Origin of the sequence: Pseudomonas sp. 39004, from assembly GCF_028682155.1 — a bacterium.
GTDB classification, from domain to species: domain Bacteria; phylum Pseudomonadota; class Gammaproteobacteria; order Pseudomonadales; family Pseudomonadaceae; genus Aquipseudomonas; species Aquipseudomonas capeferrum.
Map to the genome: position 1 here is coordinate 1 of NZ_JANIAG010000001.1, position 57,671 is coordinate 57,671.

Sequence of the window (57,671 nt, forward strand, 5' to 3'; positions counted from 1 at the left end):
ATCCTGGCCCCGCATTTTCAGCCCAGCCTTGATGGTGGTGGGCAGGCCACGGCGGGTGATGTACGCCAGCAGTTCGTATTGGCGGTAGAACAGCGCACGCGCCGCTGCCAGCTCGCCGTTCTGCACGGCGTCCCACAAGGCCAGGTTCAACGCGGGGATCAGGTTTGGCGCCGCGGTGCACCAGCCCGTAGCGCCGGCAACCAGGGCTTCCAGGGTGAGCGGGTTGCAACCGTTGTAGAACGCCACCTTGCCCTCGGTCGCGGTGTACAGGCGGTGCATGCGCTGAATATCACCGGTGCTCTCCTTGACCATGGTGACATTGGCGACTTCGCCCAGAATACGCAGGATCAGCTCTACCGACAGGTCGGTGCCGCTGGTGCCCGGGTTGTTGTAGAGCATGATCGGGATGTCGATCGCCGCGCCGACCGTTCTGTAGTGGTCGACCACCTCGGCCTCGGTCAACTTCCAATAGGAGACGGGCAACACCATCACCGCCGTGGCCCCGCACGCCTGGGCCAGGCGGGCACGCTGCACGGTACGCGCGGTGGTCAGGTCCGAGACGCTGACCACGCTGGGTACGCGGCCGGCGATTTTCTCCAGGCTGAAGCGAACCACCGATTCCCACTCGCCATCGGACAGGTAGGCGCCTTCGCCGGTACTGCCCAGCGGGGCGATAGCGTGCACGCCGGCCTGGATCAGGCTGTCGATGGATGTGCCCAATGCGTTCAGATCGACCGAGCCGTCTGCCGCGAAGGGAGTGATAGTGTAGCCGATGACGCCGCGAATTACAGGTGTAGACATGACCAGGCACCTTTGCCGTTGTTCAGGAAGGGGTGACAACATCGATCAGCCCAGGCAGTCGCCATGGGCACGCAAGGCACGACGCGCGTAATAGCTGAACGCGGCGCCATGGCGTTTTGGCGTGGAAATCCAGTCATGGGCTTCTTTGCCAAGTGCTTCGGGGATCGCGCGGATCTCACCGGCGCCCATGGCCAGCAGCTGCATCCTGGCGGCGCGTTCGAACAGTAGAGCAAGCACACAGGCTTCCTCGATCGAGCGGCCGGCGATCAACAGGCCATGGTGGGAAAGCAGGATCGCCCGCTTGTCGCCGATGGCCCCGGCGATGATCTCGCCTTCTTCATTGCCCACCGGCACGCCCGGCCATTCCTTGAGGAAGGCGCAATCGTCGAACAGCGGGCAAAGGTCCATGTGCGAGATGGCCAGCGGCACTTCGAGCATCGACAGGGCGGCGCTGTGCAACGGGTGGGTATGGATGATGCAGTTCACGTCGGGGCGTGCGCGGTACAGCCAGCTGTGAAAGCGATTCGCTGGGTTGGCCATGCCGTGGCCGTGCAGCACGTTCAGGTCTTCGTCGACGACCAGCAGGTTGGAGGCCGAAATCTCGTCGAAGCCCAGGCCAAGCTGTTGGGTGTAGTAGGTGCCAGGCTCCGGCGCCCGTGCGGTGATCTGCCCGGCCAGGCCGGAGTCGTGGCCGCCGTCGAACAGGATTCGGCAGGTCAGGGCGAGTTTCTGCCGCGGGGTGTAAGTGTTGTCGGCCAGCGCAGTCAGCATCTGCTGCTGGGCATGTTTGACGAGCTGGTCCTTGGGGGTCTGCATGGTCGTGGTCACGGAAAGTACCTGCATGAGAAGGCGGTAATGACTACCTGGCTGGCACAGCGTGCAAGTCAGGACACACGTCGATACTAATGACACTTTGTGTCATAAGCAAGCAATGTGTCATGCCTTCTCGATGATCAGATGCAGGTCGCCATGAAAGGCCCGCGTTTACCGCCCCCCGGCAGCGCCGCCGTTTTCCAGGATCCTGGCCCCCGAACCCTCCTTGCCGAGCACGTCCTCGGGGTTGCGCAGCGGGCAGTCTTGCAACGACAGGCAACCGCAGCCGATGCAGTTGTCCAGGCTGTCGCGCAGGGCCTCCAGCGTGCGAATGCGGGCGTTCAGGTCTTCTCGCCAGGCCGATGACATCTCGCCCCACTGGGCGGCCGTGAGTTTGCTGTTCGGCGGGTAGCGGCCCAGGGCGCGTTTGATTTCTTCGAGGGGGATGCCGGTGCGCTGGGCCACCTTGATGATGGCGATGGTGCGCAGCACCAACGCGGGGTAACGCCGCTGGTTGCCGGCGGTACGGGTGCCGGTGATCAGCCCTTTGGATTCGTAGAAGTGCAGGGCGGAGACCGCCACGCCACTGCGTTTGGCGACCTCGCCGACGGTGAGCAGCCGCGAGCTGTCGGTGGATGATTTGACTGTCACGCCGGTTGACCTCAAGTTAACTTGAGCTCTTATAGTCCCGCCCGATCGTTCCTGCAACCACCCAGCAGGTGCGCATCCGGCCAATAGCCGCCTAGTTTCAGCGAATTGCTCAAGTAGCCCAGTGCTCGTTGAAAGACCGGGTGGCACTCGGCATAGGGCAAATGGTCGGGCGCAGCCCAGAAGAACTCGAACGTATGGCCATGGTCATCCAGTGTCTGGTGAAGCCATCGCTCAGGTAGAACACCCTCTGCCCGGCACAGGTGAAACGACCAGGTCTGCCCAAGATGGCCGGAATCCCAGCACCCCAAATCGTCCCCGATCGTGGCGTTGTGGATACCAGACTCTTCATGCAATTCACGCAGGGCGGCTTCCCGCGGCGTTTCGCCGTTTTCAATGGAACCCTTCACCAGCTGTACGCCCGCCAGGGGATGACGGAACAACAGAATACAGGGCGGCGACGAGGGAGAGAGGACGACTGCGCACGCCTTGTCCGGGAGCATGTTGATTTCCGTATCGGTAAACAGGGGGGCAGCATCATACGCGCTCATGCGCTCGCAGGTGTCGACAGCGCTTGCAGGCAGCACACAGCCGCTCACTTGCCGCTGATCACCCGGGTCCACAGCCGGGTGCTCAAGCGCATGCCCGCCGGTGACAAGGTCTGGATCGGGAACAGCGTATCCAGCACGGCCTGGGGCGGGTACACCGCCGGGTTGTCGCGCAGCGCCGGGTCCACATACGGTAATGACGCCGCATTGCCGTTCGGGTACTTCACCGCATTGCTGATATGCGCCATGACCTGGGGGTCGAGCAGGTAGTTGAGGTAGGCGTAGGCTGCATCCAGGTGCGGCGCAGCTTTTGGAATCACCACCATGTCCACCGCCACCGTCGAGCCTTCACGGGGAATGCTGTAGCCCAGGTGCACGCCGTTGTTGGCCTGCTGCGCGCTGTTCATCGCCTGCAGCACATCGCCGCTGAAGCCGATCGCTACGCAGATGTTGCCGTTGGCCAGGTCGCTGACGTACTTGGACTGGTGGAAGTAGCTGATCGACGGGCGAATCGCCATCAGCGCCGCCTCGGCATGCTTCAGGTCTTCAGGGCGCTCGCTGTGCGGGTCGAGCCCCAGGACCTTGAGGGTGATTGGCAACACCTGCGTCGGGTTGTCAAGGAACGCCACGCCACAGGCACTGAGCTTGCGGATGTTTTCTGGGTTGAACAGCAATTGCCAGGACTGGGTGACATCGGTGTCGCCGAAGATCGCCTTGATCTTGTCGACGTTGTAGCCGATGCCGGTGGTCACCCACATGTAGGGAATGGCATGGCGGTTGCCGGGGTCGCTGGCCTGCAGCAGTTGCATCAGCTTGGGGTCGAGATTGTTCCAGTTGGGCAGCTTGCTGCGGTCGAGCGCCTGGATGGCGCCGGCCTTGATCAGCCTGGGCAGGAAGTGGTTGGACGGGCTGACCAGGTCGTAGCCGCTGCCACCGGTCATCAGCTTGGCTTCGGTCGTCTCGTTGCTGTCGATAAGGTCGTAGGTGGGCTGGATGCCGGTGCGGCGGGCGAACTCGGCCAAGGTGTCATCGGCAATGTAGCCGCTCCAGTTGGCGATGTTGACCGATTCGGCGGCCTGGGCCGTCAGGCTGAACAGCGCCGCGGACAGCACGGCCATGCAGGTACGTTTCATCATCTTGCCCTCTGTTGTTGTAAGTGTTCGCAAGTGCTCATGGCAGTCAACGTTCGCGCCGCGCGCGGCGTACTTCCCAGGCCATGCGCAGGGAGGCGCCGATATCGAAGAACGGGCGTGGCGGCAGGTAACCGGGTTGGGCCTGGCCGAGCACGTCGGTGAGCAGCGCCGAGGTCGATGTGCTGGCCATGTCGACCAGCAGCCTGCCCCACAGGGTGCCGCGGGCGACGCCCGAACCGTTGCAGCCGGCCACGGCATGCAGCCCTTCATCGATCCGCGCGAAGCACGGCTCGCCGGAGCGGGTGCCGCTCAGGTGGCCGGTCCAGGTGTATTCGAGGTCCGTGGCGGCCAGCCCGGGGAAGCGTTTTTCCAGCCCTTGCAGATGTTGCTGGCGACGGGCCTGCAACTGCGTGCCATTGAGGTCGCGCTGGCGGTACTCCACCGTGTTGCGAATCAACAGCCGTCGGCCCGGCAGCAGGCGCAGGGTCGCGCCGCCCGGCAGGGTCGACAGCACGCCCCAGGTGCGCTCGCCGAACTGGCTTTGCCAGCGAGCCTCGGTCAAGGGGCGGGTGATGCTGGCGCTCAGTTCCAGCGCGAAGGTGCCGCTATGGTGCACGCCGACCCGGGGCAAGAACGCCCCGACGCAGGCCAGCACTTGGGGCGCATTTATAACGCCGGCTTCGGTCTGGGCCTGCCAGCCACGCCCGGCGCGGCGAAGGCTCAGCACCGCGCTGTGCTCGTATACCTCCACCGCCTTGGGCAGGCTGTCGGCAAGGCCGCGCACATACTTCGCCGGCTGCAGCAGTGCGTTGCCACCGGCGCAATGGATGGCGCGGGTGTAGAAACCGCTGCCAAGGCGCTGCTGCAACGCTTCGCCTTCCAGGTAGCGAGCGTTGGCGCCAACGGCCTCCAGTGTGTGGATCACGGCGTCAGCCTGCTGCAGGTGCGCGGGTCGATGCACGGCAAAGTGATAGCCCGCGTCATCGTATTCGCAGGCGATACCCAGCTCGCCGATACGCTGGCGAACCTCCTGTGCGGCCGCCACACCAATGCGCGAAGCCACGGCAAAGCCGGCAAACCCTGGGTTGCCGAGCAATTCATTGGGCGAGGGTAGTTCATGGCTGACGGCAAAACCCGAGTTGCGTGCCGAGGCACCCTGGGCCACTCGCTGCCGGTCAAGCACGACAATGCGTTGCCCTGGGAAACGTGCGGCCAGCGTGTGGGCTGCGGCAAGGCCGGTGATGCCGCCGCCAATGATCAGCCAGTCGCAGGCGTGCTGGCCTGAAAGGCGCGGGTGCGGGGCAGACTCGCCCGCCAACGCGATCCATCCACAGCGGTTGTCGATTGCCATCAGCTCCTCCACAATCAATGCGCACCGGTTATCGGTGTTGGTCTTGGGTGCGCCTTCAGGGCTTAATCTACGGGGGCTGCGGCCTTGTTTCTAACGCTAAAATTTCATTCAGCTATTCTTGAAACGCATGGATAAAATCTTTCGTGTGCCCTCGCTTCAAGCCCTTCAGGCGCTTATCCACGTAGCGGACAGCAGCAGCTTTACCGAGGCCGCCAGGCAGCTGCACTTGACCCAGAGTGCGATCAGCCGCCAGGTTCAGCAGCTGGAGGAGCATTACGGTGTGGCGCTGTTCGACCGCACCAGCCGCAAGGTGGCGCTGACCGAGCAGGGCCGTGATGTGTATGCGGTGGCTTGCGAAGCGCTGAACGATCTGCGGGCCCTGGCGCAACGGCTTTCCCCGGCGCCGGTGGATCGGCCGTTTCGTATTCGTATCTTCGTGTCACTGGCGGTGCGCTGGCTGCTGCCCAGGCTGAGCAGCTTCTACGCACTCAACCCGGCGTTATGCCTGTCCATCGAAACCGTGAGCGGGGAGGTGGTGGACACCAGCGGTGATTGCGATGCCTACGTGCTGTATTTGCGTGACGGCCTGGATGGTCGACCCTTGACGGTCTTGTTCGATGAGTACCTGGTGCCGGTCTGTGCGCCAAAGCTGGGCGACGGGCAGTTGCCGCCACGCTCGCTGAAGGCGCTGGGTGAGCATGCGCTGATCCATGGCTCGACCGCGCGTCACGAGTGGAACCTGTGGCTGCAGGCGCACCAGGAGGGCCCCGAACGCAGTTACAAACACCTGATGTTCAACCTTGACGACCTTGCCCTGGATGCTGCCGCCCGCGGGCTGGGCGTGGCCATGAGCGACCAGGTGCTGGCGCACGACGCACTGGCCCGGGGCGACCTGATCGTGCCGTTCGGCGCACCGCTGAAGACCGGTGGCGTGTACGCGCTGTGGTTACGCGACAGCGGCGTCGCGCACCCGGCCTGCAAGGCGGTATTGCAGTGGTTTGAGGCGCAGCTGGAGCGCACGCGCCAGGCGAATAGCGAATAGCGAATGGCATGATCTGGGCGTGACCAGGTCAGCGCCCTGATGTAGTCCATTGCCGAAACAAACTTCTGCCTTCGCGGCCCTTCAGGCTTGCATCAGACCTCGCAGACGAACGTCCCGGTCCCCTGCAGAATGTTCTGCAGCGTTTCCTTCACCTCGTCCATATCGCTCAGTTCGCTGGTCAGGATGATCTCCAGCGTTTCATCCCCCTTCAAGGCATCGCGATCCTCGGTCGCCACTTCGATCAGCAGGCGCTGGGCAGTCAAGGTCACCTTCAAGCCATCCAGCGTCGAGGGCTCGTCATCGAGCGTCAGGTCGACCGTGTCTTCATCCGGGTAGCGGGTGAGCAGGACCATCTGACCCTTGTCGCCGTGGCAGCAGAGGGTCGCCATGTTGTCTTCCTCGTCATCGCAAGGGTTGGCGAAGAGCAGGGCGGTCTTGATTTGCATGAACAGGCTCGGGTCAAAGGAAACGGAAGGGAATTCTGACAGTCTTGTGTACATCCATAAACGTAAAGTTACCGCCCCTTGACCGAAATTGTCGCAGCGCTGCAAGCGTTGGTGACTACTCAGTCGTTAAGCTTCGGCGAGCCCTGAGCGTGCCACGCACGTTCAACGCCTGGTTTAACCGTCCGCCTTGCCACGGGTTGGCTATCGTTGATTCGTACACGGCGCACGCGAGCGACGCTTCAATTATTACAAAGCCCAAGCGGAGTACCACAGATGGCGTTTTTCACCGCAGCCAGCAAGGCCGACTTCCAGCATCAACTGCAAGCGGCTCTGGCGCAGCACATCAGCGAACAGGCACTGCCACAAGTGGCCCTGTTCGCCGAACAGTTCTTCGGCATCATCTCAATGGACGAACTCACCCAGCGCAGGCTTTCCGACCTGGCTGGCTGTACCCTTTCTGCCTGGCGCATCATCGAGCGCTTCGACGCCGAACAACCCCAAGTGCGGGTGTACAACCCTGATTACGAACGCAATGGCTGGCAGTCGACCCACACCGTGGTCGAGGTGTTGCACCACGACCTGCCGTTTCTGGTGGACTCGGTGCGCACCGAGCTCAACCGCCGCGGCTACAGCATCCACACCCTGCAGACCACCGTACTGAGCGTGCGCCGCGGTGCCAAAGGCGAGCTGCTCGAGCTGCTGCCCAAGGGCACCCACGGCGAGGGTGTGCGCCATGAGTCGCTGATGTACCTGGAGATCGACCGTTGCGCCAACGCCGCCGAACTGACGGTGCTGACCCGCGAGATCGAACAGGTGCTGGCTGAAGTGCGTGTGGCGGTCGCCGACTTCGAACCGATGAAGGCCAAGCTGCGCGAAGTGGTGGCGCAGGTCGAGCAGACCGCGTTCGGCCCCGCGCAGCACGAGAAGGGCGAGGTGAAGGCGTTTCTCGAGTGGTTGCTGGACAACCATTTCACCTTCCTGGGCTACGAGGAGTTCACCGTCCAGGGCGGCAGCGATGGCGGCCAGATGCTCTACGACGAGCAGTCTTTCCTCGGCCTGCCGCGGCGCTTGCGCGTGGGGCTGACGCCTGAAGAGCTGCGCATCGAAGACTACGCCGTGGCCTACCTCAACGAGCCCCTGCTGTTGTCCTTCGCCAAGGCCGCGCTGCCCAGCCGTGTGCACCGCCCGGCCTACCCGGACTACGTGTCCATCCGCCAGCTGGACGCCGAGGGCAAGGTGGTCAAGGAATGCCGCTTCATGGGCCTGTACACCTCTTCGGTGTACGGCGAGAGCGTGCATGCCATCCCTTACATTCGGGTCAAGGTTGCCGAAGTCGAGCGCCGTTCGGGCTTCGACCCCAAGGCTCACCTGGGCAAGGAGCTGGCCCAGGTGCTCGAGGTGCTGCCGCGCGACGACCTGTTCCAGACGCCGATCGACGAGCTGTTCAGCACAGTCATGGCCATCGTGCAGATCCAGGAGCGCAACAAGATCCGCGTGTTCCTGCGCAAGGACCCGTACGGCCGCTTCTGCTACTGCCTGGCCTACGTACCGCGTGAGATCTACTCCACCGAAGTGCGGCAGAAGATCCAGCAGGTGCTGATGGAGCGCCTGAAAGCCAGCGACTGCGAGTTCTGGACCTTCTTCTCCGAGTCGGTACTGGCGCGGGTGCAGCTGATTCTGCGGGTCGATCCGAAAAACCGCATCGACATCGACCCGCAACAGCTGGAAAACGAAGTAATCCAGGCGTGCCGCTCGTGGCACGACGACTACTCGACCCTGGTGGTGGAGAACTTCGGCGAAGCCCAGGGCACCAACATCCTGGCCGACTTCCCCAAAGGCTTCCCGGCGGGCTACCGCGAGCGCTTCGCCGCGCATTCGGCCGTGGTCGACCTGCAGCACGTGCTGGGGCTGTCCGAAAGCAAGCCGCTGGCGATGAGCTTCTATCAGCCATTGACCCAGGTCGGCGAGCGTACCCTGCATTGCAAGCTGTACCACGCCGACACCCCGCTGGCGCTGTCCGATGTGCTGCCGATCCTGGAGAACCTCGGCTTGCGCGTGCTGGGCGAGTTCCCGTACCGCCTGCGTCACGCCAATGGCCGTGAATACTGGATCCACGACTTCGCCTTCACCTACAGCGAAGGCCTGAGCCTGGACATCCAGCAGCTCAACGACACCTTGCAGGACGCGTTCATCCACATTGTCGGAGGCGACGCCGAGAACGACGCCTTCAACCGCCTGGTGCTGACCGCCGGCCTGCCCTGGCGCGATGTGGCACTGCTGCGTGCTTATGCCCGCTACCTCAAGCAGATCCGCCTGGGCTTCGACCTGGGTTACATCGCCAGCACCCTGAACAACCACACCGACATCGCCCGCGAGCTGACCCGGTTGTTCAAGACCCGCTTCTACCTGGCGCGAAAGCTCACCCAGGACGACCTGGACGACAAACAGCAACGCCTGGAACAGGCCATCCTGAGCGCCCTGGACGATGTTCAGGTACTCAACGAAGACCGCATCCTGCGTCGCTACCTGGACCTGATCAAGGCCACCCTGCGGACCAACTTCTACCAGCCGGACGGCAACGGCCAGAACAAGTCGTACTTCAGCTTCAAGTTCAACCCCAAGCTGATCCCCGAGCTGCCAAAGCCGGTACCCAAGTTCGAGATCTTCGTCTACTCGCCACGGGTCGAGGGTGTGCACCTGCGCTTTGGCAACGTCGCCCGCGGCGGCCTGCGCTGGTCGGACCGCGAGGAAGACTTCCGCACCGAGGTGCTCGGCCTGGTCAAGGCCCAGCAGGTGAAGAACTCGGTGATCGTGCCGGTCGGCGCCAAGGGCGGCTTCCTGCCGCGCCGCCTGCCACTGGGTGGCAGCCGTGACGAAATCGCCGCTGAAGGCATTGCCTGCTACCGCATCTTCATTTCCGGCCTGCTCGACATCACCGACAACCTCAAGGACGGTGGCGTGGTGCCGCCGGCCAATGTGGTGCGCCACGACGATGACGACCCGTACCTGGTGGTGGCCGCCGACAAAGGCACCGCGACGTTCTCCGACATCGCCAACGGCATTGCCATCGACTACGGCTTCTGGCTGGGCGATGCCTTCGCCTCGGGCGGCTCGGCCGGCTATGACCACAAGAAAATGGGCATCACCGCCCGTGGCGCCTGGGTTGGCGTACAACGCCACTTCCGTGAGCGCGGCATCAATGTGCAAGAAGACCCGATCACCGTGATCGGCGTCGGCGACATGGCCGGCGACGTGTTCGGCAATGGCTTGCTGATGTCCGACAAGCTCAAGCTGGTGGCGGCGTTCAACCACCTGCACATCTTCATCGACCCGAACCCGGAGCCGGCCAACAGCTTCGCCGAGCGCAAGCGCCTGTTCGACTTGCCGCGTTCGGCCTGGAGCGACTACGACACCAGCATCATGTCCGAAGGCGGCGGGATCTTCCCGCGCAGTGCCAAGAGCATCGCCATCAGCCCACAGATGAAAGAACGCTTTGCCATCGAAGCCGACCGTCTGACCCCGACGGAGCTGCTCAATGCACTGCTCAAGGCGCCGGTCGACCTGCTGTGGAACGGCGGCATCGGCACTTACGTCAAGGCCAGCACAGAAAGCCACGCCGATGTCGGCGACAAGGCCAACGACGCCCTGCGCGTCAACGGCAACGAGCTGCGCTGCAAGGTGGTGGGCGAGGGTGGCAACCTGGGCATGACCCAGCTCGGCCGGGTCGAGTTCGGCCTCAATGGCGGAGCGACCAACACCGACTTCATCGACAACGCTGGCGGCGTCGACTGCTCGGACCACGAGGTCAACATCAAGATCCTGCTCAACGAAGTGGTGCAGGGTGGCGACATGACCGAGAAGCAGCGTAACCAGCTGCTCGGCAGCATGACCGAAGAGGTCGGCGCGCTGGTGCTGGGCAACAACTACAAGCAGACCCAGGCGCTGTCCCTGGCAGCCCGTCGCGCCCGCGAGCGGATCGCCGAATACAAGCGCCTGATGGCGGACCTGGAAGGGCGTGGCAAGCTGGACCGTGCCATCGAATTCCTGCCGTCCGAAGAACAGTTGGCCGAGCGCCTGGCCGCAGGCCAAGGCCTGACCCGTGCCGAGCTGTCGGTGCTGATCTCGTACAGCAAGATCGACCTCAAGGAGCAACTGCTCAAGTCGCGGGTGCCGGACGACGACTACCTGACCCGCGACATGGAAACTGCGTTCCCGCCGTCGCTGGTCAGCAAGTTCGCCGATTCCATGCGTCGCCACCGCCTGAAGCGCGAGATCGTCAGCACCCAGATCGCCAACGACCTGGTCAACAACATGGGCATCACCTTCGTCCAGCGCCTGAAGGAGTCGACGGGCATGAGCCCGGCCAACGTGGCGGGTGCGTATGTGATCGTGCGCGACATCTTCCACCTGCCGCACTGGTTCCGTCAGATCGAAGCCCTGGACTACCAGGTGCCGGCCGAGGTCCAGCTGACCTTGATGGACGAACTGATGCGCCTGGGCCGGCGCGCCACCCGCTGGTTCCTGCGCAGCCGTCGCAACGAGCAGGACGCCGGGCGCGACACCGCGCACTTCGGGCCGAAGATCGCGCAACTGGGGCTCAAGCTGGACGAGTTGCTGGAAGGGCCGACCCGCGAGCGCTGGATGGTACGTTACCAGGGCTTTGTCGAAGCCGGTGTGCCTGAACTGCTCGCGCGCATGGTGGCCGGTACCAGCCACCTGTACACGTTGTTGCCGATCATCGAGGCGGCTGATGTCACCGGCCATGACCCGGCGCAGGTGGCCAAGGCGTTCTTCGCGGTGGGCAGTTCGCTGGACCTGACCTGGTACTTGCAGGAAATCAGCAACCTGCCGGTGGAAAACAACTGGCAGGCCCTGGCCCGCGAGGCATTCCGCGACGACATCGACCTGCAGCAGCGGGCGATCACCATCTCTGTGTTGCAGATGGCCGATGCGCCGCAAGACATGGATGCCCGCGTGGCGCTGTGGGCCGAGCAGCACCGGGTGATGGTCGAGCGCTGGCGCGCGATGCTGGACGACCTGCGCAATGCCACCGGCACGGACTATGCGATGTATGCGGTGGCCAACCGCGAGCTGGTCGACCTGGCACTGAGCGGGCAGGCGGCGGTGGTGCCTTCATAAGTCGCAAGCTGTAAGCTACAAGCTGCAAGCAGACCTTCGCAGGTTTCGCTTGCAGCTTTTGTCTCCGTCACCATTGGTTGTCTTGGCGCAGTCCCGCTTTTTTCTTGTAGCTTGAAGCTTACAACTTGAAGCTTTCTTACTTGAACCGACGCTCCACGCCTTTTTCCACCAGAATCTTCGCCGAGATCTCCTCCACCGAAAAATGCGTGGAATTGATATTGGGAATGTTCTCCCGGCGGAACAGGCTCTCTACCTCGCGGACTTCGAACTCGCACTGGGCAAAGCTTGAGTAGCGGCTGTTGGGCTTGCGCTCGTGGCGAATGGCGGTCAGGCGGTCGGGGTCGATGGTCAGGCCGAACAGCTTGTTGTGGTGCTTTTTCAGCACCGCCGGCAATTGCAGGCGTTCCATGTCGTCTTCGGTCAGCGGGTAGTTGGCCGCACGGATACCGAACTGCATGGCCATGTACAGGCAGGTTGGCGTCTTGCCGCAACGCGAGACCCCGACCAGAATCAGGTCGGCCTTGTCGTAGTAGTGCGTGCGCGCGCCATCATCGTTGTCCAGGGCGAAGTTGACCGCTTCGATGCGCTCCATGTAATTGGAATTGCCGCCGATCGAGTGCGATTTGCCGACGGAATACGACGAATGGGCGGTCAATTCCTGCTCGAGCGGGGATAAAAACGACGAAAAGATGTCGATCATGAAGCCGTTCGAGGTGGCCAGGATCTCACGGATGTCCTGATTGACGATGGTGTCGAAGATGATCGGCCGCACGCCATCACGCTCGGCAGCAGCGTTGATTTGCTGCACCATGGTTCGCGCCTTGTCCGGCGAATCGATGTAGGGACGGGTGAATTTGCTGAACGGAATGCTTTCGAATTGAGCGAGCAGGCTTTGCCCCAGGGTCTCGGCAGTGATGCCGGTGCCGTCGGAGATGAAGAACGCGGTTCTTTTCATTTGCACCCTGGGCCTTAAGCTGATGACGTTTCTTGGATATGATAAGTTCGGTTTGCCGAATGCGGCTGTCGGCATTCTCACTTATTTTCCAGGTACAGGCCACAAACGCCCGGCCAAGTCAAAGAAGACAGGCGGGCGCCTTTGAGCTTTTCCAACACAGTTAGTGGAGAGATCACCTTGGTAGAGTACGTAGTTTCCCTCGAAAAGCTCGGCGTCCATGATGTGGAGCATGTGGGGGGCAAGAACGCATCCCTGGGCGAGATGATCAGCAACCTTGCGGGTGCTGGTGTATCGGTGCCGGGCGGCTTTGCCACTACGGCGCAGGCGTACCGCGATTTTCTCGAACAGAGTGGTCTCAACGAGCGTATCCATGCCGCGCTCGATGCGCTGGATGTCGATGACATCAATGCCCTGACCAAAACCGGCGCGCAGATTCGCCAGTGGGTCATGGAAGCCGAATTCCCGGCGCGTCTTGATTCGGAAATCCGTACGGCCTTCGCTGAAATGGCCGCAGGCAACGACAACATGGCCGTAGCCGTGCGCTCGTCTGCCACCGCCGAAGACTTGCCGGACGCCTCGTTCGCCGGCCAGCAGGAAACCTTCCTCAACATCCGTGGCGTCGACAACGTGATCCGCGCGGCCAAGGAAGTGTTCGCCTCGCTGTTCAACGACCGCGCCATCGCCTACCGCGTGCACCAGGGCTTCGACCACAAGCTGGTGGCCCTGTCTGCCGGTGTGCAGCGCATGGTCCGTTCGGAAACCGGCACCGCCGGTGTGATGTTCACCCTCGACACCGAGTCGGGCTTCCGCGACGTGGTGTTCATCACCGGCGCCTATGGCCTGGGTGAAACCGTGGTGCAGGGTGCGGTCAACCCTGACGAATTCTACGTACACAAGCAGACCTTGCAGGCCGGTCGCCCGGCGATCCTGCGCCGCAACCTGGGCAGCAAGGCGATCAAGATGGTCTACGGCGACGAAGCCAAGGCCGGTCGTTCGGTCAAGACCGTCGAGGTCGACCGTGCCGAGCGCGCCCGCTTCTGCCTGAGCGACGCCGAAGTCAACGAGCTGGCCAAACAGGCCATGATCATCGAGCAGCACTACCAGCGCCCGATGGACATCGAGTGGGCCAAGGACGGTGACGACGGCAAGCTGTACATCGTTCAGGCCCGCCCTGAAACGGTGAAAAGCCGCTCCAGCGCCAATGTCATGGAACGCTACCTGCTGAAAGAAAAGGGCACCGTATTGGTCGAAGGCCGTGCGATCGGCCAGCGCATCGGCGCCGGCAAGGTCCGCGTGATCAACGATGTGTCCGAGATGGACAAGGTGCAGCCCGGTGACGTACTGGTCTCCGACATGACCGACCCGGACTGGGAACCGGTCATGAAGCGCGCCAGCGCCATTGTCACCAACCGCGGCGGGCGTACCTGCCACGCGGCGATCATTGCCCGTGAGCTGGGTATCCCGGCAGTCGTCGGTTGCGGCAACGCCACCCAGTTGCTCAAGGACGGCCAGGGCGTGACAGTGTCCTGCGCCGAGGGCGACACCGGCTTCATCTTCGAAGGTGAGTTGGGCTTCGACATCAAGCAGAACTCGGTCGACGCCATGCCGGACCTGCCGTTCAAGATCATGATGAACGTCGGCAACCCGGACCGTGCCTTTGACTTCGCCCAGCTGCCCAACGCCGGTGTCGGCCTGGCGCGCCTGGAGTTCATCATCAACCGCATGATCGGCGTGCACCCCAAGGCGCTGCTCAACTACGCCGGCCTGCCGGCAGAGTTGAAGGACAGCGTCGACAAGCGCATCGCTGGCTACGACGACCCGGTCGGCTTCTATGTCGAGAAGCTGGTCGAAGGCATCAGCACCCTGGCGGCAGCCTTCTACCCGAAAAAGGTCATCGTGCGCCTGTCGGACTTCAAGTCCAACGAGTACGCCAACCTGATCGGCGGCAAGCTGTACGAGCCGGAAGAAGAAAACCCGATGCTGGGCTTCCGCGGTGCTTCGCGTTACATCAGCGAATCGTTCCGTGACTGCTTCGAGCTCGAGTGCCGTGCCCTGAAGCGCGTGCGCAACGAGATGGGCCTGACCAACGTCGAGATCATGGTGCCGTTCGTGCGCACCCTGGGCGAAGCCAGCCAGGTCATCGACCTGTTGGCCGAAAACGGCCTGGCCCGTGGCGACAATGGCCTGCGCGTGATCATGATGTGCGAGCTGCCGTCCAACGCGATTCTGGCCGAAGAGTTCCTCGAGTACTTCGACGGCTTCTCGATCGGCTCCAACGACCTGACCCAGCTGACCCTGGGCCTGGACCGTGATTCGGGTATCATCGCGCACCTGTTCGACGAGCGTAACCCGGCCGTGAAGAAGCTGCTGGCCAACGCCATCCAGGCGTGCAACAAGGCCGGCAAGTACATCGGCATCTGCGGCCAAGGCCCATCGGACCACCCGGACCTGGCCAAATGGCTGATGGAGCAGGGCATCGAAAGCGTGTCGCTGAACCCGGACTCGGTGCTCGAGACCTGGTTCTTCCTGGCCGAGGGCCAGGGCGCAGCCTGATACAGTGGATTGCGGGGGCGCGTCTGGCGCGCCCCCGCCTGGTTTGATCCAGGGCGAGTTCCAGTAATGGTTCCCGCCCTTTTTTGTGCACCAAGCAACCTTATGCAAAGCAGCAGCACTTTATTTCCCGTGGCCTTGCTCAGCGCTGAGCGGCGAGGCGACTTGAGCGAAGACGTGTACCGGATCAAGGCCGGCAACAGCCCTGACCCGAGCGTCGAGCTGGCCGTGACTCGCCTTGGCCTGGCCGATCAGGGCGAGGCTCAAGGCGTGCCGGTCATTCTTCTGCACGGCAGTTTTTCCAATCGGCGCTTCTGGTATTCGCCCAAAGGGGTCGGCCTGGGCGCGTTTCTGGCCCGCGCGGGGTTCGATGTGTGGATCCCGGAGATGCGCGGCCATGGCCTGTCGCCGCGCAATCGCCAGTGGCAGCACAACCGTGTCGCCGACTATGCCCGCGATGACTTGCCGTTGATAGGCGCTTTCGTGCTGGAGCAAACGGGCCAAGCGCCGCACTGGCTTGGCCATTCCCTGGGCGGGACAACCCTGGCCGCCGCACTGGGTGGCAGCTACCTGCCAACCGAGCAGGTGGCCAGTGCCGCGTTCTTTGGTACCCAGGTCAGCCGTGTGTACTGGCCGTTGAAAGTGCCGCCGGTGGTGTGGGGGGCGAAGTTGCTGCTCAAGCGCTGGCGGCAGATTCCCGGGCAGCGACTTAAGCGTGGCCCCGAGGACGAACCGATCGGCTTGGCACTTGAAAGCATGCGCTGGCATGGCCTGTTCGGGCGCTTTGGCGACAAGGACAACGACTGGTGGGCGGGCCTTGCGCAGGTGGATGTGCCGGTGCTGGCGGTGGCCGGTGCGGGCGATTACCAGGACCCGGTCTGGGCTTGCCGCAAGCTGTTCGACCAGTTGGGCGGGGAGCGCAAACAGTTTCTGCGCTTGGGCCGCGAGGAAGGCTTCGATGCGTTCGGGCATGTCGACATGCTGGTCAGCAAGGCCGCGCAGGCACAGGTCTGGCCGTTGGTCGAACGCTGGTTGAGGGACCCGTCGATGCCGGTGCATGCGTCGACTCTGGTGGCGTCGGCTGTGCCAGCCAGCTGATTCCATGCTGCCTGCACTGGCCCCGCGAAGAGGCCAGTGCCGAAGGAATGCAACTGACTGCTCGGTCCCGGATGACGTCAACAGCTTCCTCGGTGTAGCCTTGGCCCATACCCGCTTTCGTTGTGACTGACAGGAGCTTCCCATGCAGCATTACGTAACGCCCGACCTGTGTGACACCTACCCTGACCTGGTCCAGGTGCTCGAACCCATGTTCAGCAACTTCGGCGGCCGCGATTCGTTCGGTGGCCAGATCGTCACCCTCAAGTGCTTCGAAGACAACTCGCTGGTCAAGGAGCAGGTCGAGCTCGACGGCAAGGGCAAGGTTCTGGTGGTCGACGGTGGCGGTTCGCTGCGCTGTGCGCTGCTGGGCGACATGCTGGCCGAGAAAGCGGCCAAGAACGGCTGGGAAGGCCTGGTGATCTACGGTTGTGTGCGTGACGTGGACATCTTGATCCAGACCGACGTCGGCGTGCAGGCCTTGGCCAGCCACCCGAAAAAAAGCAACAAGCGTGGCATCGGCGAGCTCGACGTGCCGGTGACCTTCGCCGGGGTGACCTTCCGCTCGGGTGAATATGTGTATGCCGACAACAATGGCGTGCTGGTTTCGCCAAGCCCGCTGAAAATGCCGGAGTGATGCGCCGCACGCGCTGATGGAGCTTTGATGTTCGAGGAAGACAACGCGCAGTGGGGGCTGGTGCATGCCCTGGTGCTCGATGGCAAAGGCGGCGCGCGCTCGATTGCCCGTACCGAACTGGACGACCTGCAACTGCACCCCCAGGAAAGCCTTTGGCTGCACTGGGACCGCAGCCATCCACAAACCCGCACCTGGCTGCTGCGCGACAGCGGCCTGAGCGAGTTCGCCTGCGAACTGCTGCTGGAAGAAAACACCCGGCCGCGCTTGTTGCCGCTGGTGGACGAACAGTTGTTGCTGTTCTTGCGCGGGGTCAACCTCAACCCGGGCGCCGAACCTGAAGACATGGTCTCGGTGCGCATCTTCGCCGAGGCGCAGCGGGTCATCTCGCTGCGCTTGCGGCCGCTTCGGGCCAGTGACGAGATGCTCCAGTTGCTCGGCGAGGGCAGGGGGCCGAAGTCGGCTTCGGAGTTATTGCTGCTGATGGGTGAGCTGCTGACCGAGAAGGTCCAGGGCCTGGTCAGCGACCTGTCCGAGCTGGTCGACCTCGAGGAAGAAAAGGTCGAATCCGACGAACGGTACACCCCGGAGCAGGGCAGCCTGCAGCAGATCCGCCGCCGCGCGGCCGGCTTGCGACGTTTTCTGGCGCCGCAGCGGGACATCTACGCACAGCTGTCACGCAGCAAGTGGAGCTGGTTCGCTGATGCCGATGCCGACTACTGGAACGAGTTGAACAACAGCCTGATCCGCTATCTCGAGGAGCTGGAGCTGACCCGCGAGCGGGCCGCATTGGTGCTTGAAAGCGAGGACCGGCGGCGCAGCGAGCGCATGAACCGCACCATGTACCGCTTCGGCATCATCACCTGCATCTTCCTGCCCATGAGCTTCATCACCGGCTTGCTGGGCATCAATGTCGGCGGCATTCCGGGGGCGGAAAACCCCTACGGCTTCTTGTTTGCCTGCATCATCGTGCTGGGGCTGGCGGTAGGGCAGTGGTGGCTGTTCCGTCGGCTGCGGTGGGTCTAGGTGTTGAATTCCTTGCCCGCGAAGCAGGCGACAGCGGTTCATTTTGCACCACACGCCCCCAGGCGATGTGTGACCCATGCCCCGGCGCTCTCGTCTCTGTCAGATACTGCGCGAGGTGCCCATGCACGATCCGTTTGAAGAATCCCTGCGCGACCTGCTCAAGGCGTCGCCGTCCGGCCAGGACCGAGACGACGCCGCCTGCCTGGGTCGTGTGCTGAAAACCGCCAACCGCCAGGTCGGTGCGGGTGATCTGTTCAGCCTGCTTGGCCGTTGGAGCCAGGCGCTGCTGATCGCCGTCAACAATGGCTCGGCGCATGTAGCGCCGGTGCGCAGAAACTCTACCCGCAACGCTGCCACCGGCAGCAAAGCAGATAAGGCCGATTGAATATGGAACTGGATCTCTGGACCCAAAGCCTGGTCACCGCCATGACTGCCCTTTGGACCAAGGTGGCGAACTTCATCCCTAACCTGTTCGGCGCCCTGGTCGTGGTGCTGCTTGGTTTCGTGGTGGCCAAGCTGCTCGATACGCTGCTGTCCAAACTGCTGGCCAAACTCGGCCTGGACCGCCTGATGGCAGGTACCGGGCTGACCAAGATGCTGAGCCGCGGTGGCATCCAGGTGCCGATTTCGACCCTCATCGGCAAGATCGTCTACTGGTTCGTATTGCTGATCTTCCTCGTCTCGGCCGCGGAATCGCTGGGCCTTGAGCGGGTTTCGGCGACCCTCGACATGCTCGCCCTGTACCTGCCGAAAGTATTCGGTGCGGCGCTGGTGCTACTGGCCGGTGTGCTGCTGGCGCAGGTGGCCAATGGCCTGGTGCGCGGCGCTGCCGAAGGCATTGGCCTTGAGTATTCTGCAGGCCTTGGGCGTATCACCCAAGGCCTGGTGATCATCATCAGCATCTCGGTGGCCATCAGCCAGCTCGAGGTCAAGACCGACCTGCTCAACCACGTGATCGTCATTGGGCTGATTACCGTTGGTCTGGCCGTTGCCTTGGCCATGGGCCTCGGCAGCCGCGAAATCGCCGGACAGATACTGGCCGGTATTTACGTGCGTGAGCTGTATCAGGTCGGCCAGCAGGTGCGGATTGGAGAGGTCGAAGGGCATATCGAGGAAATCGGCACGGTCAAGACGACGCTGTTGACCGATGATGGCGAACTGGTGTCGCTGTCTAACCGTGTGCTGCTTGAGCAGCGCGTCAATAGTCGCTAACCGCACAAAAGCTGTTAATGTATGCCGCCGCGAAATCGACCCCCGGGGTCGCGCGGCGACATTGACCTGACTGTCGGCCAGATTCGTTTTGAATAAAGTTCATTCGCCGCCCATGCGTTATGACCCCCGCGAGCTCACCGACGAAGAGTTGGTGGCGCGTTCGCATGAGGAGCTGTACCACGTTACCCGCGCCTATGAGGAGCTCATGCGGCGCTACCAGCGGACCCTGTTCAACGTCTGTGCGCGTTATTTGGGGAACGACCGGGATGCCGACGATGTCTGTCAGGAGGTGATGCTCAAAGTGCTGTACGGGCTGAAGAACTTCGAGGGCAAATCGAAGTTCAAGACCTGGCTCTACAGCATCACCTACAACGAGTGCATTACCCAGTACCGCAAGGAGCGCCGCAAACGTCGGCTGATGGATGCCTTGAGCCTGGACCCTGTTGAAGAGGCGTCCGAGGACAAGGCTCCGAAACCCGAAGAAAAGGGCGGGCTGGACAAGTGGCTGGTGCATGTGAACCCGATCGACCGGGAAATCCTGGTGCTGCGATTTGTCGCAGAGCTGGAATTTCAGGAGATCGCCGACATCATGCACATGGGCCTGAGCGCGACGAAAATGCGTTACAAGCGCGCGCTAGACAAGCTTCGGGAGAAATTTCACGGGCTCGATGAAACTTAAGCGTGTGCAAATATCTCTAACGAATCGGCGAGTTCTGCTAGACTTGCCGTCGAGTTGTCCCCCTTGTTGTTGGTGGGACTGCTTAACTATCACCAGATGGGGATTTAACGGATGAAATTGAAAAACACCTTGGGCTTGGCCATTGGTTCGCTTGTAGCCGCCACTTCGATTGGCGCTATGGCACAAGGTCAAGGCGCCGTCGAAACTGAAATCTTTTACAAAAAAGAATTCTTCGACAGCCAGCGCGACTTCAAGAACGACGGCAACCTGTTCGGCGGTTCGATCGGTTACTTCCTGACCGACGACGTTGAACTGCGTCTGGGCTACGACGAAGTTCACAACGCTCGTGGCGAAGACGGCAAGAACATCAAGGGCTCGAACACCGCCCTGGACGCCGTTTACCACTTCAACAACCCGTACGACGCCATCCGTCCGTACGTTTCCGCTGGTTTCTCGCACCAGTCGCTGGGCCAGACCGGCCGTGGCGGTCGTGACCACTCCACCTTCGCCAACGTTGGCGCTGGCGCCAAGTGGTACATCACCGACATGTTCTACGCCCGTGCCGGCGTTGAAGCTCAGTACAACATCGACCAGGGCGACACCGAGTGGGCCCCGAGCGTTGGCGTTGGTCTGAACTTCGGCGGTAGCCCGAAGCAAGCTGAAGTTGCTCCAGCCCCAGTTGCCGAAGTCTGCTCCGACAGCGACAACGATGGCGTCTGCGACAACGTCGACAAGTGCCCAGACACCCCGGCCAACGTCACCGTTGACGCCGACGGCTGCCCGGCTGTTGCCGAAGTCGTTCGCGTTGAGCTGGACGTCAAGTTCGACTTCGACAAGTCGGTCGTCAAGCCTAACAGCTACGGCGACATCAAGAACCTGGCTGACTTCATGAAGCAGTACCCATCGACCACCACCACCGTGGAAGGTCACACTGACTCCGTGGGTCCAGACGCTTACAACCAGAAGCTGTCCGAGCGTCGTGCCAACGCTGTCAAGCAAGTACTGACCAATCAGTACGGCGTAGAATCCAGCCGTGTTGAATCGGTTGGCTACGGCGAGACCCGTCCGGTTGCTGACAACGCCACCGAAGAAGGTCGCGCTGTTAACCGTCGCGTTGAAGCGCAAGTAGAAGCTCAGGCCAAGTAATTGGTTTGATGCTTCATGAAAAACCCGGCCTCGGCCGGGTTTTTCTTTGCCTGTGATTTAGGGGGTGACACTGAGATTCTGGGGCTGCTACGCAACCCTTTCGCAATGCAAGGCTGCGCTTACAGCGCCGGTGACGACCTCGCCGATCACCAGAATCGCCGGGCTGCTTAGCCCGAACGCCCGCGCATCCTCAACCATCCCCTGTACATCACTGCGGCATTCGCGCTGCTGCGCCAATGACGCATTCTCGATCATCGCCACCGGCATATGCGCAGCTATCCCGCCGGCCAGCAGGCCTTGGCGAATCTGCTCCAGCCGCGCAACGCCCATGTACACCACCAACGTCGTACCGCCCTGGGCCAGCGCCGCCCAGTTCAGCTCGCTGTCATCCTGGGTGTGTGCCGTTACCAGGGTCACGCCGCGGCTCACCCCGCGTGAAGTCAGCGATATACCGCATTGCGTCGCGCCTGCCAGGCCCGCGGTAATGCCGTTGACCAGCTCCACGTCTATGCCATGCCCTTGCAGCCAGGCAGCCTCTTCGCCGCCACGGCCGAAGATGCACGGATCGCCCCCTTTGAGCCTGACCACGCAGCGCCCCTGGCGCGCATGGCGCAACATCAGGCGCTGGATAAAGGCTTGAGGCGTGGACCGGCAGCCGCCGCGCTTGCCCACGGCCATCACCCGTGCCTGGGGGCAATGCTCCAGCACTGCGGGGTTGACCAGGTCGTCGATCATCACCACCTGGGCTTGCTGCAATGCGCGCACGGCCTTGAGGGTAAGCAGTTCGGGGTCACCAGGGCCGGCTCCGACCAGCCAGACTTTCGCATTCATCGTTGTTTCCTCATCGGCAAGGTGTACTCAGCCCTTGAGCAGGACGAGCAGCACTATCAGGTTGCACAGCAGGGACAGCAGGGCCAGGGTGCGCCAGACTTTCAGCGGTTCGCGCTCCAGCAAGGGCCGGGGGCGGTGGGCCAGCTCCTGGCGGTCGCCGCGTTCGAGCAGCAACAACCAGTGCTCGGCGGTTTCAAAGCGTTGCGCCGGGTCGGCCGCCACCGCTTGCAGCAGGTTGTGCTGCAACCATTCCGGCAGGTCAGGGCGATAGCGCGAAGCGTTGACCGGCTGGCCGAAGCGTGGCCGCTGGAACGGCTCCACTTCGCCATAGGGGTAGTGCCCGGTCAGCAGCTGGTAAAGCGTCACGCCGACGGCATAAAGGTCTTGCCGCGGGCTGGGTGGTTGGCCGTCGAAGGCTTCCGGGGCGATATAGGATGGCGTGCCAGGCAGCTCGTGCTGCGGGTCTTCAGACAAGCCGGGGCAATACGCCAGGCCGAAGTCCAGCAGCCGCAACTGTCCATCGGCGCCAAGGTGCAGGTTGTCTGGCTTGATGTCGCGGTGCAGCAAGTTGCGCCGATGCAGTACGCCGACCGCTTGCAGCAGTTGACGGGCGATCTCCAGCCACTGCGCCAAGGGCAGCGGCCCGTGCTCGGCGAGCAGTGCCGAAAGGCTCTGGCCGGGGTATTCGCGCATCACGTAATACAGGTGCTGGCGCTGGCTGGCGACGTGGAGTTCGGGGAAGTGTCGCCCTGCGACCCGGCGCAGAAACCACTCTTCCATCAACAACCCTTGGGCTGCCCCTGGCTCCTGTTCGCGCGCGCTGGGCAGGGTCTTGAGCAGCCAGGGCTGGCCGTGGCCGTCACGTACCCGATACAGCAGCGATTGACGGCTGTGGGAGAGCAGGGTGTCGACCTGCCAACCATCGAGCGCCTGGCCTTCGCGCAGGGGGCCGGGTACAGGCCACTGTTGCAACTGCGCCAGGGTATCGCCCAGGTTGGCCGTACCCAGCTGTTGCACCTGCACCAGCAGGGCGCTGGCGTTGTCCTGGCTGCCATTGAGGTGAGCGCTGGCGACCAGAGTGTCGGCGGCCAACTGCAGGTCGGGTTGCTCGCGCAAGACCGCCTGGATGTGCTGGTCCCCCAGGCTGGCCCAGACGCCGTCGCTCACCAACACGTAGCACTCGCCCGCCTGCAGTTCACCTTCCAGGTAATCGACCAGCAGTTGTTGGTCCAGGCCCAGCGCGCGCTTGAGCACATGCTGCATGCCCGGTTGGTCCCAGACGTGGTCTTCGCTCAGGCACTGCAGGTGCCCTTGGTGCCAGCGGTAGACCCGGCAGTCGCCAACATGCGCCAAGGTAAAACGCCGCCCGCGTAGTACCAGTGCGCTGAGCGTGGTCAGCAGCGGTTGGCCGCTACCCTGGGCACGCAGCCAACGGTTCTGCGCAAGCAGCAGGCGGTCCAGCGCCTGCGCCACGCTCCAGGTGGCGGGGGTGGCGTAATAGTCCAGGGCCAGGGCCTGCAAGCTGGCGCGTGCTGCCAGGCCGCCATCGGCGCACTGGCTGACACCGTCGGCGAGGGCGAACAGGTAGCCTTTGCTGGCGGCCAGTTCCGGCGCCGGCGTGACCAGGCGCAGGGCATCCTGGTTTTCCGCGCGCGGCCCGGTGGCGCTGGCGTGGGCAAAGCTCAGTTGCAGGCTCATCGGCGTGCCTCAGACCCGCGCCGCAGTCACGGCGGCCGAGCCCCAGGTGGTGCGCCAGCGCTGTTTGACGCCATGCAGGCCGAACCAGGCCAGCAGGCCGAGGCTGGCGAACAGCCACAGCCCCAACTGGTAGTCACCGGTGTGCTGCTTGATGGTGCCAAGCCCCGCAGCCAGCAGGAAGCCGCCAATACCACCGGCCATGCCGATCAGCCCGGTCATCACGCCGATCTCCTGGCGAAAACGTTGCGGCACCAGCTGGAATACCGCGCCATTGCCGGCGCCCAGGCCGAGCATGGCGCTGACGAACAGTGCCAGGGCAGCGGTTGCGCTGGGCAGGTTGAAGCCGACTGCGGCGATGCAGATGGCGGCCACGCTGTACATGCCCAGCAAGGTGCGGATGCCACCGAAGCGGTCGGCCAGCGCGCCGCCGAGTGGGCGCATCAGGCTGCCGGCAAAGACGCAGGCGGCCGTGTAGTAGCCGGCGGTGACCGGGCTCAGACCATATTGGTCACTGAAGTAGCCGGGCAGGGCGCTAGCCAGGCCGATGAAGCCGCCGAAGGTCACGCTGTAGAAGAACATGAACCACCAGCTGTCGCGGTCACCGAGGGCCTTGAGGTAGTCGGCCATGGCCTTGCGCTTGGGCCGCTCGGGTGCGTTGCGCGCCAGCAGGGCGAATACCACCAGGGTCAGCGACAGCGGGATCAGGGCGAAGCCGAACACGTTGTTCCAGCCAAAGCCTGCGGCCAGGGCGGGCGCCAACAACGCCGCGAACACCGTGCCCGAGTTGCCGGCACCGGCGATACCCATGGCCTTGCCCTGGTGCTGAGGCGGGTACCACTGCGAGGCCAGCGGCAGCGAAACGGCGAACGAGGCCCCGGCAAAACCCAGGAAGACGCCCAGCAGCAGGGCTTGCTCGTAGCTGTGCACGCCCAGGTACCAGGCGCCGGCCAGGGCAATGATGACCACGACCTGGCCGATCAGGCCGGCGGTCTTGGGCGACAGGCGATCGACCAGCAGGCCCATGGCGAAGCGCAATATCGCACCGGCCAGAATGGGTGTGGCCACCATCAGGCCCCGTTGCTGTGCACTCAGCTGCAAGTCGGCGGCAATTTGCACCGCCAGCGGGCCGAGCAGGTACCAGACCATGAAGCTCAGGTCGAAATACAGGAATGCAGCGAACAGTGTGGGCACATGCCCGGATTTCCAGAAGCTGGTACTCATTGAACACCTCACTCGGCAAAGCAACGGAACGAAAAAGACGCCGCTACCCGGTCCACGGCTGTGGAGGGGTGAGCGACGTCTTTGTCGGGATCAAGTGGGGCAACCGCCGTTGGCTACCGGTGTGGTTTCTTCAGCAAGAGCTGGGCCAACTCGCTCCTTCGGGTTTCAGCCCAACATTTCGTGCATGGCGATGATCTGCTCGGCCACCTGGATCAGCTTTTGTTGCCGGCTCATGGCCTGGCGGCGCATCAGGGTGTAGGCCTGCTCTTCGTTGCAGTCCTTCATCTTCATCAGCAAACCTTTGGCCTGTTCGATGCGCTTGCGCTCGGCCAGCTGCTGGTCGCGCGCCACCAGCTGCGCCTTGAGCGCCTGGTCGCTCTCGAAGCGGGCCATGGCCACATCCAGGATTGGCTGCAGCCGCGCGGCGTGGATGCCCTCGACGATGTAGGCGCTGACCCCCGCCTGGATAGCCTGGCGCATCACGCCCGGGTCATGCTCGTCGGTGAACAGCACGATGGGCCTTGGGCGGTCGCGGCTGACCAGCACCACTTGTTCCATCACGTCGCGATCCGGTGAGTCGGTATCGATCAACACGACGTCCGGGTGCACCGTTTCGACGCAGGCGGGCAGGTCGATGGTCAGGCCCGGGGCTTCGATGACGTCAAAGCCGGCCTCGCTCAGGGCCGCCTTTAGCCTGCCCAGCTTGTTTTGAGTGTCGTCGATCAACAGGATACGCAGCATGTTCATCCCCTCACAGGCCAGCGCAGGCTTCGGGTGTGTCGCCCAGGGCATGCAGGCGGAAGCTGCGGGCATAGCCGTAGGGGTCGCTGCCGTCCCAGCGTGTACCGTCGATCAGCAGGCTGCTGCGCATCGGCAGGCCGTGACAAGGGATACCGAGGGTGTCTGCGGCTTCGCGGTAGAGCCCCAGTTGCTGGACCTGGCTGGCCACGCCGAGGTAGTCGGGGTCGTCGCGTAGCAGGCCCCAGCGGCGGAACTGGGTCATGAACCACATGCCATCGGACAGGTACGGCAGGTTGGCCTGGCCCTGGTCGAACAGGCGCAGGGCGTGGGGGTCTTGCCACTGGTTGCCCAGCCCGTCCTGGTAGTCGCCGAGCAGGCGTGGCTCGATGTTGCCCACCGGGGTGTCGAGGTAGGCACTGGCGCTGAGCAACTGCGCGGTGCTGCGGCGGTTTTCAGGGCTTTGCTCGATGAAGCGGCTGGCCGCGAGGATCGCCTTGATCAAGGCGCGGGCACTGTTGGGGTACTGCTCGGCGAAGGTGCGGGCGCACGCGAGGACCTTCTCCGGGTGGTCCGGCCAGATCGACTGGCTGGTTGCCAAGGTAAAACCCTGGCCCTTGCCGACGGCATCGGCTGACCAGGGCTCGCCGACACAGAAACCGTCGATGCGGCCTGCCTGGATATGCGCGGCCATCTGTGCCGGCGGTACCACCACGCTGTCGACATCGCGCAGCGGGTGGATGCCTTGGCTCGCCAGCCAGTAGTACAACCACATGGCGTGGGTGCCCGTGGGGAAGGTCTGGGCAAAGGTCAGGCGTGCGCCATGCTGGTGCACCAGGCGCGCCAATGCCTCAGGGCTGGTCACACCCTTGCGTTGCAGGGCAGGGGAAAGGTTGATGGCCTGGGCATTCTGGTTCAGCCCCATGAGCACGGCCATGTCACTGGCCGGCACACCACCGATGCCCAGGTGCACGGCATAGGCCAGGCCGTACAGGCAGTGCGCGGCATCCAGTTCGCCGCTGACCAGTTTGTCGCGCAGCCCCGCCCAGGAACCCTGGCGCTTGAGGTTGAGGGCCAGGCCGTGCTGCTGGGCAAAACCCTGGGTGGCGGCGACCACCACCGAGGCGCAATCGGTCAGGGCCATGAAGCCAATGTTCAGGCTGGGTTTTTCCGGCGCGTCGCTGCCGTTGACCCAGGCCAGGGGCGTTGCTCGGGGTGCTGTGTTCACAAGGTTCCTCGCCCGTACTGAAAAGGCAGTGCGGTGTGCGAAGCAACGCATGTGCCAAGCGGCCGAGGATTTACTGTCATGCCAGCCGTGCGCTGGCTATAATCGCCCCCTCATTCACCCCGAGCCTTGCCCGCCCATGTATACCCTGGCCCGCCAGCTGCTGTTCAAGCTTTCCCCGGAAACCTCCCACGACCTGTCCCTGGACCTGATCGGTGCCGGTGGCCGTCTTGGCCTCAATGGCATGCTGTGCAAGCAGCCGGCGGCCTTGCCGGTGTCGGTCATGGGCTTGAACTTCGCCAACCCGGTGGGCCTTGCCGCTGGCCTGGACAAGAACGGCGCGGCCATCGATGGCTTTGCTCAGTTGGGCTTCGGCTTCGTCGAGATCGGTACCGTCACACCGCGCCCGCAGCCGGGCAATCCGAAGCCGCGGATTTTCCGCCTGCCGGAAGCGACGGCGATCATCAACCGCATGGGTTTCAACAACCTGGGCGTCGATCACCTGCTCAAGCGCGTGCGAGCTTCGCGCTACAACGGCGTGCTGGGCATCAACATCGGCAAGAACTTCGACACCCCGGTCGAGCGTGCGGTCGATGACTACCTGATCTGCCTGGACAAGGTCTATGCCGACGCCACCTACATCACCGTCAACGTCAGTTCGCCGAACACGCCGGGGCTGCGCAGCCTGCAGTTTGGCGACTCGCTGAAGCAGTTGCTCGATGCCTTGGCCGAGCGCCGCGAGCAGTTGGCGGTTACGCAGGGCAAGCGCGTGCCGTTGGCGATCAAGATCGCCCCGGACATGAGTGATGAAGAAACCGCACTGGTGGCTGCTGCGTTGATGGAATCGGGCATGGACGCGGTGATCGCCACCAACACCACGCTGAGCCGTGAAGGCGTCGAAAGCTTGCCTTATGGGGGCGAAGCCGGTGGTTTGTCGGGTGCACCGGTACTGGAGAAGAGTACTCACACGGTGAAGGTGCTGGCAGGTGAGCTGGGCGGCAAGCTGCCGATCATTGCTGCCGGTGGTATCACCGAGGGGCGTCACGCCGCCGAGAAAATCGCCGCGGGGGCCAGCCTGGTGCAGATCTATTCGGGCTTCATCTATAAAGGCCCTGCGCTGATCCGCGAGGCGGTGGACGCCATCGCCGCGATGCCAAGGTAACCTTCAGTTTTTAACCGGCCATAAAAAGGGCCCCGTCAAGGGGCCCCTGGGCCTTCGCCCGCCGCCCGGATGGGGCGTGCATGGTAAATCGAATTCAGTGTCCTCGATCAGCCAACGGCGTGATTTTCGTTGAGTCTATGGATGCCAGCGGTGCCAGTCATGCCGTCCCAGTTATCACCGCGACCTTCACGCCAGCCGTTGATCCAGGCTTGGCGAACAGAAGGAAGATTGAACGGGCAAAGTTCGCGGGATTTGCCGGTGACCCCGTATTGGTAGCCACGTGAATATGCTCTTTCCAACGGATCACGCTTAAGTCTTCTCATAGGGTGTTGCCCTCACTTGTTGACTGTAATGTCCCGTCGGCCTCTCCGAGGCCGGGCAGAGTCTTTCTGCCGGTTTGCGCTCGCTGCCGGCGTGGCGAGCTGAAGGTGCCGCCTCGTTGCGAAGCGGCCTAAGACCAGTTCTAACGAATGCGAGTCACGGTGTGAATGATCGATTTGTCATAAGCACGTAACCTTTCCAAGGATGAGGTGATAAGTAAATAAATGCGACTCAACCTTATTTGGCGTTGAGCCCGCTATGATCGGGGTTTGCCGATCATTGACGTCATTTCGCCAGCGTTGCTGGGCCATGACAGAATTATTTTGAAATGCGACGAAGGGTCACATCGGTCCCTGAATCGCTCGAATTTTTCAAACTGCCTGATGATCTAAGCTGTCTTTGCCCCTGGCGAAGTGCTGATCGGTCAGGCGGCCCGGTCGTTCTGCTGCGCAGTTGTGCGCAGGGGAGGGCCACTCGGATGCCTGCTGGAAGGGTGTTCGGGCAAACATCGCGGGGCGATGCGTCGCCTCGTCAGTCAAATAGCCAAAGGCTCTGGAATCCTCATGTCGGACCGTTTCGAACTCTATCTCACCTGCCCCAAGGGCCTGGAAGGCCTGCTCGCCGAAGAGGCCAAGGGCCTCGGCCTCGATGAGGTGCGCGAGCACACCTCGGCCATTCGCGGCGCCGCCGACATGGAAACCGCCTACCGCCTGTGCGTCTGGTCGCGCCTGGCCAACCGAGTGTTGCTGGTGCTCAAGCGCTTCAACATGAAGAACGCCGACGACCTCTACGACGGCGTCAACGCGGTTGACTGGGCCGACCACCTGGCCGCCGACGGTACGCTTGCGGTGGAGTTCAGCGGCCATGGCTCGGGCATCGACAACACCCATTTCGGTGCGCTCAAGGTCAAGGACGCCATCGTCGACAAGCTGCGCAACCGTGAAGGCCTGCGCCCGTCGGTGGAAAAGATCGACCCCGATGTGCGTGTGCACCTGCGCCTGGACCGCGGCGAGGCGATTCTCTCGCTCGACCTGTCCGGCCACAGCCTGCACCAGCGCGGCTACCGCTTGCAGCAAGGTGCCGCGCCGCTCAAGGAAAACCTGGCGGCGGCTGTGCTGATCCGCGCCGGTTGGCCGCGCATCGCTGCCGAAGGCGGCGCCCTGGCCGACCCGATGTGCGGTGTGGGTACCTTCCTGGTCGAAGCCGCAATGATTGCCGCCGATATGGCACCTAACCTCAAGCGCGAGCGTTGGGGCTTCAGCGCCTGGCTTGGCCATGTGCCGGCACTGTGGCGCAAGGTCCATGACGAGGCGCAAGCGCGCGCGCAGGCCGGCCTGGCCAAGCCACCGCTGTGGATCCGTGGCTACGAGGCCGACCCGCGGCTGATCCAGCCGGGGCGCAACAACGTCGAACGTGCCGGCCTGAGCGACTGGGTAAAGATCTACCAAGGCGAGGTCAGCACCTTCGAGCCGCGGCCAGACCAGAACCAGAAAGGCCTGGTCATCAGCAACCCGCCTTACGGCGAGCGCCTGGGCGACGAAGCCAGCCTGCTGTATCTCTATCAGAACCTGGGCGAACGTTTGCGCCAGGCCTGCATGGGCTGGGAAGCGGCGGTGTTCACCGGGGCGCCGGAGCTGGGCAAGCGCATGGGCATCCGTAGCCACAAGCAATACGCATTCTGGAACGGTGCGCTGCCGTGCAAGCTGCTGTTGTTCAAGGTGCAGCCTGACCAGTTCGTTACCGGCGAGCGTCGCGACCCTCAGGCTGAAAACGGCGAGGCCCGGCGCCAGGAGCCACAGGCAAGCGAGCCTGCGCGCCTGTCGGAAGGTGCGCAGATGTTCGCCAATCGTCTGCAAAAAAACCTCAAGCAACTGGGCAAGTGGGCCCGTCGCGAGCAGGTCGACTGCTACCGCCTGTACGATGCCGACATGCCCGAGTACGCCCTGGCAGTCGACCTCTACCAGGACTGGGTGCACGTGCAGGAATACGCGGCACCCCGCTCGATCGACCCAGAGAAGGCCCAGGCGCGTCTGCTCGATGCCCTGGCCGCGATTCCGCAGGCACTGGGTATCTCGCCCCAGCGCGTGGTGCTCAAGCGCCGCGAGCGCCAGAGCGGCACCCGTCAGTACGAGCGCCAGGCCACCGAAGGGCGCTTCCAGGAAGTCAACGAAGGCGGCGTCAAGCTGCTGGTCAACCTCACCGACTACCTGGACACCGGCCTGTTCCTCGACCATCGCCCGATGCGCATGCGCATCCAGCGCGAGGCTGCCGGTAAGCGCTTCCTCAACCTGTTCTGCTACACCGCCACGGCAACCGTGCATGCGGCCAAGGGCGGCGCGCGCAGCACCACCAGCGTCGACTTGTCGAAAACCTACCTGGACTGGGCGCGGCGCAACCTGTCGCTCAATGGTTTCTCCGAGCGCAACCGCCTGGAGCAGGGCGATGTGATGGCTTGGCTGGAAGCCAACCGCGACACCTATGACCTGATCTTCATCGACCCGCCGACCTTCTCCAACTCCAAGCGCATGGAAGGAGTGTTCGACGTACAGCGTGACCATGTGCAACTGCTGGACCTGGCGATGGCGCGGCTGGAGCCAGGTGGCGTGCTGTACTTCTCCAACAACTTCCGCAAGTTCCAGCTGGATGAGCACCTGATGGCGCGTTACGCAGTGGAGGAAATCACCGCCCAGACGCTGGACCCGGACTTCGCCCGCAACAACCGTATCCACCGCGCGTGGCGCCTGCAATTGCGCTGAAGCGACGAGGTGCATTGCGCCGCTGATGGCCAATAGCTATAACTGACGGCAGGGCAAGATAATCCGCAGGACGCTGACGTGACGAGATGGGTTTATGTCCAAGTTTGGCGTACGTGCGAGGTTTCTTGGCCTGTGCAGCGAAGGGGTGTCCGCCTGGGCCGTGGCGCTGGTGGCCTTGGTGGCTGGCGGCCTGCTGTCGGCCACCCTGGCGCTTGCCGCGCACACCTTCTACAAGCAGCAACTGCGCCAGCGCTTCGAGTTGCTGGCCAGCGAGCGCTACAGCCGCATCGCCGAGCGTTTTGATGATCAGCAGCAGCGCCTGGACGGGCTGCGGCGGTTTTTCAGCTTCTCCAATGAAATCACCCCCCGCGAATTCGAAGGTTACGCACGGCCCTTGCTGCAGCGCACTTTGGCTTACGCCTGGGCGCCGCGCGTAGAGGCGGCGCAGCGTGCCGATTTCGAGCAGCGCACCTCGGCCTGGTTGGGCCAGGGCTACGTGATCCGCGATCAGGATGCACAGGGCAACTGGCAGCCGGCGCCACTGCGTGACCATTACTTTCCGGTGCTCTACACCCAGTCAGCTGATCAGCCGGCACTCCCTTACGGGCTCGACCTTGCTGGCCAGGGTGCGCGCCAGGCAACCCTGGCGCGTGCGCTGGAGCCTGGCAGCATGGCGGTGTCCGAACCCCTGCACATCATGGATGCCGGGGCTGGGCGGCCGGCAGCGCAGGCACGTGGCCTGCTGATGGTGGCGCCAGTGTTCTCCGACGCAGCGCCGCATGGCGCGGCGGTGGGTTATGTGATGGCGTTGCTCAACCTGCGCGAGCTCATCAGCGATGGGTTGCCGGCCCCGGCCGATGACAATCTGGTCGTGCGCATCGAAGACCCTTCCGGGCTGCAAGGGCCTGAAGTGGTGTTCGACTCCCAGAACGAGGCAGCACCCCTTGCGTTGGCGAGCAGCCAGTTGCTGCACCTGGCCGACCACCCATTCCAGCTGTTTGTCCGGCCGAGCATGGCGTTTCTGAAGGCCAACCGTTCATCGGCTGCACTGGCGGTGGGGCTGTTGGGCGGGCTGTTGAGCCTGTTGCTCAGTACCTTGCTCTACAGCCTGTTCAGCCAGCGCCAGCGCGCCTTGACCCTGGTCGAGCAGCGCACCGCAGAGCTTCGAGTCAGCGAGCAATCGCTACGCGGTACGCACAACCAGTTGCGCAGCGTGCTGGATGCCGCGACCCAGGTGGCGATCATCGCTACCAACCTCAAGGGGGTGGTCAGCACCTTTAATGCCGGTGCCGAGCGCATGCTCGGCTATTCGGCCAGCGAGGCGATCGGCCAGCTGCGCCTGGAGGACCTGGTGCTGCCTGAAGAGCTCAGCCAGCGCGCCCATGCCTTGAGCCAGCGCTACGGGCGGCGTATTGCCGGTGGCCAGGCGATGTTTGCCGAAACGGTGCAGGAAAGCGGTGCCGAGCCGGGCGAGTGGACCTTGCTGCGCGCCGATGGCAGCCATCTGCTGGCCAACATGTTGGTCACGGCCATGCTCGATGAACAAGGCCTTTGGGTCGGCTACCTGGCGATCTGCATCGATGTCACGGAACGGCGCCGGGTGCATGAGGCGCTGGCGGCGCGTGACCGGCTGCTGGAAAAACTCAGTGCCGAGGTACCCGGCGGCATCTATCAGTACCGCCTGGATGCCGATGGCAGCTCGTGCTTCCCGTATGCCAGCAAAGGCCTGTACGACATCTACGAGGTCGACCTGCAGCAGCTGCGCGAGGACGCCACGCTGGTGTTCGAGCGTATCCACCCCGATGACCTGGACCGCGTACGCCGGTCGGTGCGCTACTCGGCCGACCACCTCACGCCGTGGCGCGAGGAGTACCGGGTCTGCCTGCCGCGTGTGGGCTTGCGCTGGGTGCGCGGCGAAGCGACACCAGAGGTCGGCGATGCGGGGTGTACCCTTTGGCATGGCTACCTGACCGACATCTCCGACCTCAAGGGGGTGGAGGAGGAGTTGCGTGCGCTGTCGGTGACCGACGCGCTCACCGGTATTCATAACCGGCGCTATTTCCAGGAGCGGCTCAAGGTCGAGCTGGATCGCGCTCAGCGTGATGGCTTGGCGTTGGCGGTGATCATGCTCGATATCGATCACTTCAAGCGCATCAACGACCAGTTCGGCCACGCGGTGGGTGACCTGGTGCTGCGCAGCCTGTGCCAGCGCATCGCCCTGCGCTTGCGACGAACCGACGTGTTCTGCCGGCTGGGCGGGGAGGAGTTCATGGTGCTGTGCCCGGGTAGCGATGCCGAGCAGGCGCGGCTGCTGGCGATGGAGCTGTGGCAGGGGGTGCGCAACGTACCGATCGAAGGGGTAGGCGAGGTGACTGCGAGCTTCGGTGTGGCGGGGTGGCGGCCAGGCGAGGGGGCCGATGCCTTGTTGTGGCGCGCGGATGCCGGGGTGTATGCCGCCAAGCAAGCGGGGCGGGACCGCGTGGAAGGCGAGTTGAGCTGAGCCCTGCACGGGCTCGGTGGCCGGCAGACACGGGGGCCGTTCCTTCGGCCCCCAACCGGTGTTTAGGCCGGGACTGGGTCAGTTGGCCGCAGTACTGGTGCCCAGTTTCGGCTGGCGATAGAGGTCCAGCAGCACCTGGTCAAGCACCTGCGATGCGCCCCACGGTTTCGGGTCGTTGAGAATGGCCGCGACCGCCCAGGTATGCCCGTTGCTGTCGCGGCTGAAGCCCGCGATGGCCCGTACGGTATTCAGGGTGCCGGTCTTGATGTGCCCCTCACCGGTCATGGCCGTGCGTTTCAGGCGCTTGCGCATGGTGCCGTCCATGCCCACCAGCGGCATGGAGCTGATGAACTCGGCCGAGTAGGGGCTCTTCCAGGCAGCCTGCAGCAGCGCGGCCATCTCGCGGGTGCTGACGCGTTCGGCGCGCGACAGGCCGGAGCCGTTCTCCATCACCAGGTGAGGTGCAGTAATGCCTTTTTTCGCCAACCACTGGCGAACGACGCGTTGCGCCGCACGGGCATCATCGCCATCGGCATCGGTACGGAACTGTGCACCCAGGCTGAGGAACAGCTGCTGGGCCATGGTGTTGTTGCTGTACTTGTTGATGTCGCGGATCACTTCCACCAGGTCGGGCGAGAAGGCCCGTGCCAGCAGGCGTGCGCTCTTGGGCACGTTCTCGATACGATCGCGGCCCTGGATGCTGCCACCGAGCTCGTTCCAGATCGCTCGCACGGCGCCAGCGGCGTAGGTCGGGTGATCGAGCAGCGACAGGTAGGTCTGCGAGTTGCAGCCATCGCCAAGTTGGCCGCTGACCACCACGCTGACGCCATCGGCCTGGGGCACAGGGTTGTAGCGCACGTCACCCTTGCACTGCTTGGACGCCACGGCCTTGACCTGGTTGTCGATGCGGATGTTGGCAATCGGCGGTTCGACGGCGATGGTCACCTTGCCACCATCGTTGCGGGCGACAAAGCGCAGTGCCTTGAGGTTGACCAGCAACGAGTCAGGTTTGACCAGGAACGGCTTGTTGACGTCGCCGCCATCATCGTTGAACTGCGGCAGGTTGGGCTGCACGAAGTGGCTGCGGTCCAGTACCAGGTCACCGCTGATGGTGCGCACGCCGTTGGCGCGCAGGTCACGCATCAGCAGCCACAGTTTTTCCATGTTCAGCTTCGGGTCGCCGCCACCTTTGAGGTACAGGTTGCCGTTGAGCACACCGTTGCTCAAGGTGCCGTCGGTGTAGAATTCGGTCTTCCACTGGAACGTCGGGCCGAGCAGTTCAAGGGCTGCGTAGGTGGTGACCAGCTTCATGGTCGAGGCCGGGTTCACCGAGACGTCGGCGTTGAACACGGTCGCCGCGCCTGGCCCATCCAGCGGCAGCATCACCAAAGACAGCGCGGTGTCTTGCAGCTTGTTGGCTTTAAGCGCCTGCTGCACCTTGGCTGGCAGGCTGGTATTGACGGCGGCGGCCTGGCTGGGCAGGGCGAAGGGCAGGAGCAGGCCGGCGAGAACGAGGGGACGGAGCGTTTTGATCATATTCAGTAAATACCCTGCGGCGAGGGAGAAGGACATTGGGGCTGTAAGAGATGATGGCCCCAGGACGAAATAGAACGCGCATTATGCCCCAAGCTTAGCCACGATGGGCCACGTTCGACACAAAAGCGACGCCAACAAAAAAGGCCACCCCGAAGGATGGCCTTTTCAGCGTGCAAGCCGCTGGGAAGCGCAGGTATCACTCGGCCGCGTTGATCGCGTTGCCCGGATACCATGCGTCGAGCAGCGGGCTGACTTCGATCTTGGTCAGTTCGCTGCGGCCCTTGAGCCAGGCTTCGACGGCAGCACGCTGCTCTTCGGTGACCGAACCGCGTTTGGCCGAGCACACCAGACCGAAATCGTCACCGCCTACGTAGTCGAGGCCGTTGGCGTCCATGGCTTCTTCCAGGAAGGCATCGAGGAATGCGTCGATCGCCTGATCATCCAGGTCTTCCTTGAAGTCCAGGTTCAGCTCGAAGCCCAATTCCTGAAACTCGTCGACACACAGCTTTTTGCGCAGGCGGCGGGAGCGGTTAGTGGCCATGAAACAATCCTCTTAGGTAATATCGCCGCGCAGTCTACCAGCTTCGGCGTGTGGCTGCCTTGCTCATTCAAGCCCGCCGGTAGCCTTGATGTCAGCGGCCAACGCCTTCTCCACCCGGCGCATGTGCCGGGCCAGTGCCTGGCGCCGTAGGCGCAGTTGCGGTGTCGGCAACGTGGTGTTCTGCAGCGCTTCGCACGCCGCCATCAGCTCGGGCGCCTCCAGCATGCGGGCGGCGCTGAGGATCTTGTGCGCCTGGTCGGCAACGGCGTCGGCGTCTTGCGCGGGCAGGCTCATCAGAATCACCAGGTCCGTTTGCAGGCTCTCGTGCAGGGCGGCCAGAAAGCGTTTGCGGTCGTTCGGGGCTTGGCCGACGATCGTGCCCAGGCCCTCCAGGTCGAACAGTTTGCGCCGCCATGGCTGCCGGCCCCGTGGGCTGATGCCGGCCAGGCGCTGGCTCAGGGTGGTCAGGCTGATGGGTTTGAGCAGGCAGTCATCCATGCCGGCATCCAGGCACTTGCGCATGACCTCGGGCTGGGCGTTGGCGGTATAGCCGAGGATGGTGCAGCGCGATCGCCCGTATTGCCGTTCTTCGGCACGTACGGTACTGGCCAACTGGTAGCCGTTCATGTGCGGCATGTTGCAGTCGAGCACCAACACATCGAAGGCGCCTGCGCGCCACAGGCCCAAGCCTTCACGGCCATCCCTGGCGCAGGTGTGGCCCAGGCCCAGGTAACCCAGCTGCTGCGCCATCAACTGCAGGTTGGCGGGATGGTCGTCGATCACCAGCACGTTCAGGCGTGGATCGGGTACGTCGACAGGTTCGATCACCGGCCTCTCGACAGCGTCGGCGCTGACAACTTGCAACGGCATTTTCAAGCGAACCTGGGTACCGACATCTTCGAGGCTCTTGATGGTCAGCGTGCCTCCCATCATTTCGCACAGGCTCCGGCAGATCGCCAGGCCAAGGCCAGTGCCTGCGCGGGCACCCTGGCTGTGCGGGTTGGCCTGGATGAATGGGTTGAACAGGCGTTGCAAGTCATCGGCGTGAATACCGATGCCGCTGTCACGTACTTCCAGCTCTAGGGTCGGGTAAGGGGAGGCTTCTGCTTCCTGCAGGCAAACGCAGATGCGTACCTGGCCATGCTCGGTGAACTTGATGGCGTTGCTGACCAGGTTGGACAGCACCTGCTTGAAGCGCAGCGGGTCGAGCAATGCATGGCAGCGGGCCGCCGGTTCGATCATCACCTCCAGGGCCAGGCCCTTCTGCCGCGCCTGGCCATCGAAGATGCGGCCCACCGACTCGACCAGCGCGGCCAGGTCGACCGGCTCCGGAGTGAGTGACAGATGCCCGGATTCGATGCGCACGATATCGAGGATATCGCCGATCAGCCCCAGCAGATCCTTGGCTGAATGGTGGGCCAGTTCCAGGGCTGAACGGTCCACCCGCCCCTGGTCGGCACGTTTGACGGCAAGTTCGAGCATGCCGATGACGGCGTTCATCGGCGTACGGATTTCATGGCTGATGGTGGCCAGGAACGTGCTTTTGGCGCGGTTGGCATCTTCGGCTTGCTGCTTGGCCTGGCGCAGTTCCTGAACCAGCTGGCGCCGTTCGCTGATATCGATCCAGCCGCCGATGATGCCTTGTACCTCGCCCAGCGAATCGCGGTACGGCAAAATCCAGTGGTAGATGGTCATTTCGCGGCCTTTCACCCGCAGCGGCCGATCGATGATCAGTGGGGTCCCGGCGGCCATGACCTTCAGGTAATCGGCCTGGATCTGGTGAGTATGTTCGCAGTCAGCGAACAGGCTTTGCTCCAGGCGCTTGCCCATGACCTCTTCGCTGCAGGCCTGAACGGCTTCCAGGTAGCTGTCGTTGCAACTTTGCAGGCAACCCTCGTGATCACGCACGTACATGGGGTGCGGTGTGCCGTTGAGCAGTGCACGCATGAATGCCAGCTGGTCGTTCAACGCCCGCTCGGCGCTTTGACGCTGCTTGATCTGCAGGCGCAGGCGGGCATTCCAGATCAGTGCCAGCAGCAGCAACAGCCCGGTACCCAGCAGCACCTGCCAGGCAAGCCGGCGAAAGCTTTGCCAGGTGCTGTCGTCATGCAGGCCGTAACCACGCCAGCGGTTGTTGATCACCCCCAGTTCTTCCGGCGGAATGCTCAACAACGCCTTGTCGAGGATCGATACCAGCGTCTGTGAATGGCTGGCGGCTGCCATGGCGTAGCTGGCCGGCTCGCTGCCGACGGTGGCGCGTATGACCAGGTCGGGGTGGGTGGCCACCGCATGGTTGGCGTCTATCAAGGTGGTGATCACGGCATCTACAGCACCGCTTTTGAGCAGCGCCGTGGAATAGAAGGAGCTCTCGGTCTCGATCCAGCCAATGTGCGGATAGCGCGTGGAAAGGTCATCCATCGCGCTGTAGCGGGTAATCGCGATGCGTCGGTCCTTGAGTTGTTCCAGAGAGGTGTACTGCCCGTTGCTCGCTCGGCTGACCAATACATAGACACTTTCAAGGTAAGGGCGGCTGATTTGCAGGGTCTGCTCGGCCTCACCGTCGGTAGTGAGCGCCGCAATCACATCCGCCCGGCCGTCCTTGAGGCGGGCGATCATGTCGGCGATGCCGCTGGCGCGCTGCACCTCGAAACGCAGGCCGGTGCGCAGGCGGATGAGCTCCAGCAGGTCGGCGGTGATGCCCCTGAAATATCCCGAACCATCGAAGAAGGACAAGGGCGCCGCAGTATCGTCGATGGCCACGCGCATGACCGGGTGGTGTTGCAACCAGAATTCCTCAGCCTCTGTCAGTTGCAGCTTGCGGTCGGTCAGAAGCAGGTCGCTGCCGGCACTCCAGCGCTTGAAGATACTGGCGCGCACGGCTGCAGGCTGATTGTCGAGAATGGCGTTGACCAGTTCCAGCAGCAACGCATCCGCCTTGCGCATGGCAAAGCTGAAGCCGATCGCTTCGTGCTTGCTGAAATTGGCGATGCGCAGGCCAGGCAGGTGGCCGCGATTGAGCTGGTAATGGGTGGAGATGGTGTCGCCGATGAACACGTCGGCCTGGCCAAATGCAACTGCATTCAAGGCCTGGGAAGACGAGCCGAAGGCCAGCAGCTGGGCCTTGGGGTAGGCACTGCCTATCTCCTGCCTCGGCAGGTAGTGGTAGAGCATGCCCAGTCGCATGTTCTCCAGGCCCAGGTCCAGAGGGCGGCGTTCGTCCTCACGGGTGACCAGCACCGGCTGGTCAATGGCATAGGGGTGCGACAGTGCCAGACCGTCCGTTGTCGCTTCATAGCCGTTGGCACTGCCGAGCAGGTCGATATCGCCGCGTTTGAGTGCCTCTACCGCTGCCTGTCGGCTGTTAAAGCGCAGCACGCGTACAGGCAACTGCAGGGCAAGGCCGATCAGGTTTGCATACTCGGCGGTGAGGCCTTGATAGTCGCGGCCACCACTGGTGATGTCGAAGGGCGGATAATCGGGCGCAGAGGTACCCAGCACCAGTTCGTGTCGGCTTTCGAGCCATTGGCGTTGCGGGGCCGTGAGCGAAGGCTGTGCTGGCATTACCGGTGAGCGTGCCAGCAGGTCATACGCGGTAACCCCGTGGTGGTTGGCGTGTATCGCGCCGCTGACCAGTGCCAGAGCGAGTAACAGCCGGGCGATATGGCGCGCCATGAAAACCCTCAGACCAGTGCGTTGCGTTTGGCCATTTCGATCAGGTCCACCAAGGTCTCGACCTGGAGTTTGTGCATCAGGCGCTTCTTGTAGGTACTCACCGTCTTGTTGCTGAGGAACATGCCTTTGGCGATTTCCTTGTTGCTTCGCCCTTGGGCAAATAATTGCAGGACCATAAGTTCACGGTCATTGACCTGGCGGAAGAGTTGCAGGTCGGCATCTACCGATTGATTGTGTTTGATGGCCTGGCTGGGGAAATAGTTGTAACCGGCTAGTACTGCCTTGATCGCGCTGAGCAGTTCGCTGAGGTCTTCCTGCTTGCACACATAGCCCGCAGCACCCGAGTGCATGCAGCGTACGGCGAACAACGCCGGGGATTGGGCGGTGAGCACCAGAACCTTCAACGGCAGGGACATGGCCTGAAAGCGGGAAAGTACCTCTAGGCCGTCTAGCTTGGGGATGCTGATGTCGAGGATGACCAGGTCAGGGGCGGATTCTCGAATCATCTGCATGGCGTCCACGCCATTGTCCGATTCGCCGACGATCTTGTAGTTCTGATTTTCCAGCAACATACGGACGGCCAGGCGGATAACGGGGTGGTCGTCGACAATAAATACGGAGTGCATGTTCAACTTCCCTGCGGGCGAGTGAGGGTGACGGGTCGCACCTTATCCCAGTTGGAAGTCGTCGGGCATGTGAGGAAGGGCTATTCGCGGTATATGGGAAATGGCTTACAGGATAAAACAAATCAGGCTACGAATTTACCCTGTGGAGCTTGATGTCAAACCTTGATTGGTAACTTTTCATTGAGTGTTATTCGTAGTGTTTAATCGGCAGCTACGCAAGTAGGAAGTTTCCTTCAAGAAAGGGTGCAGCCAGAGGCCGTGCTCGGGCTGCACCTGTCGGGCTCAGGTCGGGCTGGAGCGCCCCGTCATTTCGCGGGCCATTTCACTGGCATAGCTGTCGGTCATGCCGGCGATGAAGTCGATCATGCGCAGGAAGGCGCTGTGCAATGAGCCATGCGGGTCCGGTGCATTGTTGCCGATCAGGTCGAGCACACGCCGGCTCTTGAACGACGGGGTGCGGCCGCCATGCTGTTCGAGGGCCGCACCGCAGAAGGTGTTCAAGAGGATCTCGAGCGTGGTGTAGGCGCCTATCTCGTGCAGGGTCTTGCGTTTGTCCTGGAAGATCTTGTTGCGCGCCATGTCCTTGGCTTGCAGCACGCAGTGCTTGGCCGGGCCGTGCATGTGTTCGACCAGGTCGCCGGGCAGATGCCCGGCGAGCAGTGCCTGTTGCTGTTCGACGAAGGCGTGGGCGGCGGCGTTGGTCAGGTGTTCGATGGCCTTGCCGCGCAGGATCGCCAGCTTGCGCCGTCGCGAGTCGCGCGGGCCGAGTTGGCGATAGGTTTCCGGCAGGTCGTCGCCCACCAGGCCGAGTAGCAGCGCCTCGACTTCGGCATACTCCAGCAACTCCATCTCCACGCCGTCTTCCAAGTCGATCAGCGCATAGCAGATGTCATCTGCGGCCTCCATCAGGTAGACCAGCGGGTGGCGCGCCCAGCGTTGATCTTCCAGTTGCGGCAAGCCGAGTTTGCGGGCGATCTGTTCGAGCAACGGCAGTTCGCTCTGGTAGCTGCCGAACTTGTGTTTCTTGTAACCCAGGGCATCGGCATGGCGGGCGCTCCAGGGGTACTTGAGGTAAGTGCCGAGGGTGGCGTACGTCAGCCGGGTGCCGCCGTCGAACTGGTGATACTCCAGTTGGGTGAGTACGCGAAAGCCTTGGGCATTGCCTTCGAAGTTGAGGAAGTCGGCGCGCTCGTCATCGCTCATGTCGTCCAGCCAGCCACGCCCTGCTGCCTGCTGGAACCAGTGGCGGATGGCGTCTTCGCCGGAGTGGCCGAACGGCGGGTTGCCGATGTCGTGAGCCAGGCAGGCCGATTGCACGATCATCCCGAGGTCACTTGGTTCGCACCAGTCTGGCAGGCTGTCACGCAGGGTTTCGCCCACCCGCATGCCGAGCGAGCGGCCGACGCAACTGACTTCCAGGGAATGGGTCAGGCGCGTATGGATATGGTCGTTGCTGGTAACCGGGTGTACTTGAGTCTTGCGCCCAAGCCGGCGGAAGGCGCCGGAGAAGATGATGCGGTCGTGGTCCTTGTGGAAAGGGCTGCGCCCGAGTTCTTCGGGGCTGTACAGGGCTTTGCCCAGGCGTTCGCGGGTCAGCAAGGTATGCCAGTCCAAGGCTCGATCTCCTGTCGGTCGATGGGCATAGCTTCCTGTGTCGTGAGTCACCATGCAAGCTGAAGGTTTACGCGACCACCGGCTGGTGATCGCGTCTGTTCAGGTGATGCTAAAACGTCAGTGCCGGCGGCTGCCCTGCAGGTACAGCCGGATCAGTGGCAGCAGGCTGCCGCCCAGGCGCACCAGCCGTGTCAGGTTGCCACTGCGCACGCCCTTGCCGGTGAGAAAGCCCATGGCGACCACCGCGCCAATCCCCCACAGCGGCGCATGCTTGATACCAAGCCCCTCGTGCAGCGAACTGCCCATGCCGCGCATGCGCTGCAGTGGCTCAAGCAGTTGCCCCGACTCGTGGCGGATTTCCTGGCGGTGCATCTCCAGACGCAGGCGCAACAGCGCCTTGCGCAGTTCGCGAGGGTTACGGGTATTGGGTAGTTCAGGCAGGCTCATGGCAACAGGCGCTCCCGGTCCTTGGCGAGTTCCTCGAGGGTTGCGCCGAACGGCGATGACTCGTCGAACACCGCAGCCTTCAAACGCAAACCGCAATACAACGCGGCCACACCGTAGAACACGCACAGGCCGATGATGCCAGCCAGGCGATAGCTGTCCCACAGCAGCACCAGCAGCAGCCCGGACAGCGCTGTCAGCAGCAGCAGGGCGAACACCAGTGCCAAGCCTGCGAACAACAGCAGGCTCAAGGTGCGGCCCTTCTGCTCCTGCAGCTCGATACCAAACAGCTCGATGTGGCTGTGCAGCAGCCCGAGCATCGCCGCGCCCAGGCGTTTGCCCGAAGCGCCGGCGCCGATGGCGTCATTCTCCATGGGAACCCCTCAGCGCCGATTGGCCAGCAGGCCGATCAACAGCCCCACGCCGGCCGCAATACCGATGGCCTGCCAGGGGTTTTCCTGCACGTACTGCTCGGCGGTGCCAAGGGCTGCCTGGCCGCGGTCACGCACCGATTCCTGAGTCAGTTGCAGGGTTTCGCGGGCCTGGGTCAGGCGGTCATGGATCTGCTCACGTAATTCGTCAGCCTGATCGCCTGCCAGGTTGGCGGTGTCGGCGAGGAGCTTCTCGGTGTCGCGGACCAAGGCCTGAAAGTCAGCCATCAATATCTCTTGAGCAGTCTTTGCCGATTTGCTGGCCATGGGTCTCTCCCTGTCGATGAGTGTTGGTAGTTCGAGTGATAGCACATACCGAAGGTTCAAGTGGCTGTGCGGGTAACTGGGCTGGTATGGGCCTTGCTAAGGCTTTGCCACGTTGCGGGGCGCCGCTGGCGCGCACTGCGCCGATTCGGGGCGCCCTGCGTGACGAACTACCGTAAACCTTAACCCAATCCTCGACAAAGCCAAGAATAAACCATGCAGGCCTCGCCCCATTCAGCAAACGGGGCAGGGGGCTGGCACCGATTCGGTGCAGGGATGCAGGTTCTTGAACTGTCCTGGTGCCTTTTCAGCAGGTCTGCCTATTCATGGAACACATGCACAGCGCGATGGACTCCCTGGTCCACGGTTCGAACACCCTGTTCATTCTCATGGGCGCCATTCTGGTGCTGGCCATGCATGCTGGCTTCGCCTTTCTCGAAGTAGGCACCGTACGGCACAAGAATCAGGTCAATGCCTTGTCGAAGATTCTCAGCGACTTCGCCATTTCGGCGCTGGTGTACTTCTTTATCGGCTACTGGATCGCCTACGGCGTGAGCTTCTTCCAGCCGGCGGCGCAACTGGCCGTCGACCATGGCTATGCGCTGGTCAAGTGCTTCTTCCTGCTCACGTTCGCGGCTGCCATCCCGGCGATCATCTCCGGGGGCATTGCCGAGCGTGCGCGTTTCGTTCCGCAGCTGTGTGCCACCGCGGTGATCGTGGCGTTTGTCTATCCGTTTTTCGAAGGCGTGGTGTGGAACGGCAACTTCGGTGTGCAGGCCTGGCTGCAAGCACGTTTCGGGGCGCCGTTCCATGACTTTGCCGGCTCTGTCGTGGTGCATGCCATGGGCGGCTGGCTGGCGTTGGCGGCGGTGGTGTTGCTGGGGCCACGGCGCGGGCGCTACCGCGACGGCCGCCTGGTGGCTTTTGCACCTTCGAGCATTCCGTTTCTGGCGCTGGGTTCATGGATCCTGATCATTGGCTGGTTCGGCTTCAACGTGATGAGCGCCCAGACCTTGCAGGGCGTAAGCGGCCTGGTGGCGATCAATTCGCTGATGGCCATGGTCGGTGGCACCCTGGCGGCCTTGCTGGCCGGCCGCAACGACCCGGGCTTCCTGCACAACGGGCCGCTGGCCGGGCTGGTGGCGATCTGTGCCGGTTCCGACCTGATGCACCCGATTGGCGCGCTGGCCACCGGCCTGGTGGCTGGGGTGCTGTTCGTCTGGAGTTTCACCGCGGCGCAGAACCGCTGGAAAATCGACGACGTGCTGGGTGTGTGGCCGTTGCACGGCCTGTGCGGTGTGTGGGGTGGCATTGCCTGTGGGGTGTTCGGCCAGGCCGCCCTTGGTGGCATGGGCGGTGTCAGCCTGGTCAGCCAGTTGCTGGGCAGTCTGATGGGGGTGCTGGTGGCATTGCTCGGTGGCTTTGTCGTCTATGGGGTGATCCGCGCGCTGCATGGCTTGCGCTTGAGCCACGAGCAGGAGTTTCAGGGCGCGGACCTGTCGCTGCACCGCATTGGTGCAACCAGCCAGGATTGAGCGAGGCCAGGTGCGCAGTGGGCGGGACAGACCTAGAATAGGCTTTTCCGAAACCAAACCGAGACCTGCCCCATGCTGCCTGAATGCCAACTGTTCGGCACCCTTGGCTGCCACCTGTGCGAAGTGGCGGAGGCTGTGCTGATGCCTTTCGTCGATCATGGCCTGTTGGTGGAGCTGGTCGACATTGCCGAAAACGAGGCCATGTTCGAACGCTATGGCCTGATCATTCCCGTGCTGCGGCGCTGTGACAACGGCGGCGAACTGCACTGGCCGTTCGATGCCGAGCAAGTGGTGGCGTTTCTCGCGCAATGATCGCCCAATGGGCACGCGTTCCTCACGCCATGGTTGAGATTACAAGTCGATGATCGGGTGCCGGCCACTGCTGCCGGTGTCCTTGAACTGTCATCGAGAATCTAACCATGTTCATCACGCCGCATTTCACCCTGGATGAAATGACCGCTTCGCAAATCGCCGCAAGGGAAGGGTTTGAAAACACCCCTACACCTGAGGTACTGGCCAATCTAACTGTCCTGTGTGGCGTGCTTGAAAAGGTACGTGCGCTGCTCGGGATGCCGATCATCATCAGCAGCGGCTACCGCTGCAGTGCACTTAATCAGCGTGTCGGTGGGGAACCGTCAAGCCAGCATGTGCTGGGGTTGGCAGCCGACTTCACGGTGATCGACGTCAGCCCGCGTGAGGTGATACGCAGAATCAGCGACAGCGACGTACCCTTCGATCAACTGATCCTGGAGTTTGACCGGTGGGTGCATTTGTCCGTGACCACTGGCACTGCGCGGGGCCAGGTACTGACCATTCGCAAAGGCACCGGTTACCTGCTGGGGTTGCAATGACGCGATGGCGAATTGACGTGGATGAGGGGAGGTCCGTATGCTGTATATAAATACAGTGTTCGAGGGGAAGGCCATGCTCAACGTCGAGCAACTCAAGTACAGCGTCAACCACATGCCCGTCGAGCGGGTGTGCGACGCCGTTCTGGAACTGCGCCTCGAAGGCCTGGTGACTGAAGACCGAACGCCGTTCGGCAAGGTTCACTTCAATACCTGTTTTGCCGAGATCGAGGCATTGTTCCAGCGTGCCGGTTACCACCGTGGGCTGGACGTCGTAGGTTACCAGGGTTTGTTATATGCCCTGTACGACCCCAACCGCTGGGAGGCCGTGCAAGTGCTGCGCTGGTTGAAGGCGCGCAGCGAGGCGACGCTACAGGCTGGTTGAGGTGGAAGGCTTGGAGGATAATGCGCGGCCTCCAACCTTTTGAGCGCTGCCATGACCACGCCTTTCGACCCTGCCCGCCAGCAAGCCAGCACGGTGTGCCTGCCCCCCGGCAACTGGGCGACGGTGCTCGATTGCCTGTGTGACCATTTCAAGGCCATCGATCGGGCGCAGTGGCTTGACCGCTTTGCCCGGGGCCGCGTGCTAGATGCGCAGGGGCAGGCAGTCTCTGCTGGGCTGGCTTATAAACGCGGCATGCGCTTGCACTACTTCCGGGAAGTGCCAAATGAGCGGCCGATCCCTGTGCAGGAAACCCTGTTGCACGTGGACGAGCATCTGGTGGTTGCCGACAAACCGCACTTTCTGCCGGTGACCCCGACCGGTGAGTATGTCGAGCAGACTTTGCTGCGCCGGCTGATCCGGCGTCTGGACAACCCGCATCTGGTGCCTTTGCACCGCATCGACCGGCATACCGCAGGGCTTGTGCTGTTCTCCGCCAACCCCCAGACGCGCAGTGCCTACCAGCGCTTGTTCCCCGAGCGGCGGATCGACAAACGCTACCAGGCCATCGCCGCAGCCATGCCCCAGCACAACTTCCCGCTGGTGCACAAAAGCCGCCTGGTGCATGGCGAGCCTTTCTTCCGCATGCAGGAGGTGGAGGGCGCTGACAACAGCGAAACCTTGGCCCAGGTGCTGGAGACGCGTGGCGAGTTATGGCGCTACGGTCTGTCGCCGGTGACCGGTAAGACCCATCAATTGCGTGTACATATGGCGGCATTGGGTGCGGCAATCTGCAACGATCCGTTCTACCCCGAACTGCTGCAGACCGATGACGATTATCAGCGGCCGTTGAAGCTGTTGGCGCAGAGCCTGCGTTTCGTAGATCCGTTGACGGGTGAGGAGCGGTATTTCGAGAGCCGGTTGCAACTGGACTGGTAGGAGCGGCCCGGCAAGGCCGCTCCAATATCACACAAGGCCCAGTGTCTTAGCGGTTGAAACGCTCCACCAGCGAATACTGGCTACCGGCAGTGCTGGTCAGTTCCTCGCTGAGCAGCGCCGAATGCTGGGCCTGTTCAGCTGTCTGGTCGGCAAGGTCGGCAATGGTGCTGATGTTGCGGCTGATCTCGTCGGCGACGGCAGTCTGCTCTTCGGTAGCGGCTGCGATCTGGGTCGCCATGTCGGTGATATTGGCCACCGCTTCGCTGATACCGACCAACGCTTCATCGGCCTGCATGACCCGGTCGACCCCTTCCTGTGCCTGGCGGTGGCCGGTTTCCATGGTCAGTACGGCATTGCTGGCAGTCTGCTGCAGCTTGGCTATCAGGCCGTGGATCTGCCCGGTGGACTCGGCGGTGCGCTGGGCCAACTGGCGGACCTCGTCGGCCACGACCGCAAAACCACGGCCCATTTCACCGGCGCGGGCCGCTTCGATGGCGGCGTTCAGCGCCAGCAAGTTGGTCTGGTCGGCGATGCCCTTGATCACATCGACCACACCGCCGATTTCGTCGCTGTCCTTTGCCAGTTGCGTCACCGTTGCACCGGTTTCACCCACTGCCGCCGACAGGCGCTCGATGGCCTCGCGGGTTTCACCGGCGATCTGCCGGCCCTGGCTGGTCAGGCGATTGGCTTCCTGGGTGGCGTCGGCAGTGCGCTGCACATGGTTGGCCACTTCCTGGGTGGTGGCAGCCATCTGGTTGACGGCGGCCGCCACTTGCTCGGTTTCCACCCGCTGGCGCTCCAGCCCCGAAGAGCTCTTGTGGGCCAGGGCATCGGATTGCCGCGCCTGTTCGCTCAGGTGTTCTGCACTGTCCTGCAGGCGTGTCAGGCAGGTTTTCATGCGTGCATCCTGGCTGAGCATGGCCATTTCCAGGCGGGCCTGAACGCCGCGGCTATCGGTGTACATCTGCGCGATGAGGGGGTCGGACGTGGTTTGTTCCGCCAGGCGCAGCAGGCGCTTGAGGCCACGTTGCTGCCAGCTCAGGCCGAGCAGGCCAAGGGGCACCGACAGGGCCGCCGCCAGGCCGAAGCCCCAGGAGTGGCCGAGCCAGTTGCCAATCAGGAAGCCCACCTGGCTGACCAGAATGAACGGCAGCCAGTCCTGCAGAATCGGCAGCCACTGATCACGTCGCGGCACCGCCGACTTGCCCTGGTTCAGGCGCTGGTAGAGGCCTTCGGCCCGGCGGATCTGTTCGGCAGTGGGTTTGACCCGCACCGATTCGAAACCGACCACCTGGTTATTGTCGAAGATCGGCGTGACATAGGCGTTGACCCAGTAGTGGTCACCGTTCTTGCAGCGGTTCTTGACGATACCCATCCAGGGCTGGCCCTGTTTGAGGGTTTGCCACATGTGGGCGAACACGGCCGCGGGCACATCCGGGTGACGCACCAGGTTGTGCGGCGCGCCGGTCAACTCTTCGCGGGTGAACCCACTGATTTCGATAAACGCGTCATTGCAGTAGCTGATCACGCCCTTGGCGTTGGTGGTGGAGATCAACCGCTGCTGGGCAGGGAAAGTCCGTTCTCTCTGGGTAATCGGCTGGTTGTTACGCATGGGTGGGTAATCCGCAAAGAATCCGCAAGGCTTTCGTGAGGTATCGGCAAGCCGCTGGTTTTATTGAATGGATATTTAATAGGCTTGATTTATGGCAATAAGCCATTGTTCAGATTGAGCTAGGGAACAGGCACGTTTGATCAAAATGGCGTCATTTTTGCGTTTTTAAGGCTGTTTGGTGACGTGTGAGTCTGATGATGACTCAATGGCTGGCCAAGAGCCAGTAGCCGATAGCGGAATGAGGCCGCCGAGAGAGGGGGAGGGTGGTGGCGTTGGCTGGGGATTTGCGCTGCCTGTGAAATCCCCAGCCAAGCCTTGCATCTCAACCAGCAATCAACTGGCGCAACACATAATGCAGAATCCCCCCCGACTTGAAGTACTCCACCTCATTCAAGGTATCGATGCGGCACAGCACCTCGATCTGCTCCTGCTGCCCGTCCTCGCGGGTGATACGCAGCGTCAGGCTCATCCCTGGCCGTAGATGAGCACCGCTCAACCCCAGCACATCGATGCGCTCCCTGCCGGTCAGCGCCAGTTGCTTGCGATCGTGCCCGGCCTTGAACTGCAGGGGCAGCACGCCCATGCCCACCAGGTTGGACCGGTGGATGCGTTCAAAGCTTTCTGCCAGCACCGCCTTGACCCCCAACAGGTTGGTGCCCTTGGCGGCCCAGTCACGGCTGGACCCTGTGCCGTATTCCTGGCCGGCGATCACCACCAGCGGCGTACCCTGGGCCTGATACTGCATGGCGGCATCGTAGATCGACAGCTTTTCGCCCGTTGGCACGAACAGGGTATTGCCCCCTTCCTCACCCCCAAGCATCTCGTTGCGAATACGGATGTTGGCGAACGTGCCGCGCATCATCACCTCGTGGTTACCCCGGCGCGATCCGTAGGAGTTGAAGTCCCGCGGTTCTACACCCTTGCTGCGCAGGTAGCGCCCGGCGGGGCTGTCGGCCTTGATGTTGCCGGCCGGGGAGATGTGGTCGGTAGTGACCGAGTCGCCGAGCAGGGCCAGCACGCGTGCACCCTCGATGTCCTTGACCTGCGGCGGCGGCCCGCCGATGTCGTCGAAGAACGGTGGATGCTGAATGTAGGTCGATGCCTCCTGCCAGACATACGTGGCCGCTTGCGGCACCTCGATGGCCTGCCACTGCGCGTCGCCTTCGAAGACTTCGGCGTACTCCTTGTGGAACATCGCGGTGTCGACCTTGGCCACGGCGGCGGCGATCTCCTGCTGGCTGGGCCAGATGTCGCGCAAGTACACAGGCTGGCCGTCCTTGCCAGTGCCCAACGGGTCGCGGGTCAGGTCCAGGCGCACGCTGCCGGCCAGGGCGTAAGCCACTACCAGCGGCGGTGACGCCAGCCAGTTGGTCTTGACCAGCGGATGCACGCGGCCCTCGAAGTTGCGATTGCCCGAAAGCACCGAGGCAACGGTCAGGTCGGCGCTGCCGATGGCTTGCTCAATCGCTTCATCCAGTGGGCCGGAGTTGCCGATGCAGGTAGTGCAGCCGTAACCCACCAGGTCAAAACCCAGCTCATCCAGATACGGCGTCAGCCCGGCAGCCTTGAAGTAGTCGGTGACCACCTTGGAGCCAGGGGCCAGCGAGCTCTTGACCCAGGGTTTGCGCTGCAGGCCCTTCTCCAGGGCCTTTTTCGCCACCAGCCCGGCGGCCATCATCACGCTGGGGTTTGAGGTATTGGTGCAGGAGGTGATCGCAGCGATGACCACTGCACCGTCGCGCAGGGTGTGGGTCTGGCCTGCATGGCTGTAGTCGATTTCGCCCGCCTGGTCGGCGTTGCCCACCGCCACACCGCCGCCGCCTTCGCTTTCCAGGCGGCCGACTTCCTTGGCCAGTGGCTTGGGCTGCAGTTCGATGAAATGGTCGAACGCCTGGCTGACCTGGCCCAGGGCGACCCGGTCCTGGGGGCGTTTGGGCCCGGCCAGGCTGGCCTCGACATCGTTCATGTCGAGGGCCAGGGCATCGCTGAACACCGGGTCCTGGCCAGGCAGGCGCCACAGGCCTTGGGCCTTGCAGTACTGTTCGACCAGTTGCACTGTCTGCTCGGGGCGCCCGGTCAGGCGCAGGTAGTCAAGGGTCACCTGGTCGACCGGGAAGAAGCCGCATGTGGCGCCATACTCGGGGGCCATGTTGGCGATGGTGGCACGGTCGGCCAGGGGCAGCTCGGCCAGCCCATCGCCGTAGAACTCGACGAACTTGCCCACCACACCCTTTTTGCGCAGCATCTGCGTCACGGTCAACACCAGGTCGGTGGCGGTGATGCCCTCGCGCAGCTTGCCGGTCAACTTGAAGCCGATCACTTCCGGGATCAGCATCGACACGGGTTGGCCGAGCATCGCGGCTTCGGCCTCGATGCCGCCAACACCCCAGCCCAGCACTCCCAGGCCGTTGATCATGGTGGTGTGCGAATCGGTACCGACCAGGGTGTCGGGGAAGGCATAGGTACGGCCGTCTTCTTCACGGGTCCAGACGGTGCGGCCAAGGTATTCCAGGTTGACCTGGTGGCAGATGCCGGTGCCCGGCGGTACTACCCGGAAGTTGTCGAAGGCGCTCTGGCCCCAACGCAGGAATGCATAGCGCTCGCCATTGCGCTGCATCTCGATGTCGACGTTCTCGCTGAACGATTGGGGCGTGCCATAGCGGTCGACCATCACCGAGTGGTCGATTACCAGGTCGACCGGCGACAGCGGGTTGATCCGCTGCGGGTCGCCACCGGCCTTGGCCATGGCGGCGCGCATGGCTGCCAGGTCGACCACGGCGGGTACGCCGGTGAAGTCCTGCATCAGCACCCGGGCAGGGCGGTACTGGATTTCCCGGTCGGAGCGGCGCGCCTCCAGCCATTGGGCAATGGCGCGCAGGTCGTCACCGGTGACGGTCTTGCCGTCCTCCCAGCGCAGCAGGTTTTCCAGCAGCACCTTGAGCGACATGGGCAGGCGTTGCAGGTCGCCCAACTGGCGGGCGGCCTCGGTAAGGCTGTAATAGTGGTACGTCTGGTCGGCGACCTTGAGGGTTTTGAGGGTGTTCAGGCTATCGAGCGAGGGCATTGCCAACTCCTTCTGCGCCGGTGCCCGGCAAATCTGGGTGTTTGCCGGTGTCACCGCTCTGTTTCGATCCGCACGGTACGGACCTGGCTGAATGGTCAGGTTAGACCGGTTTGGCCTGCCTGACCCTTTTCTGGACCGGCGGGACGTGTCGCAGGTTCCGAACTTCCTTTATCATCGCCGCCCTGCCGGCGCCTGTGGTGCGCCCGCCGTAGTGGAGTGAGAGATGAGTACCCTGTTCATGCATTGCCGGCCCGGTTTCGAGGGCGAGGTCTGCGCCGAGATCAGCGAACATGCCGCCCGCCTGGGGGTTGCCGGCTATGCCAAAGGCAAAGCGCAGAGCGCCAGTGCCGAGTTTGTCTGCACCGAGGACAATGGCGCCGAGCGCCTGATGGGGGAACTGCGCTTCGCTGAGCTGATCTTCCCGCGGCAGTGGGCCCGTGGCGGTTTCGTCGAGTTGCCGGAGAGCGATCGCATCAGCGTATTGCTCGAGCACCTGGCCGGCCTGCCTGTGTTCGGCAGCCTGTGGCTGGAAGTGCTCGACAGCAACGAAGGCAAGGAGCTGTCGACGTTCTGCCGCAAGTTCGAGGTGCCGTTGCGCAAGGCCCTGGAAAAAGCCGGTCGCCTGGTTGAAGACACCAGCCGTCCACGCCTTCTGCTGAGCTTCATCACTGGCCGGCGGGTATTTGTCGGCCAGGCTGCGGCCAACAACAGCGCACTCTGGCCAATGGGCATCCCGCGCCTGAAGTTTCCCCGTGAAGCGCCCAGCCGCTCGACCCTCAAGCTGGAAGAAGCCTGGCATCAGTTCATCCCCCGCGAGCAGTGGGACCAGCGCCTGGGTGATGATATGACCGGTGTCGACCTGGGCGCCTCGCCAGGCGGCTGGACCTACCAGCTGGTGCGCCGCGGGATGCTGGTCACCGCCATCGACAACGGCCCGATGGCCGAGAGCCTGATGGACACCGGGCTGGTCCAGCACCTGATGGCGGATGGTTTCACCTGGCAGCCGAAGCAGCCGGTGGACTGGATGGTCTGCGACATCGTCGAGAAGCCGGCGCGGACCACCGCATTGATCGAAACCTGGCTGGGGGAAGGGCTGTGCCGCGAAGCGGTGGTCAACCTCAAGCTGCCGATGAAGCAACGCTACGCCGAGGTGCGGCGCCTGCTCGACCGCATGCAGGCCACGTTCAAGTCGCGCAAGATCAGGGTTTCGATCGCCTGCAAGCAGCTGTATCACGACCGTGAGGAAGTGACCTGCCATCTGCGCAGGCTGGACCTGAAGCCGCGTTGAGTGCGTGGGCGGCGCGCGGCCCTTGGTGCGCGCCGTACGATGCGCGACAATGATGAACATTTTGGAGCCGCCCATGACTGATTTCACCCCCGACGCCGTCCTCGATGCCACCGGCCTGAACTGCCCCGAGCCTGTGATGATGTTGCACCAGCACGTGCGTGGCCTGGCTGCCGGTGGCTTGCTCAAGGTCATTGCCACCGACCCGTCGACCCGCCGCGACATCCCCAAGTTCTGCAACTTCCTCGGCCACGAACTGCTGCAGCAGCAAGAGGACGCGGGCACCTTCCTGTACTGGATCCGCAAGAAAGCCGACTGAGCCGCTCTGGAACACGCCGCGCGTAGCGCCTACACTGCGTTCCCCTGACAGGAGAGCGCCATGCTGATAGTTGCCGACGAGAACATTCCGCTGCTCGATGCCTTCTTCGAAGGTTTCGGCGAGATCCGCCGCTATCCGGGCCGAAGCCTCGATGCCGCCAGCGTCAAGGACGCCGATGTACTGCTGGTGCGCTCGGTGACCAAGGTCGACCGCCAACTGCTTGAAGGCAGCCGTGTGCGATTTGTCGGCACGTGCACCATCGGTACCGATCACCTCGACCTGGACTACTTTGCCGAGGCTGGCATCCACTGGAGCAGTGCGCCGGGCTGCAATGCCCGCGGCGTGGTGGATTATGTGCTGGGTAGCCTGCTGACCCTGGCCGAGCTGGACGGTGTCGCGCTGCCCAAGCGCACGTACGGCGTGGTGGGCGCGGGGGAGGTCGGCGGCCGCCTGGTGCGTGTGCTGCATGGCCTGGGCTGGAAAGTGCTGGTGTGCGACCCGCTGCGTCAGGCCGCCGAGGGGGGCGATTACGTCAGCCTCGAGACGGTACTGGAACAGTGCGATGTGATCAGCCTGCACACCCCCTTGCAGCGCGGCGGCGAGTACCCCACCTGGCACCTGCTGGGCCAGGCGCAACTGGCACGGTTGCGCCCGGGGGCGTGGCTGATCAATGCCAGCCGTGGCCCGGTGGTGGACAACGATGCCTTGCGTGAGCTGCTGTTGGACCGTGAAGACGTGCATGCCGTGCTCGATGTGTGGGAAGGCGAACCGCAGGTCGACCTGCAACTGGCCGACCTGTGCACGCTGGCTTCGCCGCACATCGCCGGCTACAGCCTCGATGGCCGGCAGCGGGGCACTGCGCAGATCTACCAGGCGTTGTGCCGTCACCTGGGCGAAGCGGAGCAGGTGCGCCTGGCCGATTTGCTGCCCAAGCCGCCGCTGGCGCAGGTTGAACTCGATGCCACTACAGACCCGGCCTGGGCCTTGGCCACCTTGTGCCGCGCCGTGTACGACCCGCGCCGTGACGATGCGGACTTCCGCCGTAGCTTGAGCGACGACCCGGCCGAGCAGCGGGTGGCATTCGATCAGTTGCGCAAGCAGTATCCGCCTCGGCGTGAAATCGAAGGGCTGGCGGTGCGGATTCGTGGCGAGTCGCCGCAACTGGCGCAGTTGGTCAGTGCGCTGGGTGGGGTGTTGGTCTGAGTGATGTGCCTGCGTCGGCCTTTTCGCCGGCCCAGTCAATAAAAACCCGGCGCAGGCGCCGGGTTGCAATGAATTAGCCGATCAGCCTTTACGGGCTTTGGTGCCCCGGCTTTGTTCCAGTTCCTGGCAGGCTTTCTGGATCATCTGCTCGGTGATTGGAACCTCGCGCCCTTGGGCGTCGATGATCGAGCCGCACACCTGGGGTTGCGGGTTGTTCTGGGGTTTCGGGGTATCGCTGCTGTGCTGCAAGCTCATGTCCTGTCTCCTCATCAGGTTCAAGCTCAGGGTAATCCTGCGCCGTGACTGGCCTGTGACAGATCCTCGACTGTCACGGCCCTGACAGTCCAACAGAAACGGCGGTAAAGCTCCAGAGCCCTTTTAGATCGAAAGGCTATAGTCACCCCCAAGCGTTCCGCGCGCTCCGATGAGTGGTAGTCTGCTACTTCCTTGCCGCTCTGGTCGCCGCCATGCCCGAATCCGTCTCTCCTGGCCAACGTCGCGCCCTGCGCCTGGGTTGGCAGTTCGTTCGCCCGTATCGCCGGCAAATGCTCCTGGCATTGCTGGCACTGGTGGTCACGGCGGCAATCACCCTGTCCATGGGGCAGGGCATCCGCCTGCTGGTTGACCAGGGTTTCATGACCCGCTCCGCACACCAGCTCAACCAGACCATTGGCCTGTTCCTGCTGTTGGTGCTGGCACTGGCGGTGGGTACCTTCAGCCGCTTCTACCTGGTGTCGTGGATCGGCGAGCGCTGCGTGGCTGATATCCGCCGTGCGGTGTTCGATCACCTGGTAGGGCTGCACCCTGGGTTCTTCGAAGACAACCGCAGCTCCGAGATCCAGTCGCGGCTTACGGCTGACACAACTTTGCTGCAATCGGTGATCGGCTCTTCGCTGTCGATGTTCCTGCGCAATGCCTTGATGGTGGTAGGGGGCGTGGTGCTGCTGTTCATCACCAACCCCAAGCTCACCAGCATCGTGGTGGTGGCCTTGCCGCTGGTGCTGGCGCCGATCCTGCTGTTCGGCCGGCGCGTGCGCAGCCTGTCGCGGCAGAGCCTGGACCGGGTGGCGGATGTCGGCAGCTACGTCGCCGAAACCCTGGGGCAGATCAAGACCGTGCAGGCCTATAACCATGAGCCGCTCGATCGCGAACTGTTCGCCGGCACCGTCGAGGCGGCCTTCAGCGTGGCCCGCCAGCGTATTGCCCAGCGTGCGTGGCTGATCACCCTGGTCATCGTGCTGGTGCTCGGCGCGGTGGGGGTCATGCTCTGGGTTGGGGGCATGGACGTGATTGCCGGGCGTATTTCGGCAGGCGAGCTGGCAGCCTTCGTTTTTTACAGCCTGATCGTCGGCAGTGCGTTCGGCACGCTCAGCGAGGTGATCGGTGAGCTGCAGCGCGCCGCCGGCGCGGCCGAGCGCATTGCCGAGCTGTTGGCGGCACGCAGTGCAATCCTGCCGCCGCGCATAGCCGCCTCGCTGCCTGAGCGGCGTGCTGTCGGGCGTATCGCGTTGCAAGACGTGCATTTCGCCTACCCGTCGAGGCCTGCGGTTGCGGCCATTGACGGCCTGAGCCTGGCGATCGAGCCGGGGCAGACCGTGGCCCTGGTCGGGCCTTCGGGCGCCGGCAAATCCACCCTGTTCGACCTGCTGCTGCGCTTCTACGACCCTCAGCAGGGGCGCATCTTGCTCGATGGCCAGGCCATCACTGAACTCGACCCGGCCGAGCTGCGCCAGCAGTTCGCGTTGGTGGCGCAGAACCCGTCGCTGTTTCGCGGTACGGTCGAGGCCAACATTCGCTATGGCCGCCCAGGGGCGACGCTGGCCGAGGTCGAGGCAGCGGCGCGCGGTGCGCATGCCGACGAATTCATCCAGCAACTGCCGCTGGGCTACCAGACGCCGCTGGGGGAGGGTGGCATCGGCTTGTCGGGCGGGCAACGGCAGCGCTTGGCGATTGCCCGGGCGCTGCTGGTCGATGCGCCGATCCTGTTGCTGGATGAGGCTACCAGCGCCCTTGATGCGCAAAGCGAACACCTGATTCAGCAGGCGCTGCCCAGTGTGATGGCCGGTCGCACCACCTTGGTGATCGCCCATCGTCTGGCCACGGTGCAGCACGCCGATCGCATCGCGGTGATCGACAAGGGACGCCTGGTGGCAGTAGGCACGCATCGCCAGTTGATCGAAGAAAGCCCGCTGTATGCCCGGTTGGCCTCGTTGCAGTTCACCACGGGCTAGCCTGTCGTGGTTCTGTAACAATTCTGTAGGAATTGCCTGACACTATTTGTCTCAATTGTTGTGCAAGTGCTCAAGCTGGCTGCTATCGAACGATGGCAGCCTTTTTTTTGCGAGTGAGCCTACGGAGACATGGAATGTCTTGCCCGGCGCCGCAGACGTGCGCCGTTCCTTTCCTTTGGTCTTGAGATCGCGATGTTGCGTAAATCCCTCAGAGTGCAAATTCTCGCCCTGCTCGGCGGCAGCCTGGTAGCGATGTTGCTGATCGCGCTGGTGTGTTTCCAGTTTCTGTCTTCCAGCGTGCGCGGCTACGCCGAGCTGGTGGATGGGCCCTTGCGGGCTTCGCAATTGATCGATGAGGCCAACCTGCAGTTCAAGATCCAGGTGCAGGAATGGAAGAATGTGCTGCTGCGCGGTCGCCAGCCCGCCGAACTGGACAAGTACTGGCAGCAGTTCCAGGCCCGCGAGCAGCAGGTGCAGCAGGTGCTTGGGCAACTGATCGACAGCAGCGATGCCAGGCTCAAGGCGTCGCTGCAACAGTTGCGTGCCAGCCATCTACAACTGGGCCAGGCTTACGCGCAGGGCCGCCAGGCGTTTATCGCCGCGGGTGGTGACCCGGTTGCAGGCGACCTTGCGGTCAAGGGCGTGGACCGTGCCGCCAGCGAACAGATGAGCGAGCTGGTCGAACAACTGCGCGCCGATGCGCGTGAGCGTGCATCGAGCATCAACGCCAGCGCCGAGCGTACGGTGTGGCTGGGCTTGCTGGTGATGCTGGGCTCGGCGGTGCTGGTCGGCCTGTTCAGCCTGTGGCTGGTCAATCGCAGCCTGATCGAGCCGATTCGCCAGTTGATCGAGTATGTTGCGCAGTTGAGCCAGGGGCGCTTCGCTGCGCGCGTGGACAGCCGCCGTGAAGATGAACTGGGGCGCTTGGCACGTGCGGCCAATACCCTGCGTGATTTTCTTGCCGAGACAGTCGGTCGGCTCAAGGACAATGCCCAGGAACTGGAAGGCGCCAGTGGCCAGTTGCGCAGCATCGCGGCTGACATGGCCCAGGGCACGCATGACCAGTTCCAGCGCACCGATCAGGTGGCGACGGCCATGCATGAGATGTCCGCCACCGCTCAGGAGGTGGCTCGCCACGCCGCCGACGCCGCCCGCGCGGCCGATGATGCCGATCACAGTGCCCAGGCTGGCGAGCAGGTGATGCAGCAGACCATCGACATCATTGGCGTGGTCAACCGCGAAATCGCCGGTACCGCTGCGGTGATCCGTGACCTGGAGCATGACAGCACGCGGATTGGCAAGGTGCTCGAAGTCATCCGCGGCATTGCCGAGCAGACCAACCTGCTGGCGCTCAATGCAGCCATCGAGGCGGCCCGTGCGGGCGAGGCCGGGCGCGGCTTTGCGGTGGTCGCCGACGAGGTGCGCAGTTTGGCCCAGCGCACCGCTGCATCGATC

48 protein-coding genes and 1 pseudogene (1 of these 49 running past the window's edge) are annotated in these 57,671 nt (G+C 63.2%); 24 read left to right on the forward strand and 25 right to left on the reverse strand.

The window, feature by feature from the left end; genetic code table 11:
• From NP534_RS00005 to NP534_RS00030, 6 genes are all read right to left on the reverse strand, one after another.
• Nucleotides 1-801 (reverse strand): dihydrodipicolinate synthase family protein (locus NP534_RS00005; RefSeq protein WP_274097341.1); only part of this gene is annotated, 801 nt, incomplete at its 3' end.
• A gap of 45 nt (nt 802-846) precedes the next feature.
• On the reverse strand, nt 847-1,629 hold the full coding sequence (locus NP534_RS00010; RefSeq protein WP_274097342.1) for an aldolase: 783 nt from the start codon (nt 1,627-1,629) through the stop codon (nt 847-849).
• A gap of 156 nt (nt 1,630-1,785) precedes the next feature.
• Complete coding sequence (soxR, locus tag NP534_RS00015; protein ID WP_443201062.1) at nt 1,786-2,232, reverse strand: redox-sensitive transcriptional activator SoxR; 447 nt, start codon at nt 2,230-2,232, stop codon at nt 1,786-1,788.
• A gap of 62 nt (nt 2,233-2,294) precedes the next feature.
• Nucleotides 2,295-2,765, reverse strand: a complete 471-nt coding sequence (locus NP534_RS00020; protein ID WP_274097385.1) for an NUDIX hydrolase — start codon at nt 2,763-2,765, stop codon at nt 2,295-2,297.
• A gap of 92 nt (nt 2,766-2,857) precedes the next feature.
• Entirely contained in the window at nt 2,858-3,946 is a 1,089-nt protein-coding gene (locus NP534_RS00025; protein ID WP_052040669.1) for a polyamine ABC transporter substrate-binding protein, read from the reverse strand.
• Nucleotides 3,947-3,989: 43 nt separating this feature from the next.
• Nucleotides 3,990-5,288 carry an NAD(P)/FAD-dependent oxidoreductase gene (locus NP534_RS00030; RefSeq protein ID WP_274097386.1) on the reverse strand — a complete coding sequence of 433 codons (1,299 nt, stop codon included), beginning with the start codon at nt 5,286-5,288 and terminating at the stop codon, nt 3,990-3,992.
• Between the two features lie 133 nt (nt 5,289-5,421).
• Between NP534_RS00030 and NP534_RS00035 the strand changes: the two genes are divergently transcribed.
• Nucleotides 5,422-6,336: a LysR substrate-binding domain-containing protein gene (locus NP534_RS00035; RefSeq protein WP_274097344.1), complete on the forward strand. Its 915-nt coding sequence runs from the start codon at nt 5,422-5,424 to the stop codon at nt 6,334-6,336.
• A gap of 92 nt (nt 6,337-6,428) precedes the next feature.
• On the opposite strand, the gene NP534_RS00040 is transcribed toward NP534_RS00035, so the two are convergent.
• Entirely contained in the window at nt 6,429-6,782 is a 354-nt protein-coding gene (locus NP534_RS00040) for a hypothetical protein (RefSeq protein WP_274097345.1), read from the reverse strand.
• 273 nt (nt 6,783-7,055) lie between these two features.
• On the opposite strand from NP534_RS00040, the gene NP534_RS00045 reads away from it, so the two are divergent.
• Nucleotides 7,056-11,921 (forward strand): NAD-glutamate dehydrogenase, encoded by a 4,866-nt coding sequence (locus NP534_RS00045; protein ID WP_274097346.1) that lies wholly within the window; start codon nt 7,056-7,058, stop codon nt 11,919-11,921.
• A 136-nt stretch (nt 11,922-12,057) separates the two neighbouring features.
• On the opposite strand, the gene ppsR is transcribed toward NP534_RS00045, so the two are convergent.
• Nucleotides 12,058-12,876, reverse strand: a complete 819-nt coding sequence (gene ppsR, locus NP534_RS00050; protein ID WP_033700492.1) for a posphoenolpyruvate synthetase regulatory kinase/phosphorylase PpsR — start codon at nt 12,874-12,876, stop codon at nt 12,058-12,060.
• A 177-nt stretch (nt 12,877-13,053) separates the two neighbouring features.
• On the opposite strand from ppsR, the gene ppsA reads away from it, so the two are divergent.
• The 8 genes from ppsA to NP534_RS00090 all read left to right on the forward strand — a co-directional run bounded on the left by ppsA (nt 13,054) and on the right by NP534_RS00090 (nt 21,218).
• Nucleotides 13,054-15,429, forward strand: a complete 2,376-nt coding sequence (gene ppsA, locus NP534_RS00055) for a phosphoenolpyruvate synthase (protein WP_274097347.1) — start codon at nt 13,054-13,056, stop codon at nt 15,427-15,429.
• Between the two features lie 66 nt (nt 15,430-15,495).
• Nucleotides 15,496-16,524, forward strand: a complete 1,029-nt coding sequence (locus NP534_RS00060) for an alpha/beta fold hydrolase (RefSeq protein ID WP_274097348.1) — start codon at nt 15,496-15,498, stop codon at nt 16,522-16,524.
• Nucleotides 16,525-16,666: 142 nt separating this feature from the next.
• The gene (gene rraA / locus NP534_RS00065) at nt 16,667-17,158 is read left to right on the forward strand and encodes a ribonuclease E activity regulator RraA (protein ID WP_274097349.1); all 492 of its coding nucleotides are present in this window, start codon (nt 16,667-16,669) and stop codon (nt 17,156-17,158) included.
• 27 nt (nt 17,159-17,185) lie between these two features.
• Complete coding sequence (locus NP534_RS00070; protein WP_274097350.1) at nt 17,186-18,181, forward strand: zinc transporter ZntB; 996 nt, start codon at nt 17,186-17,188, stop codon at nt 18,179-18,181.
• A 121-nt stretch (nt 18,182-18,302) separates the two neighbouring features.
• Nucleotides 18,303-18,566, forward strand: a complete 264-nt coding sequence (locus tag NP534_RS00075) for a hypothetical protein (protein WP_033700486.1) — start codon at nt 18,303-18,305, stop codon at nt 18,564-18,566.
• A gap of 2 nt (nt 18,567-18,568) precedes the next feature.
• The gene (locus tag NP534_RS00080; RefSeq protein WP_033700485.1) at nt 18,569-19,393 is read left to right on the forward strand and encodes a mechanosensitive ion channel family protein; all 825 of its coding nucleotides are present in this window, start codon (nt 18,569-18,571) and stop codon (nt 19,391-19,393) included.
• A 112-nt stretch (nt 19,394-19,505) separates the two neighbouring features.
• Entirely contained in the window at nt 19,506-20,072 is a 567-nt protein-coding gene (gene sigX / locus NP534_RS00085) for an RNA polymerase sigma factor SigX (RefSeq protein ID WP_033700483.1), read from the forward strand.
• Between the two features lie 111 nt (nt 20,073-20,183).
• Nucleotides 20,184-21,218: an OmpA family protein gene (locus NP534_RS00090; RefSeq protein ID WP_274097351.1), complete on the forward strand. Its 1,035-nt coding sequence runs from the start codon at nt 20,184-20,186 to the stop codon at nt 21,216-21,218.
• 87 nt (nt 21,219-21,305) lie between these two features.
• Here the strand turns inward: NP534_RS00090 and cobA are convergent, their stop codons facing one another.
• From cobA to NP534_RS00115, 5 genes are all read right to left on the reverse strand, one after another.
• Entirely contained in the window at nt 21,306-22,049 is a 744-nt protein-coding gene (gene cobA / locus NP534_RS00095) for a uroporphyrinogen-III C-methyltransferase (protein ID WP_274097352.1), read from the reverse strand.
• 27 nt (nt 22,050-22,076) lie between these two features.
• Complete coding sequence (locus NP534_RS00100) at nt 22,077-23,747, reverse strand: bifunctional protein-serine/threonine kinase/phosphatase (RefSeq protein ID WP_274097353.1); 1,671 nt, start codon at nt 23,745-23,747, stop codon at nt 22,077-22,079.
• Nucleotides 23,748-23,756: 9 nt separating this feature from the next.
• Nucleotides 23,757-24,968 (reverse strand): nitrate/nitrite transporter, encoded by a 1,212-nt coding sequence (locus NP534_RS00105; RefSeq protein WP_047583276.1) that lies wholly within the window; start codon nt 24,966-24,968, stop codon nt 23,757-23,759.
• A 165-nt stretch (nt 24,969-25,133) separates the two neighbouring features.
• A complete protein-coding gene (locus tag NP534_RS00110) occupies nt 25,134-25,709 on the reverse strand; it encodes an ANTAR domain-containing response regulator (RefSeq protein ID WP_186653930.1) in 576 nt (191 codons plus the stop codon).
• Between the two features lie 10 nt (nt 25,710-25,719).
• Nucleotides 25,720-26,934, reverse strand: a complete 1,215-nt coding sequence (locus tag NP534_RS00115) for a CmpA/NrtA family ABC transporter substrate-binding protein (RefSeq protein ID WP_274097354.1) — start codon at nt 26,932-26,934, stop codon at nt 25,720-25,722.
• Nucleotides 26,935-27,070: 136 nt separating this feature from the next.
• On the opposite strand from NP534_RS00115, the gene NP534_RS00120 reads away from it, so the two are divergent.
• A complete protein-coding gene (locus tag NP534_RS00120; RefSeq protein ID WP_274097355.1) occupies nt 27,071-28,093 on the forward strand; it encodes a quinone-dependent dihydroorotate dehydrogenase in 1,023 nt (340 codons plus the stop codon).
• 107 nt (nt 28,094-28,200) lie between these two features.
• On the opposite strand, the gene rmf is transcribed toward NP534_RS00120, so the two are convergent.
• A complete protein-coding gene (gene rmf / locus NP534_RS00125; RefSeq protein ID WP_003248687.1) occupies nt 28,201-28,416 on the reverse strand; it encodes a ribosome modulation factor in 216 nt (71 codons plus the stop codon).
• A gap of 561 nt (nt 28,417-28,977) precedes the next feature.
• Here rmf and rlmKL point away from each other — a divergent pair.
• Both rlmKL and NP534_RS00135 read left to right on the forward strand, forming a co-directional pair.
• Nucleotides 28,978-31,170: a bifunctional 23S rRNA (guanine(2069)-N(7))-methyltransferase RlmK/23S rRNA (guanine(2445)-N(2))-methyltransferase RlmL gene (gene rlmKL / locus NP534_RS00130; protein ID WP_274097356.1), complete on the forward strand. Its 2,193-nt coding sequence runs from the start codon at nt 28,978-28,980 to the stop codon at nt 31,168-31,170.
• Nucleotides 31,171-31,264: 94 nt separating this feature from the next.
• On the forward strand, nt 31,265-33,670 hold the full coding sequence (locus NP534_RS00135; protein ID WP_274097357.1) for a sensor domain-containing diguanylate cyclase: 2,406 nt from the start codon (nt 31,265-31,267) through the stop codon (nt 33,668-33,670).
• Between the two features lie 78 nt (nt 33,671-33,748).
• Here NP534_RS00135 and dacB read toward each other — a convergent pair whose 3' ends face one another.
• From dacB to NP534_RS00175, 8 genes are all read right to left on the reverse strand, one after another.
• Nucleotides 33,749-35,206: a D-alanyl-D-alanine carboxypeptidase/D-alanyl-D-alanine endopeptidase gene (dacB, locus tag NP534_RS00140; RefSeq protein ID WP_274097358.1), complete on the reverse strand. Its 1,458-nt coding sequence runs from the start codon at nt 35,204-35,206 to the stop codon at nt 33,749-33,751.
• Nucleotides 35,207-35,402: 196 nt separating this feature from the next.
• The gene (locus NP534_RS00145; protein ID WP_047583280.1) at nt 35,403-35,747 is read right to left on the reverse strand and encodes a YggL family protein; all 345 of its coding nucleotides are present in this window, start codon (nt 35,745-35,747) and stop codon (nt 35,403-35,405) included.
• Nucleotides 35,748-35,810: 63 nt separating this feature from the next.
• The gene (locus NP534_RS00150) at nt 35,811-39,419 is read right to left on the reverse strand and encodes an ATP-binding protein (RefSeq protein ID WP_274097359.1); all 3,609 of its coding nucleotides are present in this window, start codon (nt 39,417-39,419) and stop codon (nt 35,811-35,813) included.
• An 8-nt stretch (nt 39,420-39,427) separates the two neighbouring features.
• The gene (locus tag NP534_RS00155; protein WP_274097360.1) at nt 39,428-40,045 is read right to left on the reverse strand and encodes a response regulator transcription factor; all 618 of its coding nucleotides are present in this window, start codon (nt 40,043-40,045) and stop codon (nt 39,428-39,430) included.
• 282 nt (nt 40,046-40,327) lie between these two features.
• Nucleotides 40,328-41,659 (reverse strand): deoxyguanosinetriphosphate triphosphohydrolase, encoded by a 1,332-nt coding sequence (locus tag NP534_RS00160; protein ID WP_033700467.1) that lies wholly within the window; start codon nt 41,657-41,659, stop codon nt 40,328-40,330.
• A 117-nt stretch (nt 41,660-41,776) separates the two neighbouring features.
• Nucleotides 41,777-42,106, reverse strand: coding sequence for a hypothetical protein (locus tag NP534_RS00165; protein ID WP_274097361.1), 330 nt, complete (start codon nt 42,104-42,106; stop codon nt 41,777-41,779).
• Complete coding sequence (locus NP534_RS00170; RefSeq protein ID WP_033700463.1) at nt 42,103-42,477, reverse strand: phage holin family protein; 375 nt, start codon at nt 42,475-42,477, stop codon at nt 42,103-42,105. Before NP534_RS00170 ends, NP534_RS00165 begins: the two co-directional genes overlap by 4 nt.
• A 9-nt stretch (nt 42,478-42,486) precedes the next feature.
• Entirely contained in the window at nt 42,487-42,801 is a 315-nt protein-coding gene (locus NP534_RS00175) for a DUF883 family protein (protein WP_047583282.1), read from the reverse strand.
• A 323-nt stretch (nt 42,802-43,124) separates the two neighbouring features.
• On the opposite strand from NP534_RS00175, the gene NP534_RS00180 reads away from it, so the two are divergent.
• From NP534_RS00180 to NP534_RS00200, 5 genes are all read left to right on the forward strand, one after another.
• A complete protein-coding gene (locus NP534_RS00180; RefSeq protein WP_274097362.1) occupies nt 43,125-44,333 on the forward strand; it encodes an ammonium transporter in 1,209 nt (402 codons plus the stop codon).
• Between the two features lie 72 nt (nt 44,334-44,405).
• Nucleotides 44,406-44,645 (forward strand): glutaredoxin family protein, encoded by a 240-nt coding sequence (locus NP534_RS00185; RefSeq protein ID WP_274097363.1) that lies wholly within the window; start codon nt 44,406-44,408, stop codon nt 44,643-44,645.
• Nucleotides 44,646-44,752: 107 nt separating this feature from the next.
• The gene (locus tag NP534_RS00190) at nt 44,753-45,184 is read left to right on the forward strand and encodes a D-Ala-D-Ala carboxypeptidase family metallohydrolase (protein WP_274097364.1); all 432 of its coding nucleotides are present in this window, start codon (nt 44,753-44,755) and stop codon (nt 45,182-45,184) included.
• A 73-nt stretch (nt 45,185-45,257) separates the two neighbouring features.
• A complete protein-coding gene (locus tag NP534_RS00195; protein ID WP_033701480.1) occupies nt 45,258-45,566 on the forward strand; it encodes a hypothetical protein in 309 nt (102 codons plus the stop codon).
• 51 nt (nt 45,567-45,617) lie between these two features.
• Entirely contained in the window at nt 45,618-46,502 is an 885-nt protein-coding gene (locus NP534_RS00200) for a pseudouridine synthase (RefSeq protein WP_274097365.1), read from the forward strand.
• A 46-nt stretch (nt 46,503-46,548) separates the two neighbouring features.
• Here the strand turns inward: NP534_RS00200 and NP534_RS00205 are convergent, their stop codons facing one another.
• A complete protein-coding gene (locus NP534_RS00205; protein ID WP_033700452.1) occupies nt 46,549-48,114 on the reverse strand; it encodes a methyl-accepting chemotaxis protein in 1,566 nt (521 codons plus the stop codon).
• Between the two features lie 322 nt (nt 48,115-48,436).
• A complete protein-coding gene (gene acnA, locus NP534_RS00210) occupies nt 48,437-51,178 on the reverse strand; it encodes an aconitate hydratase AcnA (protein WP_274097366.1) in 2,742 nt (913 codons plus the stop codon).
• Nucleotides 51,179-51,401: 223 nt separating this feature from the next.
• On the opposite strand from acnA, the gene rlmM reads away from it, so the two are divergent.
• The 3 genes from rlmM to pdxB all read left to right on the forward strand — a co-directional run bounded on the left by rlmM (nt 51,402) and on the right by pdxB (nt 53,985).
• Complete coding sequence (gene rlmM, locus NP534_RS00215) at nt 51,402-52,466, forward strand: 23S rRNA (cytidine(2498)-2'-O)-methyltransferase RlmM (protein ID WP_274097367.1); 1,065 nt, start codon at nt 51,402-51,404, stop codon at nt 52,464-52,466.
• A gap of 73 nt (nt 52,467-52,539) precedes the next feature.
• Nucleotides 52,540-52,782, forward strand: coding sequence for a sulfurtransferase TusA (gene tusA, locus NP534_RS00220; RefSeq protein WP_033700449.1), 243 nt, complete (start codon nt 52,540-52,542; stop codon nt 52,780-52,782).
• A gap of 60 nt (nt 52,783-52,842) precedes the next feature.
• Nucleotides 52,843-53,985, forward strand: a complete 1,143-nt coding sequence (gene pdxB, locus NP534_RS00225) for a 4-phosphoerythronate dehydrogenase PdxB (RefSeq protein ID WP_274097368.1) — start codon at nt 52,843-52,845, stop codon at nt 53,983-53,985.
• An 81-nt stretch (nt 53,986-54,066) separates the two neighbouring features.
• Here pdxB and NP534_RS00230 read toward each other — a convergent pair whose 3' ends face one another.
• Nucleotides 54,067-54,240 carry a PA1571 family protein gene (locus tag NP534_RS00230; RefSeq protein ID WP_167334463.1) on the reverse strand — a complete coding sequence of 58 codons (174 nt, stop codon included), beginning with the start codon at nt 54,238-54,240 and terminating at the stop codon, nt 54,067-54,069.
• Nucleotides 54,241-54,452: 212 nt separating this feature from the next.
• On the opposite strand from NP534_RS00230, the gene NP534_RS00235 reads away from it, so the two are divergent.
• The 3 genes and pseudogenes from NP534_RS00235 to NP534_RS26740 all read left to right on the forward strand — a co-directional run.
• Complete coding sequence (locus NP534_RS00235; RefSeq protein ID WP_274097369.1) at nt 54,453-56,216, forward strand: ABC transporter transmembrane domain-containing protein; 1,764 nt, start codon at nt 54,453-54,455, stop codon at nt 56,214-56,216.
• A gap of 765 nt (nt 56,217-56,981) precedes the next feature.
• Nucleotides 56,982-57,092: pseudogene (locus NP534_RS26735) on the forward strand (hypothetical protein); the annotation flags it as partial.
• A 228-nt stretch (nt 57,093-57,320) separates the two neighbouring features.
• Nucleotides 57,321-57,671, forward strand: partial view of a methyl-accepting chemotaxis protein gene (locus NP534_RS26740; protein WP_443201063.1) — the start only. The gene runs 354 nt beyond the window's last position; only the first 351 of its 705 coding nucleotides appear in the window; its start codon is at nt 57,321-57,323; its stop codon lies off the right edge, out of view.

Excerpts from the sequence above, each read along its gene's own strand:
- NP534_RS00235 (WP_274097369.1), top strand. The coding sequence starts at position 54,453 with ATGCCCGAATCCGTCTCTCCTGGCCAACGTCGCGCCCTGCGCCTGGGT.
- NP534_RS00205 (WP_033700452.1), bottom strand. The coding sequence starts at position 48,114 with ATGCGTAACAACCAGCCGATTACCCAGAGAGAACGGACTTTCCCTGCC.
- cobA (WP_274097352.1), bottom strand. The coding sequence starts at position 22,049 with ATGAATGCGAAAGTCTGGCTGGTCGGAGCCGGCCCTGGTGACCCCGAA.
- NP534_RS00070 (WP_274097350.1), top strand. The coding sequence starts at position 17,186 with ATGTTCGAGGAAGACAACGCGCAGTGGGGGCTGGTGCATGCCCTGGTG.
- rraA (WP_274097349.1), top strand. The coding sequence starts at position 16,667 with ATGCAGCATTACGTAACGCCCGACCTGTGTGACACCTACCCTGACCTG.
- NP534_RS00145 (WP_047583280.1), bottom strand. The coding sequence starts at position 35,747 with ATGGCCACTAACCGCTCCCGCCGCCTGCGCAAAAAGCTGTGTGTCGAC.
- NP534_RS00135 (WP_274097357.1), top strand. The coding sequence starts at position 31,265 with ATGTCCAAGTTTGGCGTACGTGCGAGGTTTCTTGGCCTGTGCAGCGAA.
- rmf (WP_003248687.1), bottom strand. The coding sequence starts at position 28,416 with ATGAGAAGACTTAAGCGTGATCCGTTGGAAAGAGCATATTCACGTGGC.
- NP534_RS00100 (WP_274097353.1), bottom strand. The coding sequence starts at position 23,747 with ATGAGCCTGCAACTGAGCTTTGCCCACGCCAGCGCCACCGGGCCGCGC.
- sigX (WP_033700483.1), top strand. The coding sequence starts at position 19,506 with ATGCGTTATGACCCCCGCGAGCTCACCGACGAAGAGTTGGTGGCGCGT.
- NP534_RS00230 (WP_167334463.1), bottom strand. The coding sequence starts at position 54,240 with ATGAGCTTGCAGCACAGCAGCGATACCCCGAAACCCCAGAACAACCCG.
- NP534_RS00120 (WP_274097355.1), top strand. The coding sequence starts at position 27,071 with ATGTATACCCTGGCCCGCCAGCTGCTGTTCAAGCTTTCCCCGGAAACC.
- NP534_RS00080 (WP_033700485.1), top strand. The coding sequence starts at position 18,569 with ATGGAACTGGATCTCTGGACCCAAAGCCTGGTCACCGCCATGACTGCC.
- NP534_RS00150 (WP_274097359.1), bottom strand. The coding sequence starts at position 39,419 with ATGGCGCGCCATATCGCCCGGCTGTTACTCGCTCTGGCACTGGTCAGC.
- NP534_RS00190 (WP_274097364.1), top strand. The coding sequence starts at position 44,753 with ATGTTCATCACGCCGCATTTCACCCTGGATGAAATGACCGCTTCGCAA.
- pdxB (WP_274097368.1), top strand. The coding sequence starts at position 52,843 with ATGCTGATAGTTGCCGACGAGAACATTCCGCTGCTCGATGCCTTCTTC.
- NP534_RS00200 (WP_274097365.1), top strand. The coding sequence starts at position 45,618 with ATGACCACGCCTTTCGACCCTGCCCGCCAGCAAGCCAGCACGGTGTGC.
- NP534_RS00165 (WP_274097361.1), bottom strand. The coding sequence starts at position 42,106 with ATGAGCCTGCCTGAACTACCCAATACCCGTAACCCTCGCGAACTGCGC.
- NP534_RS00035 (WP_274097344.1), top strand. The coding sequence starts at position 5,422 with ATGGATAAAATCTTTCGTGTGCCCTCGCTTCAAGCCCTTCAGGCGCTT.
- NP534_RS00155 (WP_274097360.1), bottom strand. The coding sequence starts at position 40,045 with ATGCACTCCGTATTTATTGTCGACGACCACCCCGTTATCCGCCTGGCC.
- NP534_RS00045 (WP_274097346.1), top strand. The coding sequence starts at position 7,056 with ATGGCGTTTTTCACCGCAGCCAGCAAGGCCGACTTCCAGCATCAACTG.
- NP534_RS00075 (WP_033700486.1), top strand. The coding sequence starts at position 18,303 with ATGCACGATCCGTTTGAAGAATCCCTGCGCGACCTGCTCAAGGCGTCG.
- tusA (WP_033700449.1), top strand. The coding sequence starts at position 52,540 with ATGACTGATTTCACCCCCGACGCCGTCCTCGATGCCACCGGCCTGAAC.
- ppsR (WP_033700492.1), bottom strand. The coding sequence starts at position 12,876 with ATGAAAAGAACCGCGTTCTTCATCTCCGACGGCACCGGCATCACTGCC.
- NP534_RS00025 (WP_052040669.1), bottom strand. The coding sequence starts at position 3,946 with ATGATGAAACGTACCTGCATGGCCGTGCTGTCCGCGGCGCTGTTCAGC.
- NP534_RS00195 (WP_033701480.1), top strand. The coding sequence starts at position 45,258 with ATGCTCAACGTCGAGCAACTCAAGTACAGCGTCAACCACATGCCCGTC.
- NP534_RS00170 (WP_033700463.1), bottom strand. The coding sequence starts at position 42,477 with ATGGAGAATGACGCCATCGGCGCCGGCGCTTCGGGCAAACGCCTGGGC.
- NP534_RS00175 (WP_047583282.1), bottom strand. The coding sequence starts at position 42,801 with ATGGCCAGCAAATCGGCAAAGACTGCTCAAGAGATATTGATGGCTGAC.
- NP534_RS00185 (WP_274097363.1), top strand. The coding sequence starts at position 44,406 with ATGCTGCCTGAATGCCAACTGTTCGGCACCCTTGGCTGCCACCTGTGC.
- rlmM (WP_274097367.1), top strand. The coding sequence starts at position 51,402 with ATGAGTACCCTGTTCATGCATTGCCGGCCCGGTTTCGAGGGCGAGGTC.
- NP534_RS00090 (WP_274097351.1), top strand. The coding sequence starts at position 20,184 with ATGAAATTGAAAAACACCTTGGGCTTGGCCATTGGTTCGCTTGTAGCC.
- NP534_RS00105 (WP_047583276.1), bottom strand. The coding sequence starts at position 24,968 with ATGAGTACCAGCTTCTGGAAATCCGGGCATGTGCCCACACTGTTCGCT.
- NP534_RS00040 (WP_274097345.1), bottom strand. The coding sequence starts at position 6,782 with ATGCAAATCAAGACCGCCCTGCTCTTCGCCAACCCTTGCGATGACGAG.
- NP534_RS00060 (WP_274097348.1), top strand. The coding sequence starts at position 15,496 with ATGGTTCCCGCCCTTTTTTGTGCACCAAGCAACCTTATGCAAAGCAGC.
- NP534_RS00180 (WP_274097362.1), top strand. The coding sequence starts at position 43,125 with ATGGAACACATGCACAGCGCGATGGACTCCCTGGTCCACGGTTCGAAC.
- NP534_RS00020 (WP_274097385.1), bottom strand. The coding sequence starts at position 2,765 with ATGCTCCCGGACAAGGCGTGCGCAGTCGTCCTCTCTCCCTCGTCGCCG.
- NP534_RS00110 (WP_186653930.1), bottom strand. The coding sequence starts at position 25,709 with ATGCTGCGTATCCTGTTGATCGACGACACTCAAAACAAGCTGGGCAGG.
- dacB (WP_274097358.1), bottom strand. The coding sequence starts at position 35,206 with ATGATCAAAACGCTCCGTCCCCTCGTTCTCGCCGGCCTGCTCCTGCCC.
- rlmKL (WP_274097356.1), top strand. The coding sequence starts at position 28,978 with ATGTCGGACCGTTTCGAACTCTATCTCACCTGCCCCAAGGGCCTGGAA.
- acnA (WP_274097366.1), bottom strand. The coding sequence starts at position 51,178 with ATGCCCTCGCTCGATAGCCTGAACACCCTCAAAACCCTCAAGGTCGCC.